The sequence below is a fragment of the Saccharibacillus kuerlensis DSM 22868 genome (assembly GCF_000378145.1).
Classification (GTDB): Bacteria; Bacillota; Bacilli; order Paenibacillales; family Paenibacillaceae; genus Saccharibacillus; species Saccharibacillus kuerlensis.
Map to the genome: position 1 here is coordinate 57672 of NZ_KB899289.1, position 57671 is coordinate 115342.

General features: G+C 49.1%; 50 protein-coding genes (2 of these 50 cut by a window edge). 36 read left to right on the forward strand and 14 right to left on the reverse strand.

Annotated elements, in window-relative coordinates:
• The 9 genes from F456_RS22600 to F456_RS0113910 form a co-directional block, all read left to right on the forward strand.
• On the forward strand, positions 1 to 960 hold the 3' portion of the coding sequence (locus F456_RS22600) for an SAF domain-containing protein (RefSeq protein WP_018977648.1). The gene continues 6 nt to the left of window position 1, outside the view; 960 of the gene's 966 nt are visible here — the last part of the coding sequence; the start codon falls outside the window, past its left edge; the stop codon is at positions 958 to 960.
• A gap of 12 nt (positions 961 to 972) precedes the next feature.
• Entirely contained in the window at positions 973 to 1644 is a 672-nt protein-coding gene (locus F456_RS0113875; protein WP_018977649.1) for a hypothetical protein, read from the forward strand.
• A 1-nt stretch (position 1645) separates the two neighbouring features.
• Positions 1646 to 2491, forward strand: a complete 846-nt coding sequence (locus F456_RS0113880; protein ID WP_018977650.1) for a hypothetical protein — start codon at positions 1646 to 1648, stop codon at positions 2489 to 2491.
• A 3-nt stretch (positions 2492 to 2494) separates the two neighbouring features.
• On the forward strand, positions 2495 to 4390 hold the full coding sequence (locus F456_RS0113885; protein WP_018977651.1) for an ATPase, T2SS/T4P/T4SS family: 1896 nt from the start codon (positions 2495 to 2497) through the stop codon (positions 4388 to 4390).
• The gene (locus F456_RS0113890; protein WP_018977652.1) at positions 4387 to 6465 is read left to right on the forward strand and encodes a hypothetical protein; all 2079 of its coding nucleotides are present in this window, start codon (positions 4387 to 4389) and stop codon (positions 6463 to 6465) included. Before F456_RS0113885 ends, F456_RS0113890 begins: the two co-directional genes overlap by 4 nt.
• A 75-nt stretch (positions 6466 to 6540) precedes the next feature.
• Complete coding sequence (locus F456_RS0113895; protein WP_018977653.1) at positions 6541 to 7005, forward strand: hypothetical protein; 465 nt, start codon at positions 6541 to 6543, stop codon at positions 7003 to 7005.
• A 57-nt stretch (positions 7006 to 7062) separates the two neighbouring features.
• Positions 7063 to 7443 (forward strand): hypothetical protein, encoded by a 381-nt coding sequence (locus F456_RS0113900; RefSeq protein ID WP_018977654.1) that lies wholly within the window; start codon positions 7063 to 7065, stop codon positions 7441 to 7443.
• A 3-nt stretch (positions 7444 to 7446) separates the two neighbouring features.
• Complete coding sequence (locus F456_RS0113905) at positions 7447 to 7998, forward strand: hypothetical protein (RefSeq protein ID WP_018977655.1); 552 nt, start codon at positions 7447 to 7449, stop codon at positions 7996 to 7998.
• Complete coding sequence (locus tag F456_RS0113910) at positions 7985 to 8968, forward strand: hypothetical protein (protein ID WP_018977656.1); 984 nt, start codon at positions 7985 to 7987, stop codon at positions 8966 to 8968. The genes F456_RS0113905 and F456_RS0113910 overlap by 14 nt, the downstream gene beginning before the upstream one ends.
• An 85-nt stretch (positions 8969 to 9053) precedes the next feature.
• Here F456_RS0113910 and F456_RS23675 read toward each other — a convergent pair whose 3' ends face one another.
• The 3 genes from F456_RS23675 to F456_RS0113925 all read right to left on the reverse strand — a co-directional run bounded on the left by F456_RS23675 (position 9054) and on the right by F456_RS0113925 (position 11222).
• Positions 9054 to 9377, reverse strand: coding sequence for a helix-turn-helix domain-containing protein (locus tag F456_RS23675; RefSeq protein WP_018977657.1), 324 nt, complete (start codon positions 9375 to 9377; stop codon positions 9054 to 9056).
• Between the two features lie 303 nt (positions 9378 to 9680).
• The gene (locus tag F456_RS0113920) at positions 9681 to 10322 is read right to left on the reverse strand and encodes a thiamine diphosphokinase (RefSeq protein ID WP_018977658.1); all 642 of its coding nucleotides are present in this window, start codon (positions 10320 to 10322) and stop codon (positions 9681 to 9683) included.
• Between the two features lie 174 nt (positions 10323 to 10496).
• Positions 10497 to 11222, reverse strand: coding sequence for an alpha/beta hydrolase (locus F456_RS0113925; RefSeq protein ID WP_018977659.1), 726 nt, complete (start codon positions 11220 to 11222; stop codon positions 10497 to 10499).
• Between the two features lie 276 nt (positions 11223 to 11498).
• On the opposite strand from F456_RS0113925, the gene pdhA reads away from it, so the two are divergent.
• From pdhA to F456_RS0113965, 8 genes are all read left to right on the forward strand, one after another.
• Entirely contained in the window at positions 11499 to 12566 is a 1068-nt protein-coding gene (gene pdhA, locus F456_RS0113930) for a pyruvate dehydrogenase (acetyl-transferring) E1 component subunit alpha (protein WP_018977660.1), read from the forward strand.
• A 120-nt stretch (positions 12567 to 12686) separates the two neighbouring features.
• Positions 12687 to 13664 (forward strand): alpha-ketoacid dehydrogenase subunit beta, encoded by a 978-nt coding sequence (locus F456_RS0113935; protein ID WP_018977661.1) that lies wholly within the window; start codon positions 12687 to 12689, stop codon positions 13662 to 13664.
• Positions 13665 to 13694: 30 nt separating this feature from the next.
• Complete coding sequence (locus F456_RS0113940; protein WP_018977662.1) at positions 13695 to 15386, forward strand: 2-oxo acid dehydrogenase subunit E2; 1692 nt, start codon at positions 13695 to 13697, stop codon at positions 15384 to 15386.
• Between the two features lie 4 nt (positions 15387 to 15390).
• The gene (gene lpdA / locus F456_RS0113945) at positions 15391 to 16815 is read left to right on the forward strand and encodes a dihydrolipoyl dehydrogenase (RefSeq protein WP_018977663.1); all 1425 of its coding nucleotides are present in this window, start codon (positions 15391 to 15393) and stop codon (positions 16813 to 16815) included.
• A 143-nt stretch (positions 16816 to 16958) separates the two neighbouring features.
• Positions 16959 to 17753 carry a thymidylate synthase gene (gene thyA, locus F456_RS0113950; RefSeq protein WP_018977664.1) on the forward strand — a complete coding sequence of 265 codons (795 nt, stop codon included), beginning with the start codon at positions 16959 to 16961 and terminating at the stop codon, positions 17751 to 17753.
• A gap of 11 nt (positions 17754 to 17764) precedes the next feature.
• Positions 17765 to 18265, forward strand: a complete 501-nt coding sequence (locus tag F456_RS0113955) for a dihydrofolate reductase (RefSeq protein WP_018977665.1) — start codon at positions 17765 to 17767, stop codon at positions 18263 to 18265.
• Between the two features lie 142 nt (positions 18266 to 18407).
• Positions 18408 to 19895: a glutamate synthase subunit beta gene (locus F456_RS0113960; RefSeq protein ID WP_018977666.1), complete on the forward strand. Its 1488-nt coding sequence runs from the start codon at positions 18408 to 18410 to the stop codon at positions 19893 to 19895.
• A gap of 399 nt (positions 19896 to 20294) precedes the next feature.
• Entirely contained in the window at positions 20295 to 22568 is a 2274-nt protein-coding gene (locus F456_RS0113965; protein ID WP_018977667.1) for a DNA topoisomerase III, read from the forward strand.
• Between the two features lie 81 nt (positions 22569 to 22649).
• Here F456_RS0113965 and F456_RS0113970 read toward each other — a convergent pair whose 3' ends face one another.
• Together F456_RS0113970 and F456_RS0113975 are read right to left on the reverse strand one after the other, a co-directional pair.
• Positions 22650 to 23414: an HAD family hydrolase gene (locus tag F456_RS0113970; RefSeq protein WP_018977668.1), complete on the reverse strand. Its 765-nt coding sequence runs from the start codon at positions 23412 to 23414 to the stop codon at positions 22650 to 22652.
• A 69-nt stretch (positions 23415 to 23483) separates the two neighbouring features.
• Positions 23484 to 24344, reverse strand: a complete 861-nt coding sequence (locus tag F456_RS0113975; protein WP_229675752.1) for an ArsR family transcriptional regulator — start codon at positions 24342 to 24344, stop codon at positions 23484 to 23486.
• A gap of 193 nt (positions 24345 to 24537) precedes the next feature.
• On the opposite strand from F456_RS0113975, the gene F456_RS0113980 reads away from it, so the two are divergent.
• The 6 genes from F456_RS0113980 to F456_RS0114005 all read left to right on the forward strand — a co-directional run bounded on the left by F456_RS0113980 (position 24538) and on the right by F456_RS0114005 (position 30689).
• A complete protein-coding gene (locus F456_RS0113980) occupies positions 24538 to 25713 on the forward strand; it encodes an MFS transporter (protein WP_018977670.1) in 1176 nt (391 codons plus the stop codon).
• A 73-nt stretch (positions 25714 to 25786) separates the two neighbouring features.
• Positions 25787 to 26512 carry a phosphonate ABC transporter ATP-binding protein gene (locus F456_RS0113985; RefSeq protein WP_018977671.1) on the forward strand — a complete coding sequence of 242 codons (726 nt, stop codon included), beginning with the start codon at positions 25787 to 25789 and terminating at the stop codon, positions 26510 to 26512.
• 81 nt (positions 26513 to 26593) lie between these two features.
• Complete coding sequence (locus tag F456_RS0113990) at positions 26594 to 27892, forward strand: hypothetical protein (protein WP_018977672.1); 1299 nt, start codon at positions 26594 to 26596, stop codon at positions 27890 to 27892.
• 53 nt (positions 27893 to 27945) lie between these two features.
• Positions 27946 to 28644 (forward strand): response regulator transcription factor, encoded by a 699-nt coding sequence (locus tag F456_RS0113995; protein ID WP_018977673.1) that lies wholly within the window; start codon positions 27946 to 27948, stop codon positions 28642 to 28644.
• Positions 28641 to 30092 carry a sensor histidine kinase gene (locus F456_RS0114000; protein WP_018977674.1) on the forward strand — a complete coding sequence of 484 codons (1452 nt, stop codon included), beginning with the start codon at positions 28641 to 28643 and terminating at the stop codon, positions 30090 to 30092. Before F456_RS0113995 ends, F456_RS0114000 begins: the two co-directional genes overlap by 4 nt.
• A 42-nt stretch (positions 30093 to 30134) precedes the next feature.
• Positions 30135 to 30689: a GNAT family N-acetyltransferase gene (locus F456_RS0114005; RefSeq protein WP_018977675.1), complete on the forward strand. Its 555-nt coding sequence runs from the start codon at positions 30135 to 30137 to the stop codon at positions 30687 to 30689.
• Positions 30690 to 30781: 92 nt separating this feature from the next.
• Here the strand turns inward: F456_RS0114005 and F456_RS0114010 are convergent, their stop codons facing one another.
• Positions 30782 to 31996 (reverse strand): glucose-1-phosphate adenylyltransferase, encoded by a 1215-nt coding sequence (locus F456_RS0114010; protein ID WP_018977676.1) that lies wholly within the window; start codon positions 31994 to 31996, stop codon positions 30782 to 30784.
• Between the two features lie 215 nt (positions 31997 to 32211).
• Here F456_RS0114010 and glgB point away from each other — a divergent pair, with 215 nt between their 5' ends.
• Together glgB and glgA are read left to right on the forward strand one after the other, a co-directional pair.
• The gene (gene glgB, locus F456_RS0114015; protein ID WP_018977677.1) at positions 32212 to 34290 is read left to right on the forward strand and encodes a 1,4-alpha-glucan branching protein GlgB; all 2079 of its coding nucleotides are present in this window, start codon (positions 32212 to 32214) and stop codon (positions 34288 to 34290) included.
• Positions 34287 to 35717 carry a glycogen synthase GlgA gene (glgA, locus tag F456_RS0114020; protein ID WP_018977678.1) on the forward strand — a complete coding sequence of 477 codons (1431 nt, stop codon included), beginning with the start codon at positions 34287 to 34289 and terminating at the stop codon, positions 35715 to 35717. Before glgB ends, glgA begins: the two co-directional genes overlap by 4 nt.
• Positions 35718 to 35980: 263 nt before the next feature.
• Here glgA and F456_RS25025 read toward each other — a convergent pair whose 3' ends face one another.
• From F456_RS25025 to F456_RS0114040, 4 genes are all read right to left on the reverse strand, one after another.
• Positions 35981 to 36115: a hypothetical protein gene (locus F456_RS25025; RefSeq protein WP_018977679.1), complete on the reverse strand. Its 135-nt coding sequence runs from the start codon at positions 36113 to 36115 to the stop codon at positions 35981 to 35983.
• A gap of 83 nt (positions 36116 to 36198) precedes the next feature.
• Positions 36199 to 37947: an alpha-glycosidase gene (locus F456_RS0114030; RefSeq protein WP_018977680.1), complete on the reverse strand. Its 1749-nt coding sequence runs from the start codon at positions 37945 to 37947 to the stop codon at positions 36199 to 36201.
• Between the two features lie 270 nt (positions 37948 to 38217).
• Positions 38218 to 40185: a hypothetical protein gene (locus tag F456_RS0114035; protein ID WP_018977681.1), complete on the reverse strand. Its 1968-nt coding sequence runs from the start codon at positions 40183 to 40185 to the stop codon at positions 38218 to 38220.
• A 15-nt stretch (positions 40186 to 40200) separates the two neighbouring features.
• On the reverse strand, positions 40201 to 41427 hold the full coding sequence (locus F456_RS0114040) for an ATP-grasp domain-containing protein (RefSeq protein ID WP_018977682.1): 1227 nt from the start codon (positions 41425 to 41427) through the stop codon (positions 40201 to 40203).
• Between the two features lie 210 nt (positions 41428 to 41637).
• Here F456_RS0114040 and F456_RS0114045 point away from each other — a divergent pair, with 210 nt between their 5' ends.
• Complete coding sequence (locus F456_RS0114045) at positions 41638 to 42210, forward strand: GNAT family N-acetyltransferase (RefSeq protein WP_026293889.1); 573 nt, start codon at positions 41638 to 41640, stop codon at positions 42208 to 42210.
• A 184-nt stretch (positions 42211 to 42394) separates the two neighbouring features.
• On the opposite strand, the gene F456_RS0114050 is transcribed toward F456_RS0114045, so the two are convergent.
• Complete coding sequence (locus F456_RS0114050) at positions 42395 to 43576, reverse strand: M20 family metallopeptidase (RefSeq protein ID WP_018977684.1); 1182 nt, start codon at positions 43574 to 43576, stop codon at positions 42395 to 42397.
• A gap of 202 nt (positions 43577 to 43778) precedes the next feature.
• Between F456_RS0114050 and F456_RS0114055 the strand changes: the two genes are divergently transcribed.
• The 5 genes from F456_RS0114055 (at position 43779) to F456_RS0114075 (ending at position 48851) form a co-directional block, all read left to right on the forward strand.
• Positions 43779 to 45254 carry an ABC transporter substrate-binding protein/permease gene (locus tag F456_RS0114055; RefSeq protein ID WP_018977685.1) on the forward strand — a complete coding sequence of 492 codons (1476 nt, stop codon included), beginning with the start codon at positions 43779 to 43781 and terminating at the stop codon, positions 45252 to 45254.
• A complete protein-coding gene (locus tag F456_RS0114060; protein ID WP_018977686.1) occupies positions 45241 to 45966 on the forward strand; it encodes an amino acid ABC transporter ATP-binding protein in 726 nt (241 codons plus the stop codon). Before F456_RS0114055 ends, F456_RS0114060 begins: the two co-directional genes overlap by 14 nt.
• A gap of 289 nt (positions 45967 to 46255) precedes the next feature.
• Positions 46256 to 47290 (forward strand): NADH:flavin oxidoreductase/NADH oxidase, encoded by a 1035-nt coding sequence (locus tag F456_RS0114065; protein WP_018977687.1) that lies wholly within the window; start codon positions 46256 to 46258, stop codon positions 47288 to 47290.
• Between the two features lie 316 nt (positions 47291 to 47606).
• Positions 47607 to 48278 carry a PspA/IM30 family protein gene (locus F456_RS0114070; RefSeq protein ID WP_018977688.1) on the forward strand — a complete coding sequence of 224 codons (672 nt, stop codon included), beginning with the start codon at positions 47607 to 47609 and terminating at the stop codon, positions 48276 to 48278.
• A 162-nt stretch (positions 48279 to 48440) separates the two neighbouring features.
• A complete protein-coding gene (locus F456_RS0114075) occupies positions 48441 to 48851 on the forward strand; it encodes a DUF350 domain-containing protein (protein ID WP_018977689.1) in 411 nt (136 codons plus the stop codon).
• 91 nt (positions 48852 to 48942) lie between these two features.
• Here the strand turns inward: F456_RS0114075 and xerS are convergent, their stop codons facing one another.
• Complete coding sequence (gene xerS / locus F456_RS0114080) at positions 48943 to 50028, reverse strand: tyrosine recombinase XerS (RefSeq protein WP_018977690.1); 1086 nt, start codon at positions 50026 to 50028, stop codon at positions 48943 to 48945.
• A 195-nt stretch (positions 50029 to 50223) separates the two neighbouring features.
• On the opposite strand from xerS, the gene F456_RS0114085 reads away from it, so the two are divergent.
• Positions 50224 to 50718: a GNAT family N-acetyltransferase gene (locus F456_RS0114085; RefSeq protein ID WP_018977691.1), complete on the forward strand. Its 495-nt coding sequence runs from the start codon at positions 50224 to 50226 to the stop codon at positions 50716 to 50718.
• Between the two features lie 107 nt (positions 50719 to 50825).
• On the forward strand, positions 50826 to 51713 hold the full coding sequence (locus tag F456_RS0114090) for an aldo/keto reductase (protein ID WP_018977692.1): 888 nt from the start codon (positions 50826 to 50828) through the stop codon (positions 51711 to 51713).
• A 119-nt stretch (positions 51714 to 51832) separates the two neighbouring features.
• Here the strand turns inward: F456_RS0114090 and F456_RS0114095 are convergent, their stop codons facing one another.
• On the reverse strand, positions 51833 to 52963 hold the full coding sequence (locus tag F456_RS0114095; protein WP_026293891.1) for an AI-2E family transporter: 1131 nt from the start codon (positions 52961 to 52963) through the stop codon (positions 51833 to 51835).
• A 389-nt stretch (positions 52964 to 53352) separates the two neighbouring features.
• On the opposite strand from F456_RS0114095, the gene F456_RS0114100 reads away from it, so the two are divergent.
• The 3 genes from F456_RS0114100 (at position 53353) to aguB (ending at position 56738) form a co-directional block, all read left to right on the forward strand.
• On the forward strand, positions 53353 to 54600 hold the full coding sequence (locus F456_RS0114100; protein WP_018977695.1) for a Bcr/CflA family multidrug efflux MFS transporter: 1248 nt from the start codon (positions 53353 to 53355) through the stop codon (positions 54598 to 54600).
• A gap of 97 nt (positions 54601 to 54697) precedes the next feature.
• A complete protein-coding gene (locus F456_RS0114105) occupies positions 54698 to 55726 on the forward strand; it encodes an agmatine deiminase family protein (RefSeq protein ID WP_018977696.1) in 1029 nt (342 codons plus the stop codon).
• A gap of 130 nt (positions 55727 to 55856) precedes the next feature.
• A complete protein-coding gene (aguB, locus tag F456_RS0114110; RefSeq protein WP_018977697.1) occupies positions 55857 to 56738 on the forward strand; it encodes an N-carbamoylputrescine amidase in 882 nt (293 codons plus the stop codon).
• A gap of 142 nt (positions 56739 to 56880) precedes the next feature.
• Here aguB and F456_RS22610 read toward each other — a convergent pair whose 3' ends face one another.
• A protein-coding gene (locus F456_RS22610; RefSeq protein ID WP_083923685.1) for an ATP-binding protein crosses the window boundary here: on the reverse strand, positions 56881 to 57671 show its end. 1465 nt of this gene lie beyond the right edge of the window; only the last 791 of its 2256 coding nucleotides appear in the window; its start codon lies beyond the right edge, outside the window; the stop codon is at positions 56881 to 56883.

Genomic DNA, 57671 nt, shown 5'->3' on the forward strand with positions numbered 1-57671 from the left:
AGAATCAGATTTCGTCAGCGGCAGCGTCTGTTGGCAGCAGCTGCCGGAGCCGCTGCTGCGCTGCTGCTCTGTGCGGCGGCGGGCACTTTCTATATCCGCCATATCGAAAAGAGTTACGAAAAAGAGCGCAGCGGCTACGAGCAGCGTATTGCCGAAATGGACGCCGAACGTGTGCCGGTCTATACACTGACACGGGACATTCAGGCAGGGGAAAAAATCGGCGAAGACGATCTTGTCGAAGTGGAGGTCGTGAAGACAACCGTACCCGAACATATGCCGCCCAAAGAAGATTCAATCGGTCGTTATGCGAAGATCAATCTTGCCCGAAATACGCCGATAAGCGAATCGATGCTGTATGAAGGTGCGCCGACTCCGCGAGATTTACGGAATCAGGAGTTCCGGCTGATCGAGCTGCCGAGTCGACTCCAAGCCGGTGAGTTTGTCGACGTACGCGTTAAGTTCCCGACTGGAGAAGATTTTATTGTGCTGTCAAAAAAGCGTGCGGAAGACTTAGCTTCCGGCACGGTCTGGGTACAGATGGACGAACGGGAGATTCTGACGATGTCCTCTGCTATTGTCGATGCTTACCTAAATGACGCGTCGATATACGCCGTAACTTATGTCGAGCCGGGTCTCCAACAAGCGGCTGCAGTCACTTATCCGGCCAATGCCAGTGTGCTTGACCTGATCGAGAGCGATCCGAATATTGTCGAACGGGCTGTGACAGAATTGGAACGCCGCATGCGCGAGAAGCTTGAACGAGGACTGGAGCTTTTGACACCGGAAGACATTCAGAAGTATCTCAACAACAAGGCGAACATGACAACAATCAATCCGGGTACACAGGACAATGCGCTCATCTCGAACGAAACGGCAAATAGCGCGGAATCGCAAAATTCGTCGGTGCCGGAAGAAGAGCAGAGCTTCACGGACTCTTCAACTGTTGAAACAGGCGAATGAGGAGGACTTAAGTTGAAAAAAGCTGTTTTTATTGGAGATCGCGACAAAACAGATTTATTGTTCTATTTGGCCAAAACAATATCACAAGCGGGGAAAAAGGTACTGATCGTCGATGCGACGGCGCAAAAAAGCTACGAATTTGCTTATCCGGCTCTCGATGTTCCTGGTGAACCGCAGGAATATGACGGATTTGAAGTGTGGATTCCAGCCGGCAGTCTTAAGGCAGAACTGCAGACGGAATATGATCTTGTTCTCTATGATACGGACGATTCTTATCGACTTTCGGAGCTTCCTGAATCGGACTTTCGTTTCCTGATGTTAGGGTGCGAGCTGACATCGGTGCGGCGAGCGGCGCGGCTGCTGGATCACTTTTTTGCAGAACGACCGATCGCCGAACTTTGCGCATTTCGCAGAGTGTTGATCGAAGGAGCTCGGGAGCCGGGAGAATCCTACATAATGGAGCAGTTTGAACCGTTTCCTATCGATTGGAAAGAAGCATTTGTCTATTATCCCGATGAACGCGATCTGGCAGTCAAAATTGGCAATCAGTACGCCGGGCGTCTGAAAATGAAAGGTTTGTCTAAGGAAATAAAAAAAGCGGTGCATGGGATTGCCGCTGTCCTGTTGGAGACTGATGAACGGGAAGTGCGCAAGTTATGGAAAAAAGCCGAAAGGAGCAGATGAAATGGGACAAATCGCATTTTGGAGTGTAGGGCACGGAACGGGGGTTACTTCTTCCGCAGCAGCTATCGCTTCGCTGATCGGCTGTGAATACCGTATTCGAACGCTGGTATCGCAGCCCCAAGGAGAAGAAAACACGTTGGAACGCGGATTCGCTCGCTCAATCAATACATACAGCAGAGATCTGACGACCGATGCGGGAACAGGGCTTGATGCGCTGGTTCGTCTGGCGCGCAGCGGCAAACTTGAACGGGAAACAGTTAAAAACAACGCACTTTTGATCGAACGCGATCGACTGGATCTCCTCAGTGGGTCGGAGCGAATGAACCGACTGCAGTTCGAGAATGCTGGCGAATTAATCGGAAACATTTATGCACATGCTCGCAGTTATTATGACTGTATTCTGCTCGACATACGATCCGGTATCGACAGTCCGGCGTCCAGACAGGCTTTGGCGGATGCTGATTTGGTCGTCGTTTGTCTAAATCAGAACGCCGGTATGCTGGAGCGTTACTTTGATCGAAGTGCATGGCCGGAAGAGCTGCATGGCAAAAAACAGCTGGTACTGTTCTCCGGCTACGATGCAAGGTCCAAGTACAAAGCCGTCAATATTATGCGCAAATACGGACGCCGGGAACCGGCACTGACTGTACCTTACAATTCCGATTTTCGCGACGCGGTCAATGACGGTGATATCAAAGGATTTATTGCACGAAGCCGATCCCTCGATCGCAGGCACGACAACTATCCGTTTATTGCCGAAGTCAGACGGGCTGCTGAGAAACTGTTGGAGGAGATCGGCGTGAACACCAGATTGAAGCATGTAGATGCCGCGAAGGGAGCTTCGTAAAGCATGGACTGGATCAATCTGCTGCTAATCATCGCTATTTTAGCCGGCATCTTGCTGTGGCTCCTTCTTATGCTTCGCAAAAATCCATCCGTTCGGGATATCCGCGAAATGGAATCGGAGCTGCTTACGATCGAGGCTCTGCAATCTTATACAACATCGGCAATCAATGAATTTACCAACGCAAACCTGCTGGATCTCGGTCTTTCGGCCGAAGAGTTCGAGCGTAGAAGAAACGTGGTTGCCGAGTTGAAAAGTTCGCTCAAGATGTGCAGCTCCGGAAGTTTGGCGGATAAAACTTACGTGAAGTCATTTATCACCGATCTGCTGCTGCGTGGAAACGTGATAACGGAAACGACGATTGACCGAGTACTGCCTTTCGGAGACGAACGTCGGCTAAGCGATCAAGACAAATTCGAAATTTTGCTGCACATTTACAAAATAGAGCATGGTGCGCAGGCTTTGAGTGTTTTGATCGAAAAATATCAATTGGCGGAATTAAAGTCGATTATCGAAAACGGCGAAACCGAGTCGTATATTATTACATCTGAAGAAATCTGCGAAATTTACAGCCGAGAAGCGCCCAGATTGTCGTTTGAGGATAAATTGCAAATTGTTGTCCAGCGTCTCTACCAGCAGTACAAAGGCTTTGGTCCAATTGATGAGGTGCGGGACCAGACGATCGACGGAGTGTCGGGTGGTGTATCGGGACTGCCGAGTGACATGCAGGAGACTGAACATGAGATCGAACTGATGCGTTCTATGCGGGAAAAGCGACCAAGAGGATGTGACAGCATCTGGATTTTTTATCGAGGCAAATCGATTAGGCTGGCTTTTCTTGGCTTTGGCAGCGACTTGGAACTTAAGCGGGTCTGCCAGAATATTTATAAATTTGGCAGCCCAGGGCAGTTATCCGAAGCGAAAGCTTATATGGTCAATGAAATGCAGGACGGATCGCGTGTCGTCGTTGTACGCCCCCCTTTTTCCGAAAGCTGGGCTTTCTTCGTTCGCAAGTTTGATCTGCCCAATCTCAGCTTGGAGCGTCTGTTGGCTTCCGATCGGGTTAGCGGCGCCGAGCTTCCGATGAAGATGCTGGATTATTTGATGAAGGGTGCTCAGGTCACGGCAGTAACGGGCGAGCAGGGTTCCGGTAAAACGACACTGCTGATGGCAATGGTCAAGTCGATTTACGGTACGTTCAATCTTCGGATTCAGGAACTGGCGTTTGAGCTGCATCTGCGCAGGTTGTATCCGGAACGCAATACTCTTGCTTTTCGCGAAACGGATAAGATCAGCGGCCAAGAAGGGTTGGATTTGCAGAAAAAGACGGATGGTACAGTCAATATTCTTGGCGAAGTGGCGACCGATCCGGTAGCAGCCTGGGCGGTACAAATGTCCCAAGTAGCAAGCAAATTCACCGTTTTCAGTCATCATGCCAAAACGATGAAGGATTTGATCTGGTCGCTGCGCAACTCGCTGCTCAAGACAGGAACGTTCCAGAACGAGAGAATTGCGGAGGAGCAGGTGGCGAGTGTGATCGCATTTGATGTCCACTTGGAAAAGGAGAGAGACGGAACCCGTTATATTGAGCGTTTGACCGAGTGTGTAGTGCTCGATCCGGACGAAGAATCTTTTGCTGAACTTGGACGCCGCCTGGAAGGGGATCTGGACGAAGCTTCCGCGCTAAACATTTTGGCACAGGCAAATTTGAACTACTATCGCCGGCTGACCGGACGAACATTCGAAGCGCGTAATATTATCGAATTCCGTGACGGTGTTTATGTTCCTGTTCACCGTCCTACTCCAAGGAAGGTAGAATTGATGGCCGGTAATATGTCGAGAGAAGACGCAGCGGATTTTCGGGCTTTTCTGGACCGGTACTGGGGGAGTGAAGCGACATGAACTTACAGCTGCTTATTGTCTTGGCGCTCATTTTGTACATTGTGCCCTTGGTGCTGTGGGTCATTTTAAAGCGGCGAAGAAATCACAGCGCAGTCGAAGAAGAGTCGATGATGAACTGGATGAGTCGTCAGCCGGGTATGAAAAAGGAAAATCCGGCTCTCAGCCGCTTCTATCAGCGTTCTTATGTCCGTTCCGCACAAATTCCGGTTTTTCGCAGCCAGGTACACCGGATCCGTCAGCGCTTGGCAGTTGTCAGTCCGTATGATGAGCTGACACTGCGCAAGGAAACGATGAAAATTACGTATGCGGTATTGTTGATCGTCATTGGGCTGATTTTAGCGCTTGCTCTGCTTGGGCGCAGCATACCGGTAGTACTGCTGGGGATGATCGGCTGTCTTGTACTCAATGGCATGCTGATCGATCTGTTCGTTCACCGTGTAGAAAACCGGCTGCTTAAGGACTTTCGGGATTTTCTTGAGGACAATCGGCACCAATTTCAGTCGGCAAGAATGGCGGATGAAGCCATTTACGAAGCTTCGCAGCTTGCCGGCCACGATATGAGGCTGCACGGAGAACGGATGCATGAGGTGCTAACTTCAAAAGATCCAGATCGCAGTCTTTCAGCCTACTATGAAGTAGCGCCGAACCGTTATCTCAAAGTATTTACCGGAATCGCACGGATGATTATGGAATACGGAGACAAGACGACGGCCAAAGGTTCCTTGTATCTGAATGCGATCGGCAAATTTGTACAGGACATCAACTTCGATCTGCTGCGGAGAAATCGTTTAAGTTATCAGCTCAACAGTCTTACGATTATTGCATTGATGCCGATCCTGCTGTCATTTCCGCTGCAGCGTTGGGCGGAGAAGTACTTTCCCATTATGGGAGAGTTCTATGAAGGACGGATTGGTATGGCTTCCAAGCTGATGCTGTATGCAGTAGCCGTTGCAGCCTATGTGCTGATTCGCAAACTTGCGGAGACGGAAGAGTCGCGATACATGCCAAAGTCCGGCGGAATTCGCTGGGAAAAGAAAATGTATGAATATCGTGCCGTACAATTCGTAGTCGACCGTTTTGTGCCCCGCAAAAATACCAAGGCCCATTACAGTCTGTCCAAGTTGATCAAGGAATCGAATTCACCGCTTATGATCGAATGGTTGACTTTGAGGCGGCTGCTGCTGGGGCTGATAGCGGCGCTGTTCGTCACAGGTATGTTTGTCTCTGCTCATGTCAATCAAGTACACCGGATTTGGAATGCACCGACTTACGTCAAAGGCGGGCTGATGATTGGGCGGATCGATGGAATTGAGAGACAGGAAGCCGAATGCAGAAGCGAGTTTGACCGACGGATCATGAACGAGATTCATGCGGGGAGAATGGGCTGGGAGGATACAGTGAGAAGTCTGGTTCGGGAGTCAGGCGGAACGACATTAAACGAAATTCAGCAAAACGAAGCCGCGATGCGTATCATCGAAAAGCTCGTTAAGGTGAACAGCGAATATTTGAGATGGTGGGAACTGCTGATTGCTGCCGCCGCCGGCACGGCCGCCTATTTTATTCCACTGGGCATCATGCGGTTCCAACGCCGGATTCGCGGTATGGAAATGCAAAACGAGGTCGATCAATTTAGGATGCTGATTTCAATTCTAAGCCAGTTCGATCGGATGAGCGTTCAAGTGATTTTGGAATGGATGGAACGGTTCGCAATTATTTTCAAACCGGCCCTTCAGCGCTGCCTGCTTGATTACGATGGAGGACCGGCCCGCGCTTTGGCTGCTCTTAAGAATGAAGCTCCGTTTCCTCCGTTTGTCAGACTGGTGGAACGACTAGAAAATGCGCTGGAACGCATCACGATCCTGGAAGCGTTCGACGATCTGGAAATGGAGCAGGAATATTACCGTGAACAAAAAAAGGAAACCATGGACCGGCTGATCGAGAGCAAGGCAAACTGGGGACGCGATATCGGATTTGCTCCTGTCATGTTTATGCTCGGCGCCTACATTATCGTTCCGTTCCTGTATGTATCGTTTATGCAAATGAGAGATTTGATCGCTCAATTAAGCCGAATTTAATTCATGTCTAATTAAAGGCAATGCAAGGTCAATTTAAAAACCACTCAAATTTAATTTAAAAGGGGAATGTTTATTATGGGAAGCAATGCAACTTCAGGTCTGAAACTGGCAGCGGGAATTTTTCTGACGCTTGCACTGATTACAACGGTTGTCGTTATTTTTATTTCTTCACAAGACGCAGCTAAGGAAGGGCAGACCCAATTTTCTACAATCCAGACGCAGCTGTCACAAACCAGATTTAACATTTACGAAAACACGACGCTGTCGGGCAGTCAAGTTATGAACGCTGTGCGTCAGTACAATAACGATGAGCAGTTCGGCGTATACGTTCAGACGGGCAAAGGCGGCACAACGTACTATGGTAGTCAGTTCAATCATACAACAGGGGTTATTACGGGTGAGGGAAAAAACAGCAATCTAAGCCCGGCTTTGAATGAAGCGGACAACAATTTTATCAACCCGTCCGGCAAGTTCAAATCATCGGTTGTACGTGATGCCAATAATATGGTTCGAGGTATTGTTTTCACACAAACGAAATAAACTTGAAGTCGTTCTCCACAGCGGTGGGGGACGACTGTTCAATTGGGGAGGTTTTACATGAGCAGTGCTAGAAGCTTTATGGTACTGGCCGCCGTTTTTCTGCTGTTTATCGGAGCATGCAGCTATGCGGCAGAAGTTGCACGTACGATCGAAGCGGGGGCGAGAATATCATACGCGCTCAACTCAGACCGTGACCGAAAAGTCAAAACGATGCTGAGCACTCCTGGGGAAGAACATTACTCAGGCGTCCAGGTCGCTTATATGATCCGGAACATTGCAGAAGACAAAATCAATATCGAAGTTAACGGAGTTCTCTATGTATATGGCTCGGATTATGAATCAATGGACCCCGCACAGATTGATTTAAACTTGACGTACCGAGCCGATTATTACAGAGACACTGACGGCAGCTTGAACAAAATTGTATTTAGGAGTTAAACCATGAAATACATAACCGGCATTTTCGCTGCTCTGCTGGCTGTGCTGCTGCTGTTTATGTATCCGCTGTACGAGCAGGCCAGAAGTCAGGATAAAATTGCGAATGCAATAGTACAGGGGGCGGCTACCCATTTTATCGATAGCGTACGCACTAAAGGATATATTACGCCGCAGATGTATGAAGAGTTCAATACAAAACTTGCTGCGACAGGTAATCAGTACGATGTACAGTTGGAGCACCTGCATAAGCGTTACAACCCTGACTACAATGACCCAGCCAACCCGTTAACGTTTCAAGGCAGCTTTACCACCTTTTACGACGGCTTTTACACCGAGCAGATATTGGCAGTGCTTTTTCCGGACAATGGACGTTCACCGGAAGATGCCGCTCGACGGTACACCATGGAGGTCGGCGATTATATTGGAGTTAAGCTGAAGAACGTTAATCGTACCGCTGCAGTTCAGCTCTGGGATTTCCTGATGAATGACAATACGGAAGAGAACGCGGCAGTTTTGATGAATTACGAAGGAATGATCCTCAATGAAGATTACTAGCTTCGCAATTATTTTCGTCATGATCTTCTTTCCGATTTTTCAAGTCGTTTCTATGCACCTTGAGGATCAAGACAAAGCGCTTGAACTGAGTCGACGCTATAGCTCGATTCTGAGATCGGCCGTACAAGACGCCGGTTATGTACTGAATGATACAACGGAGCAGGATTATCAGCCGGGATACGGTTCGAAGAAGTTTTTTCGCGCCAATAAAGAACGTGCAGTCGATACGTTTTACCGTTCGCTTGCTTTGAATTTCGGAGCGGCGGACGATCCGGTTGCTTTAGGTGCATTGGCTGGTTATATTCCCGCCATCGCAGTAATCGACTACGACGGTTATTACATTTATGCAACAGAGCCGTTTATCGATTCTGCGGGACAAGCTCAGCTGAAAGCCGTCTGGTCGCCGAAGAAGCCTTACGCTTACTCAGACATCTCTGGAAATACGATTCAATTTACACTCGACAGTTTTGTGAAAAGTTATGATCGACGAACAAATAGCTGGGTCCAAGGGTTTCGAGAAGAGATTGCAGCCAATACGGGTATGCCTCTTTTGCACGAGGCAGAAACATTCGAAAATGTACGCAGGCAAACAATCGTGAACGGTATTCAAAACGACCTGGCGTATGCAATCAATCGGCATAATCAATATGCGACCCGGTACGGAATCGACTACATATTTACACTGCCGCAAATTTCGGAAGAAGAATGGGACAACAGTATCAATGATATTGGAATAGCGGCTTTTTTACAGGGGATTCCGGTTGGCGACCAGGCTTATAACCATTATGCTTTTGGAGGAGGGCGACTGATTCGTACTAAAATGGTATATGGTTCGAGCGATCCGGTTAGCGGAATCAAATACTATTCTCGTTATGCCTTCGAACTTCCGGGGAAAATTGAAGAAACATTCGACAGCGAGAGAGAAGCAGCACGTTCAGGATATTTTCCCGTTCGACAGAATAAGCCGTAGACTGAAGGTTGGTTCCTCGGTAAGGAAAGACTTTTCGGCTTTATCGGAAAGCCTTTCCTCTTATCTATAGCAAACTGTAACGTTTTCAATTTTCATGACGTTTCTTCAAACTTTCCAGCAGCCCAAGCAGGTGTTTTTGCTGACTGGCATTCATTCGGCTGAATAGATCGAGCAGTTGACGTTCTTCTTCTTTTAGTGGATGTTCGAGCAGGTCGTCGACAGGAAGGAGTTCAGAGAGAGGGATGCCGAGCGCACGGCTCAGGCTGCTCAGTGTATTAAGTCTTGGCGAACGCCGGTTGCATTCGATATCGCTGATCGAGGATTGGGAAACATTAGCCTTCTGGGCAAGTTCAACAGAAGAGAGATGGCGCGATTTGCGCAAATAGCGGAGTTTGCTTCCGATGTCCATAGAAACCGCCTTTCCGTGACAGAAAATAAGTGCTGTAGAGGCATGGTATTTTTTATTGATGCAAAAAACCTGCCTGCAACTAGACTATATACCGAACAAGAGGTTAAGGTCTACGTATTCTTTTTCCATATCGAGGAAGAATGCAAAAATAATTTTCATAATTATTGTTGAACAAAACGCGCAAGCTTCCGCATAACGAGATATCCGGAAACTTGCGCGTTTTGTTTGAGATTCATTCCAAAGGTTTTGACATGAGCTTTGAAAGTTTTGATTCTGTTCGTTTGTTATTTTGCCGCCTAGGACTCAGTCTCGGCTTTGAATAACAAGCAGCAGGCCGCTTTCAATAGATACGACACCGGTTGATCCTGCGAGCTTGTTGCTGACAGCTAAAGATTGTCCCTGACGAAGTGTTGCGTTTTGCAGCGGATACTCGAACCCTTCCAGCGTTACGCCTCCGACTTCCATGGTAGCCGGAATAAGAGAAACATATGTAAATCCGCGGTCTATGACGGTCAGTTGACTACCCGTCAACTGAATATAATTGTTATGATCCCGGATTGTGCACACGACCTGGTGGCGAAGCGCCCGAATGAGCAGTTGGACATTGGCTAATGTATGATCCATCCGTCCTCCTGTTACGCCAAGCATAACAATCTCAGATGGCTGTTCATTCAGCGCCAATTCGAAGGCAAGTTCAGTGTCGGTATAATTTTTATCGACAGGGTCACAGGAATCTACCCGACCGCTGTTCGCTCGGATTCGTTCGGCATCGGCAGCAGATACCGAATCAAAGTCTCCGACAGCAATATCTGGACGAAGGCCGTGCTCGATCAGCATCAGCGCTCCACGATCCGCTCCAATTAACAGATCGCCGGTACGGATATATTCCAAGTAATCGTCGGTCCATAATCCTCCTGAAACAATAACAGCGCGTTTGGCTTTCAAGTAAACTCCTCCTCTCTCAATCAGAATGCAGCGGCAGGCGCTTGTAGGATATAGGCGTCGCACTGCTCTTCACAGCTACCAGTATACCGACGCCTATAAGGGCTTACAATGCATAAAATGGGCTTAAACTGTGTATTTCGTTAAATGCACCAAAATCGGCGCGTTGGAAGGTGATCAATGGGTTAAAAAATACATGAGTGCGTCCGGAAGTTCTTTCTGCCAAAATCCCCACAGATGTTTGCCCTCTTTTTCCGCGTAACGGACCGTCGCTCCACGGTCCAGCAGCAGATCGCGGGTGCGTCGGTTGAGGTCCACAAAATCGAATGTGCCATGATCCGTTTGATACTCGTTTTCTTGAAGCCCTACAATCATGTATATGTCGAGCCAATTCAGATCGGATTCACGGGCAATAATCGCTTGTGATTCTTCATAATAGGCGCCTGACAAACTGATGATGCGAGGGAATTCGCCGGGATACAGCAGAGAGAGATGAAGCGACATTGAACCACCGAGTGAATCACCGGCCAAGATCCGGTCGTCGCTGCGAGCGCGGTACTTTTGTTCAACGAACGGAATGATCTCTTCCATGATGCAGCGAACATAAGCTTGATGTAGGTTGCCGAAAGGTGCATACTCGGCAGTTCTTTTTTTAACATCAACTTCGATCCCGACGATAATAAACGGTTCTATCCCTTCATCGAGAATGAGCTGATTGGCATAGGTCGCAATTCGTCCGAAGTTGAAAAATTCCTCGCCATCTTGGCAATAAACGACTGGATAACTCAGCACTTCGTTGTATCCCGGCGGCAGGTAGATTCTTAAAGCTCTTTCTTCATTTAAGAAATTGCTTGTAATAACTTCTTTTACGATCGTGCGTTTAAGGTATCGGGAATCGGTCACGGAAACATCTCTCCTTTTATCAAATATGGTGGTCATTTTGCATACGCTTTACACGGCAGGCGCGAATGCGGTAAGATTGGGATTGTGCGAACGAAAAGACGTAAAGTGTTCGGATTCTCTTAATTGTTATACAAATATTATACCTCTGTTATATATACAAAAGAAGAAGAGTTTAAATAATTGTGCTCAATTTCTTTGACTATCGTATGAAACAGGTGTATAATAATGATATAACAGAGGGACATGATATTCAAATTTTTTATTGAGGTGAAAATAATGAGCAAGGTTCCTTATGAAGTATATACGGAAGAAGTCGAAGCTCTTTCCGTTCTCTCGCCAGATGGCGAAATCGTTAACGAAGCATTGATGCCAGACCTGACCGACGATCAACTGAAAGAAGTTATGCGTCGTATGGTATTTACCCGTACTTGGGATGAAAGAGCAATCAACTTGGGTCGTCAAGGCCGTCTTGGTTTCTATGCACCGGTATCCGGTCAAGAAGCGACGATGGTCGGCAGTGAGTTCGCTTTGCAAAAAGAAGATTTCGTATGTCCGGGTTATCGCGATATGCCGCAGCTCGTATGGCACGGTCTTCCATTGTATCAAGCTTTCCTGTACTCCCGTGGTCATCAACACGGCGGACAGATTCCGGAAGGCGTAAATGTTCTGATGCCACAGATTATCATCGGTGCACAGATTCTGCACGCGATGGGTATCGCTATGGGCTTCAAGCTCAAAAAACAAAAGCAAGTTGCCATTACTTATACAGGTGACGGCGGTTCTTCCGAAGGCGACTTCTACGAAGGTCTGAACTTTGCGGGCGTGTACAAACTGCCTGTAATCTTCTTCGTACAGAACAACGGTTATGCGATCACTACTCCATTCGCGAAGCAAACGGCTGCTATGTCGATCGCTCACAAAGCGATTGCTGCAGGTATCAAAGGCGTGAAGATCGACGGCATGGACGTTCTGGCTGTTATCAAAGCGGTTCAAGATGCTGCCGAGCGCGGACGCAACGGTGAAGGCGCGACCCTCATTGAAGCTCTGACTTACCGCTTCAAGCCGCACTCCTTGTCCGATGATACTTCGAAGTATCGTACAAAAGAAGAAGAAGGACAATGGAGCGAGAAAGACCCGCTTCACCGTCTGCAGAAGTACTTGGAGAAAAAAGGTCTCTGGTCTGCTGAAGATACAGAGCGCGTAAGAGCGGAAGCTAAAGAAACGGTAGCTGAGCAAATCAAGAAGGCGGAGAAAACAGAGAAAATGACTGTTGCCGGCCTGATCGATTCCATGTTCGAAACTACGCCTCAACATCTGGAAGAACAGAAAGCGGACTTCCAATAAAATAAAGATTCGGTGGAGCGCCTGGACCAGGACGCTCTTCCGATATCTTTTACCTGCACATAAATGAACGCTCATATAGCAGTATTCCATTGAACGTAACGTTAAGGAGGAAATGTAGCAATGGCACAAATGAATATGAAAGAAGCAATCCGCGACGCAATGCGCGTGGAACTCAAACGTGACCCTAACGTTCTGATCTTCGGCGAAGACGTAGGTAACGTCGGCGGCGTTTTCCGTGTAACGGAAGGTCTGCAAAAAGAATTCGGTGAAGAGCGCGTATTTGATACGCCGCTGGCTGAATCCGCAATCGGCGGTATGGCTGTCGGTCTGGGCGTACAAGGTTTCCGTCCGATCGCTGAAATCCAGTTCGTCGGCTTCATCTTTGAAGCTCTCGACCAAATGATCGTTCAAGCGGCGCGCATGCGTTACCGTTCGGGCGGCCGTTACAACTCCCCGATCGTATTCCGTACGCCTTTCGGCGGCGGCGTTAAAGCGGCGGAGCTGCACACCGATGCACTCGAAGGTCTGTTGGTACAAAGCCCGGGTATTAAAGTGGTTGTTCCTTCTAACCCTTACGATGCCAAAGGTCTGCTGATTGCCGCAATTCGTGATAACGATCCGGTCTTCTTCATGGAGCACCTTAACCTGTACCATGCATTCCGCGCAGAAGTGCCGGAAGGCGAATATACAGTAGAACTGGGTAAAGCAAACGTTGTTCGCGAAGGATCGGACGTAACGATTCTGACTTACGGCATGTGTGTACACACTTCTGTTAAAGCTGCTGATCAGCTTGAAAAAGAAGGTATCAAAGCCGAAGTTATCGACCTGCGTACGCTTAACCCGCTTGATATCGATACAATCGTAGCTTCGATCAAGAAAACGAACCGTGCGATCGTGGTTCAAGAAGCTCAAAAAACAGCCGGCGTAGCGGCAGAGGTTATCGCTCAGATTAACGAAAAAGCGATTCTTCACCTTGAAGCTCCGGTACTGCGTGTTACTCCTCCGGATACGGTTTACGCTTTCGCGCAAATCGAGGACGCATGGCTGCCGACTCCAGAACGCATCATTACGAACGTCAAAAAAGTTCTTGAGTTTTAATTGATAGATACCAGAAGGAGGTAGTGCAACGTGGCAAAATTTGAATACAAATTCCCAGAACTCGGCGAAGGTTTGCATGAAGGCGAAATCGTCAAAATGCACATCAAAGTCGGAGATAAAGTGACTGACGACGACGTGATCATGGAGGTCCAAAACGACAAGGCTGTCGTTGAAGTACCTTGCCCGGTCAACGGCACAGTACTGGAAGTTCGCGTAGGCGACGGCCAGACCTGTCATGTGGGCGAAGTTGTCGCTATCATTGATGCAGAAGGCGAACTGCCGGAAGGATCGGAACCGGAACCAGGCCCGCAAGCCGACGCAGCTCAAGAAAGCGACGCGCAAATCGGCGGCGTAGACACGACTTCTTCGCCGGCAACTGCAGACCCTTCGGCTTCGCAAGGATCTTCGCAGGCTTCGGGCGGCAACAAATTCGCTTACAAGTTCCCAGAACTTGGCGAAGGTCTGCATGAAGGCGAAATCGTTAAGATGCATATCAAAGTCGGAGACAAAGTAACCGACGATGATATCATTATGGAAGTACAAAACGACAAGGCGGTTGTCGAAGTACCTTGCCCGGTTAACGGTACAGTTGTTGAAGTTCGCGTAGCTGACGGTGAAACCCACCATGTAGGCGACATCGTGGCAATCATTGCTGTAGAAGGTGAAATGCCAGAAGGTTCGGAATCGATTGAAGAATCCGCTCCTGCGGCCGAAGCGAAAGCTCCGGTATCTGCCCCAGCAGCAGCTTCAACATCGGGTTCCAACCGCGAAGTTCTGGCGACTCCAAGCGTGCGTAAATTCGCTCGCGAAGAAGGCGTAGATCTGGGACAAGTTCAAGGTTCCGGCAAAAACGGAAAAATCAGCCGCGAAGATGTAGAAAACTTCAAGAAAAACGGCGGACAAGCTCCAGCTGCCGCAGCATCGGCTCCAGCCGAAACAGTCGCTCCGGCTGCTGCGAAATCGGAAGTTTCTGTGAAGGCTGCTGCTCCAGCTCCAGCTGTATCCGCATCTTCCGCTGCTGCCGACGAAGAGCGCGTACCGTTCAAAGGTATCCGCAAAGCGATTTCGAACGCAATGGTCAAATCGGCTTACACAGCTCCACACGTTACAATTATGGACGAAGTCGACGTAACCGAACTGGTTGCTTTCCGTACCCGCATGAAGCCACTTGCTGAGAAAAAAGGCATTAAAGTGACTTACCTGCCGTTCATCGTGAAAGCTCTGGTTGCAGCAGTACGCGAATTCCCAGCTCTGAACGCTTCCATCGACGAAGTGAACAACGAAATCGTCTACAAGAAGCACTATGATATCGGTATTGCAACAGATACGGAAAACGGTCTGATTGTACCGGTTGTCAAAGATGCTGACCGTAAGAGTGTATTCAAGATTGCGGAATCGATCAGTGATCTTGCAAAACGCGGCCGTGATGGCAAACTGTCCCCGAACGAGATGAGAGGCAGCACAATCTCCATCACGAACATCGGCTCGGCAGGCGGTATGTTCTTCACACCGATCATTAACTATCCGGAAGTTGCAATTCTTGGAACAGGCCGCATCAGCGAAAAAGCCATTGTAAGAAACGGCGAAATTGTAGCTGCTCCAATGATGGCCCTGTCCCTGAGCTTCGACCATCGTCTCATCGACGGCGCTACTGCACAAAACTGCATGAACTATCTTAAATCCCTGCTCGCTAATCCCGAGCTGATGGTAATGGAGGTATAAACATATGGTAGTAGGAGACGCTTCCCTGGATATTGACACATTGGTAATTGGTGCGGGACCTGGCGGCTATGTAGCCGCCATCCGTGCCGCTCAACTGGGACAACAGGTTCTGATCGTGGACAAAGCCGAACTCGGCGGTGTCTGCCTCAACCGTGGTTGTATCCCTTCGAAAGCTCTGATCTCGGCTGCGCACAGCTTCGAAAATGCTCAGCACGGCGAAGCTTTCGGTATTACGGCAAGCGATGTTAAAGTCGACTTTGCCAAGACTCAAGAGTTCAAAAACGGCGTTGTCAAAAAAATGACAAACGGCGTAAGCGGACTGCTGAAAGGCAACAATGTTCAAGTGTTCAACGGTGAATGTATGTTCATTAACGAAAACGAAGCTCGTGTCTTCAACGACTACGAAGCACCTCGTTACCGTTTCAAGAACTGCATCATCGCGACGGGTTCGCGCCCGATCGAACTGAAGCCTTTCCCGTTCGGTGGACGCATTCTGTCTTCGACCGAAGCACTGAACCTGCCTGAAATTCCAAAAAGCATGGTAGTAATCGGCGGCGGCTACATCGGAGCCGAGCTGGGTCAAATGTACGCGAAATTCGGCACGAAAGTGACGATTATCGAAGGTATGGATACCGTTCTGCCAGGCTTCGACAAAGATATGACTAACCTCGTTTCGAAGACCATGAAAAAAGATGGTATCGAAATTCACGCAAACGCCAAAGCCGAGAGCGCAACGCAAACGGACAAAGACGTGACAGTGAAGTTCTCTGTTGGCGGAGAAAGCAAAGAAATTACAGCTGATTACCTGCTGGTAACAGTAGGACGTCGTCCAAACACTGACGGCGAACTTGGTCTGGACATGATCGGCGTTGAGCTTGATGAGCGTGGTCTGGTTAAAGTTGACAATCAAGGTCGCACCAGCATTCCGCACATCTTCGCAATCGGCGACATCGTGCCTGGTCTGGCTTTGGCTCACAAAGCTTCTTATGAAGCTAAGGTTGCAGCTGAAGCAATTGCCGGACATCCGTCTGTTGTTGACTACAAGTGCATGCCTGCTGTGGTCTTCACAGATCCGGAATGTTCGAGTGTCGGCCTGACCGAAAAAGAAGCAAAAGAAAAAGGCTTCAAGGTTGTGGCTGGTAAGTTCAGCTACGGCGGTAACGGTCGTGCCGTATCGCTGAACCATCCTGAAGGCTTCGTGAAAATTGTTGCCGAAGAAGGCACTGGCGTCGTACTGGGCAGCCAAATTGTCGGTCTTGAAGCAACAAACATGATTGCTGAAATGGGTCTGGCTGTAGAAATGGGCGCAACCCTGGAAGATCTGGCACTGACAATCCACGCTCACCCAACATTGGGAGAAATCGTGATGGAAGCTGCTGAACTCGTTCTGGGCAACCCAATCCACGCACTTGCTCCAAAAAAACGTTAATTCAGTAACGATATAAGCTTTAAAGGGTGGGCGTTCACACGCCTGCCCTTTTTTTATACATATGACTATTCTTCATTATTCGCTTTTGTGATAAAATAATAAATTAAAACGACTATCAGCAGAACTACGATGAGGTGACTTTTTTGCGTAAATATTTAGATTTGCTTCAAGATGTTTTGGACAACGGTACAAAAAGAGAAGATCGTACCGGAACAGGAACAGTGTCGGTATTTGGCCGTCAGCTTCGCTTTGATCTCTCTGAAGGGTTCCCATTACTTACAACAAAAAAGCTGCATTTGAAATCGATTGTGCATGAATTGTTATGGTTCCTAAAGGGAGATACGAACGTACGTTATTTGCAGGAAAATGGTGTGCGGATCTGGAACGAATGGGCGGATGAAAACGGGGAATTAGGGCCGGTATACGGTTCGCAGTGGCGTGCCTGGGAAGCAGCAGACGGTCGCAAGATTGACCAAATCTCTGCAGTTATTGATTCGATCAAAAACAACCCGGATTCCCGTCGGCATATTGTCAGCGCTTGGAATGTAGCCGAGATTGATAATATGAAACTGCCCCCATGTCATCTGCTGTTTCAATTTTATGTAGCAGACGGCAAACTCTCCTGCATGCTGACAATGCGCTCGGTAGATACGTTCCTTGGACTGCCTTTCAACATTGCAAGCTATGCGCTTCTCACTCATATGATTGCTCAGCAGTGCGGATTGGAAGTTGGAGAGTTCATCTGGTCCGGCGGAGATGTGCATATTTACTCCAATCATATCGAACAAGTCAAAACGCAGCTTGAGCGCGAGCCGGGAGAGCTTCCTAGACTGAAAATTTTGCGTAAACCGGAATCCATTTTCGATTACCGTTATGAAGACTTTGAATTCGAAGGCTATGATCCGCAGCCGGGTATTAAGGCGCCAATCGCCGTATAAAGGAGGATCATATGCCGACCATTACTTTGATTTGGGCACAGGACGAGAATGGGCTGATCGGGCGGGACAATGGGCTGCCTTGGCGCATTCCCGCCGATATGGCTTATTTCAAGCGTGAGACGCTGGGCAAACCAATTATTATGGGCCGTAAGACATGGGAATCCTTCGGTTCCAAGCCGCTTAAAGACCGGCAAAATATTGTACTGACGCGAGATACTTCCTTTAAAGCGGATGGTGCGGAGGTCGTTCATTCCCCAGAGGATGCTGTGGCGGCAGCGGACGGAGAAGAAATTATGATCATTGGAGGATCACAGATTTACGAACTTTATCTTCCACTGGCTGATCGACTTCGAGTCACTAAGGTGCATGAGAATTTTCAGGGAGATGCGCATTTTCCGGAAGTCGATTGGTCGGTATGGAAACTTTCCGGTTCGGAAGAAGGCGTGCGTGATGAGAAGAACGTTTACCGTTATGTGTTTGAAGTTTACGAACGTTTCATGCCGTCTTTGTAAACGATATTCAGAAAATGCAAATTAAATTCCGCATAATCTATTTCAAATTACGAACGAATGATGATATTATGGTTGAAATATCTTGCTTGTGATAGAATAGAGAACAAAAAATGAGAACTTATGCGGATGGGGGAAACGTTCGATGTCTACACCTACTGGTTTTATGGAATATAAACGACAGCTGCCTGCGGATCGCAGTCCGCTTGAGCGCGTCAAGGATTGGGAAGAATTCCATAAGCATATGGCGGAGGAAGAACTGCGTACGCAGGGAGCAAGATGTATGGACTGCGGAACGCCATACTGCCATGTGGGCGTTAATATGACTGGCGGAACTTCCGGCTGTCCGGTGAATAACCTGATTCCGGAATGGAACAACCTCGTTTACCGCGGGTTGTGGAGAGAAGCGCTCGACCGCCTGCATAAGACAAATAACTTCCCGGAATTTACAGGAAGAATTTGTCCGGCTCCATGTGAAGGTTCTTGTACCGTAGGTCTTATCGGGGATCCGGTTACGATCAAAACGATTGAAGAAGCGATCATTGAGAAAGGCTTTTCAGAAGGCTGGGTTCAGCCAGAACCTCCGAAAAAACGCACAGGCAAAAAGGTAGCGGTAGTAGGTTCGGGTCCTGCAGGACTGGCCTGCGCGGCACAGCTGAATAAAGCGGGGCACTATGTAACCGTGTATGAACGTTCCGATCGTGTCGGCGGCCTGCTGACTTATGGAATTCCATCCATGAAGCTTGAAAAAAGTATCGTACAGCGCCGTGTAGACCTGCTGGCAGCTGAAGGCATTACCTTCGTCACTTCGACAGAAATCGGAAAAGATATTCCGGCTCAGCAGCTTACAGATGAATTTGACGCTGTTGTGCTTTGCGGCGGTGCAACAAAACCGCGTGAATTTAATATTGAAGGAAGCGATCTGAAAGGCGTACATTATGCTATGGACTTCCTCAATGGAACAATTAAGAGCTACCTGGATTCGAATCTGGAAGATGGCAATTACATTTCGGCAGCCGGCAAAGATGTGATTGTAATCGGCGGCGGAGATACCGGTTCCGACTGTGTAGCGACTTCCCTGCGTCACGGCTGCAGCAGTGTAACACAGTTCGGTACCCACAAGAAGGCACCGATGGAACGCGATCCGATTGCCAACCCATGGCCGCAGTTCCCGAATGTGTATACACTTGATTATGCCCAGGAAGAAGCAAAAGCCATCTTCGGCGACGATCCGCGCGAGTTTTCAATTATGACAACGAAATTTGTCGGTGACGAAGAAGGCAACCTTAAGGAACTGCACACCGTACAAATTCAGCGTATTGTTGATGAAAACGGCCGTAAAATTTACGCACCGGTTGAAGGCACCGAGAGAGTGTTCCCTGCTCAAATGGCATTGATTGCTATTGGGTTTGATGGTCCTGAGCAAACTCTGGCAGAGCAGTTGGGCTTGCAAACAGATCGTTGGACAAACGTCAAAGCAAAATACGGCGAGTACAAGACGAATTCCGAGAAAGTATTTGCTGCCGGCGATATGCGCCGCGGCCAGAGTTTGGTCGTTTGGGCAATTAACGAAGGTCGCGAAGCTGCTCGTGAAGTCGATAAGTTTCTTATGGGAGCAACGGTTCTTGCCTAATCGTCAACCGCTTGACGATGTTAGGATTGAATACTTTTACTGGGAGCCGCACAATATGTGCGGCTCTTTTGGTTCTAACTTAATAAATTATGGTCATATTATATTACATAAAGGTGAGGAATGATAGGTTTTATTTCTCTTTATCTTTTAAATGTTATTTAAAATGACATAAAAAGAACATAAAAAGAACATAAATAGAACATGAACAGAACACAGGAGATCTTTGTACATTTATTTTAAGCTTTTTACATAGAAAAGGAGCTTCTTTTCACCCTGTAGCGAAAAGCGTATCCTCATGATAAAATGAATATTCGGATATCGTTCGAAGAAACGTGGCCAGAAAGGCCGGGAGGAGGCTCTCGGCCTTTTGCTTGCTTATTCCTACAGGAGGAGATCAATTTGCAGCTTATTATAGCGGAGAAGCCCGATCAGGGAGCAAAGCTGGCGGCACCGTTTAAACATAAAAAAACGCAGGGGTATATCGAAATTGCCAAATGTTCCGCATTTCCGGACGGAGCTTATGTCAGTTGGGCGGTTGGACATATTTGCGAGCTTGTGCCGCCGGAAGAATACGATCCGGCCTACAAGCGCTGGAGCTTGGACAGCCTACCGATTTTGCCGGGCAAGTTCAAGCATCGCATTACTCCCTCGAAAGCCAAGCAGTTCAATTTGTTGAAAGATTTGCTGAAACGTCCCGAAGTCAAAGAAATCATTATTGCAAGTGACGCTGGGCGGGAAGGCGAATACATCGTACGTATCATTATCCAGCTTAGTGGAGTGAAAAAGCCGATGAAGCGGCTGTGGATTTCGTCTCTGACACCTCGAGCGGTAGAGCAGGGGTTTGCAAATCTCAAGGACGAAAGTGAAACACGCAATCTGTATTACGAAGCGGTCAGCCGTTCCTGCGCCGACTGGCTTGTCGGTATGAACGGTTCGCGCGTCTACTCGCTGCTGTTTCAGCGCCGCGGAGTTCAAGGTGTCTTTTCCACCGGTCGGGTGCAGAGTCCGACGCTGGCGCTGATTGTAGCGAGGGAGAAAGAGATTTCCAATTTCAATTCAGAGCCGTTTTGGGAAGTAAAAGCGCATTTTGCAATCGGTGCATCAGAGTATGAAGGAACCTGGTTTAATGGCGAAGAGACAAGGCTCAAGACGCCTCAAGAAGCGGAAGAAATTCGTGCCCGCTGCGAAGGCAAAAATGCGATTGTCGAATCGATTGAGACAGAGCGCAAAGAGTTTCAACCGCCGCAGCTATTCTCGTTGTCTTCACTTCAGGCTTCCGCTAACCAAATCTACAAATACTCGCCTCAGGATACACTTAGCGGTCTGCAGCAGCTGTATTTAGACGGTTATATCTCGTATCCGCGCTCGGACTCGTCGTACGTTACAGATGAGGAAGCCAAGCAGTTTCCCGATATTCTGAAAAAGTTGGAAGGGTTCAGCGAGTTAAAATCTTTTCTGCCGACGCCCAAGTCGACGCTGATTGGCAACAAACGTTACGTAAACGCCTCGAAAGTCGGAGATCACTATGCAATTATTCCGACCGAGCAGGTGCCTTCTCCGGGTAAGCTTCAGGGCATGCATCTCAATTTGTACCTGCTCGTTGCCAAGCGACTGATTGCCGCGCACGAAGAGAAGGCAATCATCGATTACACCAATCTCGTTACGCGGGTTGATGACCGTGATCCTTTTATGACCAAAGGCAAAGTGATTGTGCAGGAAGGTTGGCGCAAAGTGCTTTATGATCATACATCGAAAAAGAAAGCAAAAGGCACCAAGTCGGAGGATAAGAGCGGCAAAGAGGAAGATGAAGAGGATCTTACTGTACTCCCTCCGGTTAAGGAAGGAGATACCGGACAGGTTGCAGATGTTCAAGTCAAAGAAGGTAAGACCCAGCCGCCGAAGCGTTATACCGAAGGGCAATTGATTACTTTGATGAAAACGGCCGGCAAACATTTGGACAATGCGGAACTGGAAAAAGTACTGCAGCGAACGGAAGGGCTGGGTACAGAGGCTACCCGGGCTAATATTATTGGTGGGCTGAAAGATCGTCAATACATCGAAGTTCGCAAAAATATGGTCTATGCCACGAACAAAGGGACCGTGTTGATCGAAGCGTTAGGCGAAAGTGTGTTGGCTTCGGCAGAGATGACTGCAAAATGGGAGCAGCGTCTCAGTGAAATCGGACAAGGTCAGGAATCGCCGAAGGCATTCATGGAACAGGCCCAGCGGCTTGCCCAGAAAATTGTGTCCGATGCAGTAGCGGCTGAGAAAGGTTGGTCGTTCACGGTAGAGCTGCCGAGCAGCGAAGAACGTCCGGCCTATGGGCGTGGGCAGAAAAGCGGTGAAGCGGGAGGAGGAAATCGGAGCGGATCTCCGGAACTGGGTGCATGTCCGATCTGCGGTCAGCCGGTCGTTGACAAGAAAAAAATGTACGGCTGTACCGGTTATCCAAGCTGTACCTTCACTTTATCCAAAAAAATCCTCGGCAAAGACATCTCGGAAACACAAATCAAGCGGCTGCTCGATAAAGGCCAGACATTGACGCTCAAAGGGTTTAAAAAGGGCGAGAAGACCTTTGATGCGGCACTGGCTTGGAATGCGGAGCAGAAAAAGCTTGATTTCCTGTTTGCGGATCGGACATCCAAGACCGAAAAAACGAAGCAGGGTTCCTAAAAGTAAGATGTCTAAGAGCAGGGTTTATAAAACGAGATACGAAAAACGGCAGCGGATTGCCTATCAAAAAAACGGACCCGGTTAGAGGGTCCGTTTTTGGAAAGAGGCACGGGCATGACGGTTGATGAGCTCCGGAACTTCGGTAAGCTTGAAAATCGTATGCAGCGTGCCTTGGGAGGATTCATTCAGTTCAATCATGTTATAAGCCCATTCGCGTTCCTGCCTTAAATAAACGGCGTTGATACCGGCATTGAGCGCAGGTGCGATATCGGTCCGCAGCGAGTTGCCGATCATCCAAGTCGATTCGCGAGGCAGTGACTTGGCTTGGAGAATGCCTTCAAGCGCCTGTACATTTTTGTGCTGACGAATGAAGATGTCGGAACCGAAATAAGAGCTGAGCTTCATTTGGTCGATTTTGCGTTGTTGAATTTTGTCTTCGCCGCCCGTATACAGATACAGAGCATGCCCTTCACTTTGAAGCTGCTCCAGCGTATCGACCATGCCGGGATAGGGTTCGACTTCGTGATCATAGACGCTGAGTCCAAGCTTCATTAAAAAAGCTTCTTCCGCACTGCTGCCGATTCGCTCGTATTGAGCAGAGAAGTGGCGATAAGTCGCGATTAGAGATTCGGGAAAATGATGGCTTGCAAATCCGACGACATGAACACCGGCGATATCGATCTCCAGCTGCTTGGCGCGGATCTGTTCCTCATGAAGTCCGTTATTTGAAAACCAGTCTGTCATCCGTCCGACAAATTCGTCCAAGATACGATCGAAATACTTGTTGCAGTAGACGAGCGTGTCGTCCAGGTCAAAAATGAGATGTTGTTTGCTGTTGCCCGTCACGTGAAGTCCACTCCTTCGAATATCCTGAAGGGGCTCGGTCCGGCAGTTTGGAAAATTCAATCGACTTGGTCAAAGGCGAAGATACGATTCCAGAAACATTTGCAGTTCCGATGCCCCGTCGGGACGTATACTGAATTTTTCATTTGATTGTTCGCCGATATGGGTGCGCAGCAGTCCGGCGGTACGCAGAAGAACCATATGGTGCTTAAGCGCTTCGGCAGGTTGTCCGAGATCCCGTTCCATCTCCAGCAGGGAGCGAGGATGATCGGCGACGTAACGCAGCAGCTTGAGGCGGTCGGGGACTGCCAATGCACGGGTCATCCGCAGCAGCACAGTTGGAGGCTCGTCTTCGTCAGGCTCCGGCGCATCGATCGGATATTGAATGAGCAGTACATTTTGATAGAAACAGTACGTGTTCATCGGTCGATTGTGTACGGTCGGAAAGAGAATGACCGTCTTCAAATCGAGCGGTGTTTCGACCACTAGGCCTCCCGATGCGTATTCGACCAAAGCGCTGGCATCCATCTTGAGCAGCAGTTCCCGTTTCTCGGCTGCATCTTCTTCGATCAACGGCAGGATGGAATCTCGGATATTTTTGAAGTAGTAAGTATACCATGTTTTCAGCAGCGGAGTATAATCGCGCTGAATACGGTACATATCCTCTTTTGTCAGCAGAGGGAGCTGTGCAGACACGAGTTCCAGCAGGTGTTCTGCCGGTTCGGAGAGAAGGCGGTCGAGGAAGAGGGGAATATCTTCATCCGCTTCGCGTTCGATCACCAGGGCATACAGTGCATCGAAGTCGACAAAGGGCCATTCGGCCGCTTCAGCAAAGCGTTTCCGCATCTCAGGTGGCATGCTCGCTTCCGCTTGTGCAGACCATTCTGCACCAATGTCAAGATTTGGCAGCCATTTTTTTGTGATATGAACCATAAAGCTGCCGAGCAGTTCATAAATTTCCGATACATCGATCTTTACTTCATAATTGTTCAATCCATGACCTCCTATGCCCAACATCGTCTGCCTATTGAACATATTATGTATGTTTTCGCATGAACTTGTCCACTACTATGTAAGGCATTGCGGCGCAGAAGCGCTGCGTGTCTGTGAAAGGAAGGAAATTCCGTTGTCTGCACGTTCTTCGTTTTCCTATTACATTCTGCTAGGCATTGTGGTTATGGCGGGATTGAGTCAAGGCCTGCTTCTGCCGCTGCTGTCAATTTTGCTTGAGCAGCAGGGCGTTTCCGCTTCCGTCAACGGTATGAACTCAGCGGCGCTGTATATCGGTTCGTTTGCCATGACGCTGATCGCAGAGCGCTTGGTTGGCGTAGTTGGTTTCAAAAAACTGCTCATCGGCGGCCTGTTAATGGTTATGATCGCCCTCCCTTTATTCCCGTTAATTCCGAGTATCGGCATTTGGTTCGTACTGCGGCTAATTGTCGGAGCAGGAGACAGTGCGCTCAATTACGTGGCCCAGCTCTGGATCCTGCTTGTAACACCGGCAGAGAAGCGGGGGAGGAATCTGTCGCTTTACGGAATGTCGTACGGTATCGGATTCAGCGTTGGACCGCTCGGAATTGGATTGGTCAATTACGGTGAGTATGTTCCGTTTGTTCTGCTGGCCTTTCTGTTCCTGCTTGTGCTAATTTTCGTGATACGCTTTCTGCCTGAGTATCGGCCGGAACGTGAAGCGCAGCATTCCCGCGGATTTGCACGCTTCCCGCGGATTTACCGCTTCGCTTGGTTTGCGTTGATTCCCGCCTTCCTCTACGGTTATATGGAAGCTTCGTTAAACGGGAATTTCCCTGTTTATGCGCTGCGCACCGGCTTGTCAACGGAAAACATTGCCCTGCTGCTGCTGTGCACGGGGATTGGCGGACTTATTCTGCAGCTTCCTCTGGGTATGCTGAGCGACAGAGTCGGACGTCGTCCGATCTTGATTATGGCCGGAATTTGCGGAGGTCTGCTGTTTGCGCTCGTTCCGATGGCCGGAACCAATCTGTGGGCCAATATTGCGCTGTTCCTGGCTGCCGGCGGACTCGTTGGATCGTTCTACTCTCTGGGTATGGCTTACGCTGCGGATATTCTTCCTAAAGGGCTTATTCCGTCGGCCAACGTCATCGCTTCATTCCATTTCAGTATCGGAAGCATGGCCGGCCCGGGTATAGGAGGATACAGCATGCAGCATGGCTCACCGTTTCTGCTGTTCTGGATTATGGGCGGAGCTTATATATGCTTTGGATTGATGGGGTTCTTTTTCCGAGGAGAAACATCTAAAAATATCGAGAAAAACAACGTCTGACGTGGCAATGAGCAATCGTTTCGATGTACACTAGAGAAGTGAAGTTTACCAAGTCAGGGGAGTCGGATGGCGTATGATCAAGGTGAGAGGCTTGAGAAAGACGGTAAGCAGCGACAAGGTACCCGTACTGAAAGGCATAGACTTCGATCTGGTGCGAGGGGAATTTGTTGCGATTGTAGGACCGAGCGGCAGTGGGAAAAGCATGCTGCTGCGCTGTCTGGCGCTGCGGGAAAATTGGGACGGCGGCACATTCGTCGTAGACGATATTGACGTATTCAAAGCCGGATGGTCGGGTAAAATGCGAATCCGCAGAGAATGGGCTTACCTGCAGCAGAATCCGGATCTTGATCCGAACCGGACAGCGCTGAAAAATGTCCTGATCGGTCAAGTCGGTCAAACTCCGGCATGGCGGCGAATTACCGGGATGGTGCGTACAGACGACTACATGGGTGCGATGGATATGATTGAATCGTTCGGGTTGTTGGATAAGGCCAAGCTTAAAGCGGGCAGCTTGAGCGGCGGCGAAAGGCAGCGTATTGCGACAGCTCGCGCTCTGGCGCACGGCGCAAACGTTCTGCTCGCCGACGAACCGGTCATCGGATTGGATCCGCAAACGGCTGACAGCGTGCTCGGTATGCTCAAAAATCTGTGTGAGACTCAGGAAACAACTGTTGTAGCGGTTCTTCCGATCGAGCTTGCGGAGAAGCACGCGCATCGTATATGGGGAATGGACGGCGGTAAGATTGTGCTGGATATTCGCGGACGACGCCTAACGTCGGCGGAAAAAAGCTGGCTGTAAAAGCTTGGCGGCACCAATGAAACAGCTCCGATATTTGGCGGAATGCCGGTCGGATATATGCGGAAGAGAGTGAGCGAAGGAATGAAAAAAATGTGGTTAAGCGTCGTCGCGGCGGCGGGGCTGCTGCTGATGTCAGGCTGCAGTGATACGATGTCTTTGCCGGACCCTACATCGCTGATTCGGCCGCCGCGCCTTCCAGCGGACAAAGAGGTCCTTAAAAATGTGATCGACAGGCAGCTTCCAGCTGGGGCTACCGAAGTTCGCACACGCTCCTCGGAGGATACAAGTTCTATTCGTTACGCCGATTTGGACGGAGACGGAACGAGAGAAGCTATTGTATTTTACAAGCCGGCCGACAATACTCAGAATCTAAAGCTGATGATTTTGCAGGAACAAGGCGAGTCGTGGGTGAAAAGACTGGAGATTGAGGGACAGGGGCCAGTGCTGGACAGACTTGAATTTGCGGATATAACCGGGGATGGATATACGGATATTTTGGCTGGATATGGAGTGAGCGGAGAAGATTCTTCCACAGCCGCAAGCAATGTTCTTATGGTGTATTCGTATATCGAGGGAACACTGCAGATCCATGATGTTAAGTTGCCCTATACGGACTTTGCATTAATCGACCTGAATGGAGATGACAGCAAAGACTTGGCTTTGGTCGAAATGAGGCCGTCTACAGGAACGGATATCCGGGTGTATCAGTATAGGGATTCGGCTTTTCAGGAGCTGTCTTCGCTTATGCTGCCGAACAAAACGATTACAGGATATTATAACGTTTCGGCAGGCAAAGTGTCGGCGGATCAAAATGGGCTGGTGCTTGATATCATGGTCGGTTCGGGTTCATACACTCAAATCGTTGTCATGAAAGATGGTATGCTGGAGTCCGTATTAAGCGAAGTTGCGGCATTCAAGGACGGCTTGGTCAAAAGTGAAGATATAAACGGCGACGGCATTATCGAAATTCCTACACTGAAACTGCCGGTCGGATGGGACAAGTTCGCGAACAAAAAAGATATTCCTATGCTGACTGTCTACAATCAATGGGATAAAGAAGATGGACTTATTAAAATTAGAGAGCAGTATCGCGATGCCAGCGGCCGATTCGTGCTTCCGCCTTTTCCGGAAGAACTTCTCGACAATGTAACGTTGAATACGGTATCGATGGTCGACAAATATTTGCAGTTTGTTCGGATCGACGATGCGAATCGCCAGTGGATCGAGGAAGTCCGTTTCTTTACACCGGCTCAATGGCAAAATGAATCCCAAGGCGACTCTTGGATCAAGCTTTACAGCACAAGCAGCCAGGTTATCGCTTACCGGGTCAATCCGAATGGGCCGCTGTCGACAGGCCGGCTTGGCACTCCGTTAAGCTGACCGCCGCTTGAGTATATAAACAAACGGTATAGAAGTCCGGGAAGGGGAGTCTCATGAGTAAAGTGTTAATTTTGGAAGATGAAGAATCAATCAGAAGTTTTATTGTCATTAACTTGAAGCGCAACGGATTCGAGGTGCTTGAAGCGGGAGACGGCCATGAAGCTTTGCATATTTTACAAACGGAACCTGGAATCGATATTGCGCTTCTCGACGTTATGGTGCCGGGAATCGACGGATTCGAAGTATGCCGACGTATCCGAGAAACGAATGAGCGAATGGGCATTATTTTCCTGACTGCAAAAGTTCAGGAGCAGGACAAAGTATACGCTCTGTCCGTAGGTGCAGACGACCATGTCAGCAAGCCGTTCAGTCCTACCGAGTTGATTGCCCGTATTCATTCTTTGCTGCGGAGAGTCAATGTCCATCGGGAGACAGCTGCCAAGGTAACTTTCGATTCAGGGCCGTTCAAACTCGATTTGATTTCCAAACAGTTTAAAAAGAACGGGCAGGCGATCGAATTGACGCCGACGGAGTTTTCGCTAATTCAATTTTTCCTGGAAAAAGAAAATACCCCGCTCAGCCGAGATGTGCTGCTCGACCACGTCTGGGGGAAGGAATACATGGGTGACCCCAAAATTGTGGATGTCAACATTCGCCGTCTGCGCCAGAAGATCGAGGATAATCCATCGGAACCCGAATACTTGCAGACGGTATGGGGGCACGGTTATAAATGGAAAGGCCAGGGTCAATGATTAAGAAAGGGATCGGCAGACAGATCGTCATGCACTATTTTATCGTCATCTTCCTGGCGCTGATGCTCGTGGAAGTGGTGTTTCTGTTTGCGATCCGAACCTATTATTACGATACGATCAACAATATGATTTCAAGTCATATCGACGCAACCGTAAGAAGTGTCCTGGTATCAACCAATATTAACGATCAGAGCGAAATGGAATACTTGAATCAGGTACTGGGACTGCTAAAGCTGCCTGAAGCCGAACTGCAAATTCTTGACGGTAAAGGAACAGTGCTGATCAGCTCGTCGGGATTTGAAGCGGATAAGCCGGTACAGACGAGCGATATTCCGCAAGCACTTGCTTCCGGCGGCACAGCCAAATGGATTGGCCGACAAGCGACGACAGGAGAACCCGTTATGGCGGTGACGACCACGCTGCAGCAAAACGGCGGTCAGGTCTATCTCGCCAGGTTCGTCACTTCGATCGAAAAAGTTAATCAGCGCCTTACCGAAATCACGCTCGTTTCGATGGCGGTTATCGCAATCGTTCTGTTCATCGTACTGATTGTCAGTATTGGGCTGGCCAATTCCATTGTGCGTCCAATCAACAATATCATTGCCGTATCGGCGCAGATGGCCAAGGGCAGATTTGATGTCCGCGTTGAGGGCGACTATCGTTATGAACTTGGCGAAATGGGGTCGACGCTTAACTATATGGCAGAAGAAATCGTCCGAAGCAATCAAATTAAGGACGATTTCATCTCATCGATTTCACACGAGCTTCGAACGCCGCTTACGTCGATCAAGGGATGGAGCGAGACGCTGGATTCAGGCGGATACGATCCCGACGAAACGCGAATCGGAATGGGGATCATAGCCAAGGAAACAGATCGTTTAATCGGACTTGTCGAAGAACTTCTCGACTTTTCCAAGCTTCAGCAGAATGAGATGAAGCTGACTATGGCCAGAGTCGACCTAAGAGAGCTGCTCAAAGAGATTGTGTTGAACGTTTGGGCAAAAGCCGAGCTGAAGAAGGTTCAGCTTCGGTTGGATGCGGACGGCGACGCATATTGGGTATATGGCGATGCCAACCGGCTCAAGCAGATTTTTCTGAACATCGTTGATAATGCGATCAAGTTCTCGCATGAAAGTTCGGTAATCGTTCTGCATTTGGTTCGGGAAGATGGCTGGGTGCGAACTTCGGTACAGGATAACGGTATCGGAATCGATGAAGAAAATCTAAAAAGGGTCAAAGACCGCTTCTTCCAGGTCAATACGCAGGGTGGAGGAACGGGCCTTGGGCTTGCGATCACGCAGCAGTTGGTTGAACTGCACGAAGGCAAGTTGGATATGTCGAGTGAACTTGGAGTCGGGACGACAGTAAGCGTCATGCTGCCGCTGCTGGAGGAAGGTCCGGCAGCGAAAGAACTCGATACGGATACAGCCGGAATTGAAGAAGTCTAGAATGGCATTGAACTCTGACGGATAAGAAAGCGGGGATACGATATGTCGTCTAACGAAAAAACTAACTTGTTCCGTCAGGGTAAAGGCTCTGCCGAACTGTCCATTCGCGAAGCGTCAATAGACGATGTCGAAGTGCTTGCAGCAATGATGCGCGAAGCAGCGGAAGTTATGGTTCATGCAGGCGTGGAACAGTGGAAGCCCGACATGTTCACTAGCGATACGGTACGCGGGTATTTCGATAACCGTCGGCTGTTCCTGCTGACTGCTGATGGCCAGCCTGCAGGTCTATTTACTTTGCAGGATAGCGATCCGTCTTATTGGAAAGACTTGAACGACGATCGCTATCTGTATCTGCATCGCTTGACGGTACGGCCTGAATATAGGGGATTGGATTATGGGGGCGTCATGCTGAACTATGCCGAACAAGAAGCCGCGAGACAAGGAAAGCTTGGCTTAAGGCTGGATTGTGTAGCACACCTTCCCACCTTGAATGCCTATTATCAGCGAAACGGATTTGTCTTCGTAACAGAACGTGATCTGAATCGTGAAAGAGGCGGGCGATATGTGAATTTGTATGAGAAGCCCAACGGAAACTAATGCAAATAAAGAATGTAAATAGAAAAAGCCGTCCGCGAAATGAACAAAATCCATTTCGCGGACGGCTTATTTATTTTTAACAAGAGCTTTGATTAGGAAGTCAATCCACCAGCCCGGCGAATCGCTGCTGTTTCATAAGTATCCTGAAGGGATCGAACCGATTGAGGGTTGATTACCGGTTTTGCGTAAACCGTCTCGTGTGGTCCGATAATCAGAATATCGTCTGGAGTTCCTTTAATAACGGCTCCATCGCGAATCACAGCATTCTCGCCGACAATCGCGTACTCAATCTTGACGTTACGACCGATCTGGGCATCCGGCATGATCACGCTGTCTGCAATCATCGATCCTTTGCCGATCTGTACACCGCGGAAGAGAACGGAATGCTTGACTGTACCTTCGTTCACACATGTTTCGTGCACCATCGAAGAGATAGGCGAAGGAGCTAGCGTGCGGCGGAACAAAGCAGGGCGGCTGGCTTGACGATTAGTATGCATCGGCCATTCCGATTTGTTCAATTCGAACGCTTTGTCTTCACCTAGCAGATCCATATGTGCTTCCCACAAGCTGTTTGCCGTGCCAACGTCTCTCCAGTAGCCTGCAAATGGATAAGCATTCACCTGCGAACCGTCGTTCAGCATAAGAGGAAGAAGATCTTTGCCGAAATCATGTCCGGATGTGTCGTTATCGCCATCGTTCAGCAGGTAGCTGCGCAGATAAGACCATTTGAATACGTAGATACCCATTGATGCGAGACTGCTCATCGGCTTGGCCGGTTTCTCGTTAAATTCGACGATGCGAAGATTCGAATCGGTCGTTACAATACCGAAGCGATGCGCTTCATTAAGCGGCACTTCCATCACGGAAAGTGTCGCATCCGCACCTGAACGCTTGTGAGCTTCGAGCATTTCTGCATAATCCATATGGTAAATATGATCACCCGACAAGATCAGTACGTGTTCGGGATCATGTTGGTCGATAAATTCAATGTTTTTGGTAATAGCGTCAGCCGTTCCACGGTATTCTCCGCGTTCGCCGGGCGGCAGCAGGACGATCTCGCGATCTGCCGAACCATTTTTCCACGGAGTGCCTTCGCCGATATGTTCATGCAGCGACTCAGCAGCATACTGTGTCAGTACGCCTACAGTGTCGATGCCTGAATTCAGACAGTTGCTGAGAGGAAAATCGATGATACGGTAATGACCGCCAAACGGCACAGCAGGTTTAGCGAGCGTAGACGTCAGCGGTGCAAGTCTTCGACCCTCTCCTCCGGCAAGCAGCATAGCGATGCAGTCTTTCTTATTCATGTTAATTTCCCTCCCGTGATGTATGTCAACATAACATATGATTAAACGGAAGAAGCAAGCTTTGAAACTTAAGAAAAAGGAAATATGTTGCATTTATCAAAAAAAATTTTTTTAGTATCGTTTTATTCAGTGCCTGTTTAAACGGGTAATAAAAGAATTGATGTGTTTAAAATAGACAGTTAGCAAATAAAGATTTGAACAAGGGGCGTGAAAAGATGGCCAAGCAGCCGGGAACTGTATCCCAGTCAATATCCAAGGAAGACATTTATTTATTTCACGAAGGTAATTTTTTTCACAGCTACCGGGTGTTCGGCGCTCATTTAACGAAAGAAGGCAGCAGAGAAGGTGTAAGATTTACCGTGTGGGCGCCCAATGCGGTATCGGTTGGCGTAGCGATGGATATCAATCAATGGGATGGAAGTGCCTCCCCGCTTGAATTAGTGCCGGAATCGGGGGGGATTTGGAGCGGTTTTATTGAAGGCGTCCAATATGGAGATCTATATAAATACGCGATCGAATCGGTAACCGGCGAGCGCTTGCTTAAAGCAGATCCTTACGGCGTATATGCCGAGGTGCGGCCGAATACGGCTTCTCGCGTAGGCTCTGTGGAAGGTTACGAATGGTCGGATCAAGCTTGGCGCCGCAAGCGCCGCGCTCCTTATGCCAAGCCGATGAACGTTTATGAAATGCAGCTTGGCACATGGCGACAGAAGGAAGACGGAACGTTTTATACATATCGGGAACTTGCCGACCTGCTGATTCCTTATGTAAAAGAAATGGGTTATACTCATCTGGAATTTATGCCTCTGACCGAATATCCTTATGACCTGTCATGGGGATACCAAGCTACGGGATATTTTGCTCCGACAAGCCGCTACGGCGAAGCAAAAGATCTCATGTATTTGATCGACCGCTGTCATCAGGCTGACATTGGTGTTCTGCTTGACTGGGTGCCGGGTCATTTTGCCAAAGATGCACACGGCCTGCGACAGTTTGACGGAACGCCGCAGTACGAATATGCCGATCCCATGTTGGCCGAGAAGCCGGGTTGGGGAACGTTGTCGTTCGATTTCGGCAAACCGGAGGTTCAGTCTTTCTTGATCTCCAGTGCACTCTATTGGATGGACCTATTCCATTTCGACGGTCTGCGGATCGATGCGGTAACAAGCATGCTGCGTCTCGACTTCGAAAAGAAACCCCATCAATGGCGTCCAAACGAGAATGGTGGAGTTGAGAATAACGATGCCATCGAATTTTTGCGCAAGCTCAATCGAATTATTTTCAGCTACTATCCAAATTCGATCATGGCGGCGGAAGAATCCAGCGCCTGGCCGAATGTTACGGCCCCGGCCCATGAAGGTGGACTGGGCTTCAATTATAAATGGAATATGGGCTGGATGAACGATACGCTCAAATATGTGGAGACGGCATTCGATGAAAGACCTTCACTGCATAATCTGTTAACATTCCCAATTGTATATGCTCATTCGGAGAACTTTGTACTTCCGCTGTCGCATGACGAAGTCGTTCATGGTAAAAAGTCGCTGCTCGACAAAACGCCAGGGAGCTACGAAGAGAAGTTTGCAGGACTTCGCCTGCTTCTGGGCTACCAAATGACGCATCCCGGCAAAAAGCTTCTGTTTATGGGAGGAGAGTTTGGTCAGTTTATCGAATGGAAAGACGAAGAACAACTTGACTGGCTCCTGCTCAATTACGAAGCGCATCGGCAGATGAAAGATTACACGGCAGCGTTGAACCATTTTTATCTTGGGGAAAAAGCGCTTTGGGAAATCGACCACAACTGGGAAGGTTACGACTGGATCAGTGCATCGGATGCGGGACAAAGTGTAATTACCTTTATGCGAAAAGGGAAAAAGTCGGGTGATACGCTGTATATCCTTATTAACTTCCGCCCAATTGCATACGAGGATTACCGCATCGGCGTGGATAAGCCGGGAACGTACAAGGAAGTATTCAACAGCGATGAAACTCGTTTCGGCGGCGGCGGCTTGTTAAACGAGCAGCCGATCAAGGCGGAAAAGGAAGCATGGCATGATCGGGAGTATAACGTGCCCGTGAAGCTTCCTGCGCTCGGCATTGTCATTCTCAAAAAGAGCGGACGCTCTTCAGAGACATTAAAAACGGCTGTCGAACCTGCTGCTGCCAAGCCAGCTCCGAAAAGAAAAGCAGCTGTGAAAAAGAAGAACGATGCCAAATCGGTTGTGCTGCCCGAAACGAATGAAATAAACGAAACCAATGAATCAGGTACAAAGCGAAAGGGGAAAACTAAATGAAATTGCTGTTTGCAGCTGCGGAAGCAGCACCTTTTATCAAAACGGGTGGCTTGGCCGACGTAATCGGCGCCCTGCCCAGAGCACTAAAAGAAGCGGGGGCGGATATTCGTGTGGTGCTGCCCAAGTATAGTGGTATTCCTGATTCATATAAGGAAAAATTGACGCACAAAAGCAGCGTATTCGTACAGCTGGGATGGCGCAGTCAATACTGCGGGATCGAAGAATATAACGATAATGGAATCCCGGTTTACTTTATCGATAATGAATTTTATTTCGGACGCGACGGCGTTTACGGATACGGGGACGACGGAGAACGTTTTGCCTTTTTCAGCAAAGCCGTGTTGGATATCCTGCCGGAAATCGGCTTCAAGCCGGATGTCATTCACTGCCACGACTGGCATACGGGAATGGTACCTCTGCTGCTAAAAGATACGTACGCGCATGATCCTTTTTACGACAACATTCAGAGTGTATATACCATTCATAATCTGCTGTATCAAGGTGTGTTTCCTTATGCGGTATTCGGAGAGCTGCTGGGTCTGGACAACCGCCATTTCACAGCAGCAGGCGCGGAATATTACGGCAGTGTCAACTTTATGAAGACAGGTATCGTATATGCGGATAAGGTAACGACGGTCAGCCCGACTTACGCTCAAGAGATTCGCACTGCTTATTACGGATACGGTCTGGACGGTCTATTGTCTTCGATTGGCGATAAGCTGACAGGCATTGTGAACGGAATCGATACGAAGAGCTATAATCCGAATACGGATAAAACGCTGCATACCCGCTATAAGAGCAGCCTGGCCAAGAAACGTGAAAATAAAACGGCGCTGCAGACGGAGCTTGGACTTCCAGTGAACATCAAGACGCCAATGATCGGCATTGTATCGAGGCTGGTAGAGCCCAAAGGATTGGATCTGGTCGTTCGAATTCTCGATGAGCTGCTGTACGGTGATGATGTACAGATTGTTGTGCTGGGCACTGGCGAGGCGGGCTACGAGGATTGGTTCCGTCAGGCAGCGTTCCGCCATCCGAACCAGCTGTCGGCGCAGATTCGTTTCAGTGAGACGCTGTCGCGCAACATCTATGCGGCGAGCGATATGTTCCTGATGCCATCCATGTTCGAGCCGTGCGGAATCAGTCAACTGCTTGCCATGCGTTACGGCAGTGTACCGATCGTTCGTGAAACGGGTGGATTAAATGATACCGTCCAGGCATACAACGAACATACGGGAGAAGGTAACGGTTTTAGCTTTTCCTCGTACAATGCACACGATATGCTGCATACGATTCGCCGGGCGCTGGCTTTTTACCGGGACGAACCAAGCTGGAAAAAGATTGTGCAAAACGGCATGAGTGCGGATTTCAGCTGGCTGGCTTCCGCTAAGGAATATATGGGCATTTACGAACAGTTGAAAGATTAAAATCACCATCGCGAGTACAGGAATAAAGCGGCAGGTAGGATTACCTGTGCAGCAAGGAAAGGGAGAAGGCCGGGCAGGCCTTCTCCCTTTTTATTTGCATTCAAACACTTGTTAAAACCAAAAAAATGAATCAAAATAAAGGGGACAAAGTGGAGTGTACAACGTTTTGGCGGAAATAAACCAAAGAAACCACAGCTCCGATCGGAACTGTGGTTTCTTTGGTCTTTTGATGTCCGAATTGATTGATTTTCCGTCAATCCCCCTCAATACGGACTGAAATAGTAAAGCAGCATAAACAGCGCCGTCTTCACACCTGTTCCGATTGAACCTCCATCCAGCCGTTTCAGTACAGCCATAATCGACACGACAATTGCTGCCATAGATACAACAAAGAACATACCGGCTTCTCCTCCTTGCATATTCCCGTTATTCCATGAACCACTTAAGGAAAGATAACCAGAACAGGAGGGATGAAAACGCTTTATTTCATTAAATTTCGGTAAAGGATGCGGTAGCCGTAAGAATCGAGCGAAATGGCGAGCTGCCCACCTGTCGTCAGTATATTCTCACCAGTTAAAGCATCGCGCCAGTCATCCGTCTCCATCGGGTGGGACAGCATGGACGACTCGGCAGTATTGTTTATCCAGATTGTAAAATGAATATGATCGTCGATCCGTTCATAAATGATACACGGATCACCGGAGCGGGCCATCAAGAAACGAAAACGACCGCCCCGGAGTGCAGGATTGCTTTTACGAAGCCCAATCATCATTCGGTAAAAGTTATAAAGCTCAAGATCCTGCTTGGAGGGATTCCATTCCATACACTTCCGGCAATCCGGATCGGCTCCTCCCTGGAGACCAATCTCGTCCCCATAAAAAATGCAGGGCGTTCCCGTATACGTAAATAAAAAGACGATGGCCAGCTTCAGCTTGCGTTTGTCGCCGCCCAAGCGGGTAAGCAGACGCGGCGTATCATGACTGCAGAGCATATTAAACACCACTTCATTGGTCTGCTGAGGGTAACGCATAAGCAGGGTACTCATATGACTGGAAAATTGATAGCCGTCCATACCGCCGCCGAAGAAAGCCAGTACTTTGTCGGAAAACGGATAGTTCATAACGGAATCGAATTGATCGCCCATCAGCCAAGAGAGCGAGTCGCTCCATACTTCGCCGACCAGATAGGCATCCGGCTTGGCACCCTTTACGACATCCCGGAATTCACGCCAAAAATGATGGTCTACCTCGTCCGCTACATCCAGTCGCCAGCCGTCTACGCCGATCTCTTTGATCCAATACTTGGCGACGCCAAGCAGATATTTGCGGACTTCTTCATTTTCGGTATTGAACTTGGGCATATTCGAATAGAAGCCGAACGTGTCGTAGGTCGGTACACCGTCTTTAGTACCGAGTGGGAACTCATTGATATGAAACCAGTCTGCATAAGGCGAATAAGATCCTTTGGCTAACACATCCTGAAAGGGAGGGAACTGATCGCTGCAGTGGTTGAAGACCGCATCCAGAATGACGCGTATCCCTCTGCCGTGACAAGTCTGGACCAGCTCCTTAAGCAGCTTGCTGTTGCCAAGATGCGGATCGACCGTTTTATAATCAATGGTGTCGTATTTATGATAAGAGCTTCCTGTGAAGACGGGAGTGAAGTAGATCGCGTTGATTCCTAGTTCCACTAAATAATCCAGATGATCCAGTACACCCTGCAGATCTCCGCCAAAATAATCGGTCAATGTCGGCTGTTCGCCCCATGGCAAACTGTTCGGTGGATCGTTCGACGGATCACCGTTTGCGAAACGGTCGGGCATGATTTGGTAAAAGATCGCTTTTTTGGCCCAGTGAGGTGCGGCAAATAGGTCTACTGCATGGATGTAAGGAAACTCGTAAAATCCTCCGGTGGGGTTGGGGAAGCCGTTATGAAACTCGTTATCGGCTTTAAACAGCGTTTCGCCGTTCGAAATGAGCCGGAATATGTACGCGACGCGCTTGAATTTCGGACGCACAGGACCTTCCCAATAATCGAAATATTCATCGGTGGCCGCCTTTTCCAATTCCACTTCAAAATATGTGCGGCTCCAATCGTATTTATCACCCGTCAGTGCCGTAACGCGGTCAACATCGTTTTTCTTGGTTCGAAAACGAAGGTGGATCGTGTGCAGATCGTAGGAGTAAGCCCATTTGTCGCGCGGTACATGATACATCGCTTCCCGAAACATCAGTTAATCGCTCCTTTGCACGAATCGAGTGGAAACAGAATATAGAAATAAAAGGAATTGTTACAAAAAAATCAAGAATGGTTTCCATTACCCCGCAAAAGAGAACGATGAAACCAAGCGACAAGCAAATCGCAGCGCATGATTCGAATGTCTTGTTCAATAGACAGAAGGGGAAGAAAATGAAAAAAGACGCCCGCGAATCATTGGCGTCTCCCTAATTCGGCGAAGATCAATTCTAATCAAATGTGTGAAATCGCATGAGCAGCAATTTCACAAAGCCCAGGTATAACCTACACCCCAGCTTTCTCTTGCCATTTTCTCGATTTCTTCCACAATCTCCGTTTCCACCATATACGTATCGCCCTGCTCATAAGGATTATAATGGAATGCATACATGCGGGCGACGAACTGGGCGAATGGAAGAGAGGCTTCACCTTCAAATTCGCCGTGGCCTTTGACACTCGGTTCGATGCCTTGTCCCCAATTCTGTCCGCTGTCATTATTCGGGTTATAGAAGTAAATGCGCCACTCTCCTGACTCGTCCTTGGCAACCCGTTGAATGGACACGGCGTGCAGGCCAAGCAGTTCTCCCGATACGTTGGTGATATAAATGCCGACCGGGTTGGGATAGATCAGCTCATAGCCGTTATTGTAATCGGGATGATGTGTGGCATAGAACAATTTGACAAAGGCCGAGAAATTTACGACAGCCCCAGTAAGCGGGTCAACCAGATTGATAAAGCCCCGTTGAATCCATTCGCCGTAAAAGGCAGGATTAACCCACTTATGTCCATCCTCGAGCCGAAGCAGCGTCCGTTTCATCATCTCATTATAAATTTTGTCAAGATGGGGAACGAGAACTTTAGATACTGGATCCAATTCCTGATGAATTTCCTCGGCTACGCCGCCTTCCAATTGGCTGGAGAAAATGACTTCGCCTTCGAACGTTATGTCGATGTCATTGTCGCGCGCTGCGCGTACGATGTATTCCAGCAGCTGATTCTGCGCATGTTGAGACCATAGGCTGATAGCACGTGCCGATTGGCAGGTCGGATTCAATCCCTGACCGACTCCCAGCGGCTGTCCTAACACGCTGATCGTACCTCCGAGCAGAACGGCGTTTGGACCGATGCCGCTGCGCTTGTGCTCTTCCGAGAGAAGGATTTTGTGGACATCCGGATGAATGTCAATCTCAAAAAGACGCCGCAGAGAGGGAAGCAGTGCATCCTGCGACAGCAGCCCACGATTGAGCATACCTGCAAAACCATATAGGATCTGGCAGGTTTCTGGGGTAACGGCTACCTGAATCATATCGCGAACCAGCTCATGCTGGGTATCCAGAAAGGCGCGTCCGATATCATCCAGGCCGAGCGCTGCGGCAATCAAGTCGTGATTTTTGCGATTCGCATGCCTAATAAATGTTGCATGGTAAGCAGAGACAAGACCGGTAGAATGCATCATTCTCGCAAAAGCTTCGGCTTCCTGCAGCAGTTCTTCCTCGGAAGCTTCACGCAGGAATCGCCCATAGTCGCGAAGATCGGAATGACGTTCGCTAAACGGAGTTGGTGTGCCGGTCGCTTTAACGTAGTGTTCGAGAGAGGAACGAGTGTCGGCGTCGATATCTTCTTCAAGCATCTTTTCCGCAGTTCGAATCATGTTCACAATCCGACCGACCATGATAGGACGCTGGGTCGTCAAGCGGTCGATTTCTTCTACAATTTTGCGTGAAATCGCTTTTAACGACAGTTCGCGACTCAGCAAACGGAACAAGCGGTTGGCCCGTTCCAGGTGTTCGCCCGATTCGATGCGGGCTTCTTCCGTTTCGGCAGGGAACAAGAAATTCAGATTAAGCGCCATCACTTCGTTCAGAAAAGTCCGGGCCTCGTCAGCAGTCACTCCTGGATGTTCATACTCGCCGCGGGCTATCGCCAGCATTCTCAGTTCGCTCATTAGTTCCACAACGGAATTAACGCCTTTGAGCTTGAGCGATCCTCCGACGAAGCCGGGCTGCAGCTTGGAAGCGTCTTCCCAAGGCCCACCGGAGAAAACACCGGCTGCATCGAAGCGTGCAGCATGCGTTTTTAAGAGGTCAAGGCCTTCGTCTGTATGGGCCAGATCAATGGCTCTTTGAAAAACTTCGGTCTGGTAGAGGCTTTTGGCAAAAGGCTTGGCCTGCTCAAGCGTTTGGAGTGCCTGCTCGAATTTGCTTTCAGCGGCTTGGACGGCAGTGTCTGTCAATGCAGCAACCCCCTTTTAAATATAAAAATCGTAATCCTCGTATTGCAGAAGCAGCTCTTTCATTCTTGCGCTGTTGTCTCCGTAGAAAAAGACAGTGCCGTAATGGTTGCCGAAGCCGACACGTTCCGCAACTTTACTCGTTGCCGGAATGAACATGTCGTGCCGGTCGAAATAAGGGTCGTTTTTGAGCTCAGTAGGCACGTTCAGGCGTTGAATCAGACGTACGCGAGGGTACACCATCAAGCTGCCGGCATAGCCTTTCGCATCCTCGACTTCTTTTGGGAAAAACGCTTTCAGCTCTTCCTCGGTCGTATCAGGATCACTGCACAAAATTTGGGCCTGATAAGCGTTAAAGCCGTATGCTTTGCCGATCAGGTCAAAAATGTGGCCCCCCGGGATTCGTGCGGCCACCTCACCAAAATTCAGGGTGCCGTCCGGAGAAATAAAGTACTCGGGATGAATAATGCCGTATTTAATTTCAAACGCGCTGATCAGTTTTTCGATCGCAGCGTGAATTTGGGGTCTCCAGGTTTCGAGTTCTGGCGAAGCAGGAACGAAATTGGAATGGCCCAGATGTACGTATTCCGTAATGTTTAAGAAACGGATTTTTCCATTATGCACGAATACTTCACAGGAAAACTCCTGACCGTCCAGATGGCTCTCAATCAAGCATGGGAAATCTTCGTCCGGAATCAGGTCGATATCGCCTGCTTCCCGAATCAGCCGATGCCCCACAGTGCCCGCTTTGCTGAGCGGCTTGACATGCACAGGATCATTAATGTCGCCGTCCAGCTTAATCAGCGCTTCGTTAACCCGCTTGAGGAAGCGGTGAACGTCGTCGCGATTGTAAGCTTCTTCAAACACGCCGACTTTGATGCCGGCCATTTGCGCTCTGCGCTTCATCAGACCTTTGTCCCGCAAGAGCAGAGAGCGGTTGAAAATACGGGGGTCCTTTTGGAAACGGGCATTTAAGGCTCCAGCCCATTCCACGGTTTCTTCATAGATTGGCACAGCCAGCTTGACGCCTTTCTGCTCCAGCAGTTCGGCCAACTCACCGGACTGTTCGTTCAGACGTTCGAACTGCCAGGCGACAAAAGCAATTTCGTTGCGATCGGCAAATTCCTGGAACTCTGGAGGACCGACTACGAGGAAAGGGCGATCCATGCGATCGGCGGCTTCGATAACAGGCAGGCTCCAACCCAGAAGCGCGGTTATGCCCTGATTTAAGATTGAATCTTCCACGATATGATTCCTCCGTTTCAAAGTTAAAAAATAAAGAAGACCCAATTTAAGATAGACGGTAATTGTAAAGCTGAAACAATTTATGGGAAAAACAATGGGAATATGGTTTCGTTCTCTGATACAAACGTTAAATTAAGAAAAGAGCGACCATCTAATTCCACAGCATATTCACAGTACAGAACAAACACAGCATCGGAGAGGGGTTTATTCATGACATCATGGTTCGACAGATTAGGAGAGTACTTTCCCATTCAAGAAATGAAATCGTTACCGCATATGAAAGCGCTGTTAGCAGATAAGCCGGAACAATACCGGGTAGCGGAAGCCAAGGAATATGTCACGGTTTATTTGGAAAAGGATTCGTTTATTTTCGTCGATTTCATGCTTGTGTCTCCAGGCCAGCGCAGCAGCGGAGTTGGAAGCCGGGTCATCGAAGACATGAAGAGCAAAGGCAAACCGATCGTTTTGGAAGTGGAACCTGAAACGCCCGACGATCCTGACACAGGCAAACGTATCCGTTTCTATGAAAAGCTGGGTTTTAGGCGTGTGGAATCGATCCGTTATGTACGTACGCATGTCGTTACGGGTATGCTGAATATTATGGATGTCTACTGTTGGTCGCCCAAACCGGTCACGGACGAATGGGTTTATGAGCGGATGAAAGAAAGCTATGAGCAGGTACATGCATACCGCTCTGAAGAATATTACGGCAAGTTTCCGCAGCCGGTCGATGAGGTGTTGAGTCTTACACTTCCCTCGCGCCCGACGATTCGTCAAGCCTAATAAAGGGAGGAAGAGTTTGAAAACAACTTGAAGACAAGCGGCAAGGTTCGAAAGAGAAGCTAATGAAAAGCAAAAAGCTGACTGCATCCAATCGGATACAGTCAGCTTTTTGCTTTTGAGAAGGGCTGCAGGCTGCTTCAAAAAGCGCGGCGGAAGAAAACGTTATTCTTGAGCTGCGCCCTGCTTATTTCGCAGCGCCGGCCGACATGTCGAATTCTTCGCGTACGCGTTCCAGCAGCCCTGGTACCGTCAGTGTATCGTAAGCGGTTCCGGCAAGCATTTTGGCTCCGAAAACCATAGCCTCATAAGCGGCTTCCTGCTGAGCTAAGTCACGGAAGCCGATGCTGTGCAGCTCATGGCGTTCATAAACGACTTGGACGTAAGGGTGGATCGCTGGACAACGTGTAGATACATTGCCGACATCGGCGGAACCGCCGTTTTCAGGTTCCTGAATCATTGCCGGTTCCACGCCGGCTTCAATCAGGTTGCGGGTGAACGTATCCGACAGTGTCTCGTTAGTAATCAGCTCATCGTACGAATACTCATAGTTCGATATCTTCACTTCGCAGCCGGTCTGGAGTGCCGCACCTTCGGCGATCCGGCGAACTTTGGACACCAGTTCGTTCGTATACGGCCGATCCGCGGAGCGAATATAGAATTGGGCAGAGGCGTAATCAGGAATAATATTTGCGGCGACTCCGCCGTGGTTGATAATGCCGTGGATTCGGGCATCCGAGCGGGTCTGCTGGCGCTGCGCATTGACTGCGTTGAACAGCTGCAGCACCGCATCCAGCGCGTTGATTCCCGACTCAGGGCTGGCTGCCGCATGCGAAGCTTTGCCGTGAAATTCATACTGAATCGCATCCATTGCCAGAGCGCTGCCCGATTTCTGGAACGCGTAATACGGATGCGCCATCAGCGCAAAATCGCAGTCGTCGAACAAACCGGCGTCGGCCATTGTTACTTTGGCTCCCCGGGTTTCCTCGGCCGGCGTGCCGTAGACCCTCAGCGTTCCTCCAAGTTCCTTCATGATATTTTTAAGACCGATCGCCGCGCCAAGACTCATCGTGCAGATCAGATGATGTCCGCATGCATGGCCGATTTCGGGAAGGGCATCATACTCGCACAGCAGCGCGACGACCGGTCCCGGTTTTTCCGAACGGAATGTTCCGAGAAACGCCGTTTCGATTCCAAGTACAGGAGCGTCTACCTGAAAGCCGTGATCGACGAGCGACTGTCTTAGCCGGGCGGACGCTTTGAACTCCTCGTTGCCAAGCTCGGGATTTTGCGCAATATAGGACGCAATCTCCTTTAATTCCGCGGCATGGAGATCAATCTCCGCAAACATTTGTTGTTTATTATTCATCTATGCAAACGCTCCTTATTGGGTGGACTTAGAGACCAAGTCTATCATGGGGATGAACCCTTTTCAACGCGGGCGCGGGTTCTGATAATGAAATAAGTTTGCAAGAATAAAAAAAGTAGGCGACATTTGTCGTATAATGTTGTATAAATATAAATATTATTTTATAATGACTTGTCTATTTTAATAAGAGTGGAGAGAGGGCATGTTGAGACTTAAAAGGATTATCCCGATGCTGATGGCTCTGTTGATGCTCGCGCTGGCTTTGTATCCGGGCCATGGACACGCGCAGCAGCAGAACGCTTCAAGCACGAGTGAGAAAAAGACCATTACTGTTGGATTAAGTGCGGACTTTGCGCCGTACGAATTTATGATGACGGTCGACGGAAACAGTAAGATCGTCGGTTCCGATGTCATGATCGCAGAAGAAATTGCGAAAGACATGGGCGCGGAACTGGTTATTGAAAATATGTCGTTCGACAGTTTGATTCCGTCGCTGCAGAGCGGCCGGATCGACATGATCATTTCCGGTATGACACCTACCGACGAAAGACGCCAAAATGTAGACTTCTCGGATTTGTATTACATTTCACGCCAGGTCATTCTGACCCGTTCCGAGGATGTTGACAAATATGCAACGATGGATGCTCTCGAAGGTGAACAGATCGGTGTGCAGACAGGATCGATTCAAGAAGAGATCGCGAACGATATTCCAAACGCGCAGGTCACATCGGTCAAAAGTATTTCCGATGTAGTCAGCCTTCTGACTTCCGAGCGGGTCAATGCAGCGGTATTTGAAGGGCCGGTAGCGGAATCACAGGTTAACAACCGCCCAGGGATTGCGATCGCTGAGGCGGCGCCGGAAGACAGCGATACGCCGATGGCGATTGCCGTCCAAAAAGGAAATACGGAGCTGACGGAGCAGATTAATGTCACGCTCGAACGTCTTCGCGCAACCAATGCCGTTGACGAATTTATTCGTCAAGCCAATGAACTGAGTTCGGGCGAAGAAGCGCCGAGCAATATCTTTTCATTCTTCTGGAAATACCGCGGCTTCTATGCGGACGGCGTACAATATACGCTGCTGCTGTCCGCATTGGGCGTATTGTTCGGCTTCCTGATTGGCCTGCTGGTCGCGCTGCTGCGCTTGTCGGGCGTCAAGGTTCTGAAATGGATTGCAGTCACTTACATTGAAGTTCTTCGCGGTACGCCGATGCTGGTGCAGCTGCTGATCATCCACTTTGGTCTGGCCAGTGCATTCGACATCAGATTTACGGTACTGCAGTCAGGGATCATCACCCTGTCGATCAACAGTTCAGCTTATCTGGCGGAAATCTTCCGTGCAGGTATCCAAGGTGTCGATCGCGGACAGATGGAAGCGGCCCGCTCGCTGGGCATGCCGCGCGGCATGGCCATGCGTACCATCATCATTCCGCAGGCGATTAAGAGCGTTCTGCCGGCGATCGGCAACGAGTTTATCGTCATTATCAAAGAATCTTCGATTGTATCGTTTATCGGGGTGGCCGATCTGATGTTCCAGGCCAATGCTGTACGTACACTGACCTATTCCGGTCTGTATCCGCTTGTGATCGCAGCCGTCATCTACCTCATTATGACGCTCATTCTGTCCAAGCTGCTGAATGTATTCGAACGGAGGTTGAGCGCCGGTGATAACCGTTAAAAATTTGCAAAAATCGTTTGGCAAAAATCAAGTCCTGCGCGGGATTGATGCCGAAATCAAAAAAGGCGAAGTCGTCGTTGTAATCGGGCCGAGCGGCTCGGGCAAAAGTACGTTTCTGCGCTGTCTGAATCGGCTTGAAGACGTAACGGGAGGAGAGATCCTGTTCGAAGGACAGCCGATTACCGACAAGAAGCACAACATCGACAAGACGCGCGAGAAAATGGGCATGGTATTCCAGCAGTTCAATCTGTTCCCGCATAAGACCGTACTGGAAAACATTACGCTCGCCCCGATCCGCCTGCTCGGATTGTCCAAATCCGAGGCCGAGAAGCGTGCCGAGTCTCTGCTGCAGTCTGTCGGCCTGTCCGACAAAAAGAATGCTTACCCGGCCCAATTGTCCGGAGGACAGAAGCAGCGGATCGCCATCGTACGTGCGCTGGCTATGCAGCCGCATGTGATGCTGTTCGACGAACCTACTTCGGCGCTTGATCCGGAAATGGTCGGAGAAGTACTGGACGTCATGAAGAAACTCGCCGAAGACGGTATGACGATGGTCATCGTCACACACGAGATGGGCTTCGCCCGCGAAGTCGGCGACCGGATCATCTTCATGGACGGTGGAGTGATCGTTGAGGAAGGTACGCCGGAAGAAGTGTTCAGCGCACCGAAAAATGTGCGGACGCAGGATTTCTTAAGTAAAGTCCTTGTATAAAATCAATTCCGAACTGATTAACGTGAGTTGAAAAGTGAAGGTGAGTTAAAAAGTTTTAAAGGTTGCTGCAGCGGCTGCTTTCCGGTTAATTACCGGGATGCGGCCGCTTTTTTAATTCCACCGCACTTTTTCTAAGATTCTACAGCACTTCACCAAGGTTTTGCGCCCCGATACCTTGTCTTTTATTTCGATAATTCCCGGACTTGGATCGAACGAAAAAAAGAGTATAATAGAAACCGCATGTGGTTACTTAAATATAGATTGTTGGGAAACGGAAGGAGAATGAGAAATGACCGATTTGTTTTCTAGATTTGAATATAAGGGGCTTGAGCTCCCGAACCGGATCGTAATGCCTCCGATGTGCCAATATTCGGTAGATGCCGAGGATGGAATTCCAAATGAATGGCACGATGTGCATTATATCAGCCGTGCAGTTGGAGGGACCGGATTTATTATCGCCGAAATGTCCGGCATTCATCCAGATGGTCGAATTACGAACCGCGACACGGGAATCTGGAGCGACGACATGATTCCGGCTTGGAAAAAAATCGTGGACGGCATTCACCGTTATGGTGCGAAAGCGGCTATTCAGCTTGGACATGCGGGGCGCAAAGCGGAAGACGCGCAGCCTCCGGTTGCTCCTTCTGCAATTGCGTTCGACGAGAATTACCGGACGCCTAGAGCGCTGACAACGGAAGAAGTCAAGGAAATGGTACAGCTGTATGCCGATGCGGCCCGCCGAGCTATTCAGGCCGGATTCGATACGGTCGAAATCCATGGCGCACACGGTTATTTGATTCACCAGTTCCATTCGCCGCTGACCAACAAGCGTGATGACGAGTACGGCCGTGATCTTGCCCTGTTCGGCGAAGAAGTCACCCGTGCCGTTCGTGCGGAAGTACCCGCTGAAATGCCGGTACTGATTCGTGTCTCGGCTGCTGAATATGTCGACGGAGGTTACGGTGTCGAAGATATTATGGAGACCTGCCGCCGTTACCGTGATGCAGGAGCGGACATCTTCCATATCTCCTCCGGAGGAGAAGGTCCAATCGGCGCCGGCGGAGCTCCGGGCGTCGGTCCCGGCTACCAGGTAGGCCTGGCCGAGAAAATCCGGCAAGCGCTGAATGTACCGGTTATCGCTGTTGGTATGCTGGATGAATTCGAGGATGCACAGCGCGTCGTTACGGAAGGTCGTGCGGATCTTGTCGCGGTCGGCCGCGGTATGCTGCGAGATCCGTACTGGGCTGTACATGCTTCCCGCGAGCTGAACGGCGAGCTTGAAGTGCCCGAGCAGTATCAACGTGGTTATCGCAAGTCGAAGTAAATTAAATGTTTCTTATAGATCCGTATTTCGCAGCGTCATGCCGTGGAATACGGATTTTTCGCTCCAAATTCACATCATTCATCGTGCGATTCATTGCGTGTTTTGTATCATAGCCAGTCACTCATTATCAAGGCACGATGGAAAAGATGTACATAGTTCGGCAATTTGGCGAGGATATGATGACGAATTACCGCCTTTAACAAAAATATTTTTCGAAAATAAGACAAGGAATGGAACCGAATTTGTTCTTCTCCGTAAAAGAAAGGGTAATGGTTCAAAACACTAATTGAAGAACACTTTCAAGGAGGCAAACAGAATGTCCGTTTTTAAAAGATTGAGAGACCTTACGCTGTCCAACGTTTACGCTATGATTGAGAAGGCAGAGGATCCGATTAAGCTGACGGATCAATACATTCGTGATATGCAGGAAGACCTTGCCGACGCAGAGAAGGCGGTTGCCGCTCAGATCGCGATCGAGAAGAAATTCAAGCAGCTCTACGAGGAACAGCAGGAGCTGGTGAACCGTCGTACGGAGCAGGCTCATATGGCTGCCCAAGCTCAGAATGTCGATCTGGCCCGCCGCGCTCTCGAAGAGAAGAACGCCGCTGAACAGAAGATGACCGAGTACAAGAACAGCTTCGATCAGAACAAGGCAGCTGCCGATAATCTTCGCGGCAAGCTGGAAGAAATGCGCAAGCAGCTGAACGAAATGAAGAACAAGCGCGACACGCTGGTTGCCCGTTACAGCGCAGCCAAAGCTCAGACGGAGATCAACAAGACGATGTCCGGCTTCAACTCCGACAGTGCGACTTCCGGTCTGAAGCGTATGGAAGAGAAGATGCTCAACATGGAAGCACGTGCCGAAGCGAGCAACGAGATGTCCAGCAAAGGCAAATCGCTTGACGATGAGTTTGCGGAGCTGGGCAAGAACAGCGCCGTGGACAGCGAGCTGGCTGCACTCATGCAGCAGTACGAGAAGAAAGAATAAGTTATTCCGAATAAAGGCTTGAAGCGCCGGTAAGGCGAACGGAGCCAGGCGAAGGGGAACGCGTGTACGCGGCGGCTCCCTTCGCTTTTTCATGGTTTGGAGGACTTCAATATTTATCAGGAAAAGTCCGATACATAATGGGTGCGTAAGGGAGGTCGGAAAGTGGAATTTTCAGATTTGGCAAGATTGGCAGTATGGACGCTTTCCGGAGCAGTTCTGCTGACCCTGTTAATGCTCATTGACTCACTGTTTACGAAGTACAAAGATTTCGAAGAACTCAAAAAAGGAAATCTTGCTGTAACGATTCGTCTGGTCATGAAGATTTTTGCTCAGGGCTTTATTCTGGCTTATGTGCTGGAAGGCTCGCTGAGCATTGTCAACGCCTGGATCGTTTCCTTTATTTCCTTTATCATTCTGCTTGTCTTGGAACGGGCGGTAGAGTTTATGCTGCGCAGGTGGATCGGTCTTAACCTCGATGAAGGGACAGAGCGAGGCAACATCGCCCATGGTCTGTTCGCCGGCACGCTGCACGTGGTTGGAGCTTTGATCATTACGTCCGCTCTGTCGATCTGATTCACCTAATACGATAGCTATACGGCAAGCGAAATATCATTGTATACAAAAAGGAGAAGTGCACACTGTGCCGCTTCTCCTTTTTGCTGATCTATTCTTCATTTCCACGTCGTTCAATCGCTTCAGACATCGTTTTATCGGTCAGATGAGCATAAATCTCGGTCGTTTCGGTAGAAGCATGGCCCAGCTGCTCTTTAGTTTTATAGATATCATTCTGAAGATAATAATCCGTTGCAAATGAATGGCGCAGTTTGTGGACAGTCAGATACGGTTTGCCAAAACGCTTCGCGTATTTGATAATCATGGCTTGAATAGCGCGTTTGGTCATCCGTTTGCCTTCTTTTTGTCCGTTTGGAACGGCGAGAAAGAGAGCTTTTTCCCGTTTGGGTGCGGCGTATTCGGTATCGCGCAGCGCCAGATAACGTTCCAGATTGAGACGAGCCTGATCGCGGTAGTAGACAGGTGTTTTAAAAGTCTCGTCGTTATTGCCTTTGCGCATCACATGCAGCAGCTTGTTGCCAAGATCGAGATCGTTCATATTCAAATTAATGACTTCCGATACACGCAGGCCGGAATTGAGAATAAGGCTGGCGATACAGGCGTCGCGTTCTTTATTTTTGGCGTGGGCGTACAGCGCCTGCTTGTTATTGGCAACATCGGCTGCATAACCTTCGCGGATATAATCGATAAACGAGGTCAATTCTTCTTCTTCCAAAATTTTTCCTTTCAGCTTGGCAGCCGTATCTTTCGGTTTGTTTGTCCGTTTGATTTCGATCTTTGCCATTACGTTGCGCTTGAGAAGCGGATAAAAATGCTCGTCTTCGGCAATTTGGCTTAAATAATGAAACATTGAACGCAGCGCCGACAGCTTCCGGGTGACAGTGGTCCGCGAGTTGGTGCCTTCGGTGCGTGTCGTCAGGTACAGGCGATAAGCCGTAATGTTTTCCATTCGCAGCGATTCCAACTCTTCAAGCGTTACATCTTTGAGAGCGGGAGCGGCAGACAAGCCTTCGGCACGAATCCAATTGAAAAAAGACTCGTAATCCCGGACATATTCCAGCAGCGTGGACGGAGAAAGATCCGGGAGTTTGTAGTCGATAAACTGCTGAACGTACCAGGGCATTTCTGGCAGCTTCTCACCCAGACGTGCGCGATCGATCGTTTTCTGAATACTCATGGCGGTTCCTCTTTTCGCAGATGGTGAACGGTTGTTCCGGAACAGTCCGGCTTCTGTTTTCAGTGTACCACAGGTTGGAGCTTGCCAGACATCCGAGCGTTGGGGCATTCACCGGAGAAGTTGCCGAACAGCCGCAGTGTCGGTTACGATAAAGAGAGAAGGATAGGCATTACTCCGGGAAAAGGAGCCAAAAGAATGGAACCGAATGTAGAATTGGAACTTGTGCCGGAGATGCGGCGGACAGTGATCGAAAATCTGCTTCAACTCTATTTGTACGATTTTACGCGCTATCTGGACATTGCAGCGGATGAGAACGGACGTTTTCCGGATTATCCTGATTTAGGTGAGTTTTGGAGTAGGCCGGAAGAGAAATTCCCGTTCCTGATTCGTTCAAATGGCGAAGTCGCAGGATTGGCTCTCGTAGAGCGCAGCGATGAGGGAGGAAAGAAGCCTTCCTACTATATGGTTGAGTTTTTTGTTCTGCAAAAATTTCGGCGTCGCGGCGTGGGTCGGCGTGCAGCAGTCATGCTTTTCGATCGCTTCCGTGGACGTTGGAAGGTAACACAGCTTCAAAATAACGAGCCTGCACAGCGATTTTGGCGGCAGATTATCGGCATATACACAGGAGGAGCTTATAAGGAGCGATGCCACCCTTTTCAAGGCCATCCAAGCCAGTATTTCGAAAGTTGAAAGGATCTACAGAAAAAGAATTGAAGAATGCGCTTTCTTTTTCGTTAGAGCTGGGTAAATGGACAGTGGGCGTATAGACTTGATCGCCGCGAATAGGAGGGAACAAAATGGAGAAAAGAAGCTACGGCAGTACCGGTATGGAGGTAAGCGTCTTGGGTTTCGGCGGTTCCGAGATCGGCAGAGGAGTATCGCAGGCCGAGGTGGACAAACTGCTGGGAAGCGCGATCGACGAAGGGCTTAATATCATCGACACGGCCGAATGCTACGGAGACAGCGAGGAACTGATCGGCAAAGCGATCTCCCACCGGCGCGATGACTTTTATCTGTTCACCAAATGCGGTCATGCTGCAGGAGTCGACGGACCTGACTGGGATCCGCGCACGCTGGCAGAAACGATTGACCGCAGCCTGAAGCGGCTTAAGGTAGATCATGTGGACATGATCCACCTGCATAGCTGCTCCGAAGAGGTGCTGCGTCAGGGAGCGGTTATTGAAGTGCTGCAGCGGGCCAAGCAGGACGGTAAGACACGCTTTATCGGCTACAGCGGTGATACGACAGATGCCTTGTACGCAATTCGTACAGACGTATTCGACAGTCTGGAAACGTCATTGAATGTGGCCGACCAGGAGGCGATTGAGCTAACACTGCCGGAGGCGATCAAGCGCAATATGGGTGTGACGATCAAACGGCCAATTGCCAACGCTGCATGGTTGTTTGATACGGTAGAGCCGGACGATTATGCTTATGTGTACTGGAATCGACTGCGCGATTTGAATTTTGGCTTTCAGTCCGAAGAAAATTCGATTGGTACAGCGCTGCGGTTCACCTTGTCGACACCGGGTGTTCATACCGCTATCGTGGGCACGAAGAAGCCTGATCGCTGGCACGAGAATGCCAAGCTGCTGGAAGAAGGACCACTTGACCGAGAGCGTTATGAAGAAATCCGGCGCCGCTGGCAGGAGATTGCCCCTGCCGATTGGACCGGACGTACTTGATAAAAAGTTCATAAAGCAGTTCGTAAAAAAGCCCTTGTTTCCGCTGAAGCGGAAGCAGGGGCTTTTCGATATTTTAATATTAGACAGATGCATCATTGAAAGCCGAACTTTCTACCGACTTACAAATACAACTGTGAACGCATTTTGAACCAATCGAATACATGTGTTGCCAATACTTTAAGCACTGCATAACCAGGCACGGCAAGAAGAATTCCGATAACGCCGAACAGATTGCCTGCCGTCAGTATAACGAAGATGATGGTAATCGGATGAATCTTAAGCGACTTACCCATAATCTGCGGGGAAATGAATTTCCCTTCGATCAGCTGGACGACTGTCCAGACGATAACCATTTTAAGCAGCATGATTGGCGAAGTAACGGCAGCGACAATAATGGCGGGTGTAATGGCAATTGCCGGTCCCAGATACGGGACGATAGCTGTACAAGCGGCGACAATGGCCAAAACAAGCGAGTATTCAAGTCCGATAATCAGATAGCCGATATACAGCAGCACACCAATACACATGCTGACAATAATCTGTCCGCGAATATAAGAGCTGATCTGATGATTCGTTTCCTGCAGTACGGTGAGTGTGCCCGGACGCAGTTTGGTCGGAATAAAACTGAGAATATAATTCGGCAGTCTGCGTCCGTCTTTCAGCAGATAGAAGAGAATAAATGGCAGGGTAACGATAGCCAGTACCAGATCTTTGACAACACCGATAACACCGCCTATTCCCGACCAAGTCTGAGTCAGAATCATAGTGGCACGTTCGGAGATTGAGCTGACAAGTTCCTGTGTATTCAAGCTGGTCGCAACTTGGAACTGGGCAACGAGATCACTGCCGATCCACTTTTCGAATTCCGTTTGAATAGTTTGACTGTAAGCCGGAAAGTTCTGGAAAAATCCGAGCAGCTGCTCGCGAATGACCGGTATAATCATCGTGATTACTGTAACCAAGATTCCGATAATGACAAGGTATAAAAAGAGAATAGTATGTACACGTTTAACTTTTTTGCGTTCCATGAAATTGACGATAGGATTAAGGAGATAGTAGACGACTCCAGTTAAAACGATCGGAAGTACAATCGTCTTGAGAAGCACCCAGAGCGGATTGAAGATGAACGATATTTTGGAGAAGACCAAAACATTTACGCCGACAAGCAGCGCGATAAACAGGAAGAGCACAAACTTGTTATTCAAAAATATGCGTCGAAATCGCCCTGACCAAGACCTTGGTTGAATCATTTTGCACTTCTCCATTCTTTACATAATCTTCGATAAGACCTTTGAGTTCAAGCATACAAAATGAGCCGAATGTACGCAAGTTGGCTTCCAGAAGATTGGAGCGTACAAGCGAGCAGAACGATCTCATTTTGACTCTTCTTATAGGTATTCCAAAAGCCTGTTATGCTCTACGTTTGTTTTGGTTGATTGGTTTCTTTTTATACAAATTAAGTTTTATCATTACATGAAAAATTCACAATAGAAAAACGAAAAATCGCTCGAAAAAGGTACCAAAAGAAAAAGAGTGCTCTAAAGCTGCCGACAAGCATTGACGACAATCCCAGAAAATCTGATAATCAAACATTAGCGTCTCTATTCATTTTCTTATAAGAAAGGAAGCTGTAGATTTTATGTCCAATTCTGTTTTTTCAAAAATGCCGATCGGCCGTGCGCAGCGGCTGAAATTCGTACTGATTCTTGGTGCGCTCTCGGCATTCGGTCCCCTGTCGATCGACATGTATCTGCCTGCACTGCCTACGCTTGCGGAAAATCTCGAAACGACGGCTTCCCTTGCTCAACTCAGCCTGACGGCGTGTTTGCTAGGGCTTGCTCTGGGACAGCTTATTGCGGGTCCTCTAAGCGACATTCAGGGCCGCCGGAAGCCACTGATTATCGCGCTTGTCCTCTACACGCTGGCGTCGCTGGCCTGTGCTTTCGCGCCGTCAATTTCGGTATTTATCGTGCTGCGGCTTATTCAAGGAGCGGCTGGGGCAGCGGGAATCGTGATTTCTCGTGCGGTTGTTCGCGATCTCTTTTCCGGAACGGAACTGACCAAGTTCTTCACCATGCTGATGCTGGTTAACGGTTTGGCTCCGATTCTGGCTCCGATCTTTGGAGGAGTCATTCTGGAATATGTATCCTGGCGCGGCGTATTTTCTGTATTATGCGCGATCGGTGCCTTGATGCTGCTTGCTGTCGTGCTTGCGCTGCCAGAAACGCTGGAGAAGGAGCGCCGCTCTTCAGGAGGTCTGGGAGAGACGCTGGGTACTTTCGGTCAGCTGCTTCGTAATCGTGCTTTTGTTGGGTATGCTTTTTCGCAGGCTTTTGTAATGGCAGGGATGTTCGCTTACATTGCCGGTTCTCCGTTTGTCATTCAGGATATGTTTGGCATCTCACCGCAGGGCTACAGCTTGTTTTTCGCTATTAACGGACTCGGAATTGTGCTTTTCTCGCAAATTACCGGACGTTTGGTTCACCGAATGGGCGAAAACCGGCTTCTGGTTACCGGCCTGCTGATTGCGTTCTGCGCAGGCATCTCATTGACTGCGGTAAGCTGGTTTGGCGGAGGGCTATGGGCAATCGCGCCGCTGCTGTTCCTGATTGTAGCAAGCGTCGGGATGGTTGCTTCAACAACGACTGCGTTAGCGATGCAGAGTCAAGAGTCCCGTACAGCGGGCAGTGCCTCAGCACTGATCGGTCTGCTGCCGCTGCTGCTCGGTGCGGCGGCCAGTCCGCTTGTCGGCCTTGGTGGCGGTGGGACGGCATTCCCAATGGGACTTGTAATCGGCTGCGCCGAGCTGCTGGCACTCAGTTCTTATCTGCTGCTGGTTCTTCCGGCACGGAATTTTGCGCGCAAACAACCTTTGAATAAAGCGTGAACTTATTGTATGATGGTGTTCGCGAATGTAGAAAGGTTTTTTATACGACATTCCCTGGTAATTGAATTTTATTTTCTAGGCAAGGGGACAACTGACAATGAATCCAAAAGCTCTTCATTATAGAATGCCTGCCGAGTGGGCGCCGCATGAGCGGACCATGCTCTCTTGGCCGATCCAATCCTCGATGGTATATCCGGACAATTACGAGGAAGTATGCGGAGGCTATGCTGAACTGGTCAAAGCTATCGCCGAGTTTGAACCGGTTACCCTGGTGGTGAATCCGGAGGATGTAGACCGGCTGCAGCCGATTTTTGAAGGACATTCAGTCGATCTGTTGGCTATTGCGCACAACGATGCTTGGCTGCGCGACAACGGACCGACAATCGTTGTAAACGAGCAGGGAGAGCGTGCAGGAATCAACTGGGGCTTCAATGCTTGGGGTGGTAAATACTCACCTTGGGACTTGGACGATGCAGTAGCGCCGGCTGTGCTGAAGCATCTGGGGCTGCGTCAATTTGATGCGCCGCTTGTACTTGAAGGTGGATCGATCCATGTAGATGGCGAAGGCACCATGCTGACAACCGAGGAATGCCTGCTGAACGAGAACCGCAATCCTTCGATGAGCCGTGAAGAGATCGAAGAACACGTCAAGAACTTCACCAACGTTGAAAAAATCATCTGGTTGAACCGCGGACTTGCCGGCGATGAGACGGATGGACATGTTGACAATATTGCATGTTTCGCCGCACCGGGCAAAGTCATTATTCAAGTATGCGATGATCCTGCGGACGACAATTATGCTATCACACAGGAGAATCTGCGTATTTTGGAGGAAGCTGTCGATGCCAAAGGACGGAAGCTTGAGATCATTAAGATTCAGCAGCCTCCGTTTGCGGATTATGAAGGCAGCCGTTTGACGCTCAGCTATCTCAACTTCTACTTCGTTAATGGAGGCATCATTCTGCCGGTGTTCGGCGGAGCAGCGGCTGAGACTGACCGTCTGGCCGAAGAAGTGCTGCAGCGTACATTCCCGGACTACCGTATTCGCACGATCGACGGCATGGCTGTTATTCGTGAAGGCGGCAACGTCCACTGCACAACCCAGCAGATTCCTACAGGAATCTAAACGCAATAGATGATAAGAAGTGTTCCAAAGATCGAGACGCAAGTCCGTTAACGGGTAAAACAATGAAGAAACAATCATTAAGCATGAATAGAAATTTAGATGAATACCGAGAGGAGCTGGAACTTTACCCATGAGAAAAGTAAAAGTAGCTGCCACACAGATGAGCTGCACTTGGGATATCGATGATAACATTCGCAAAGCCGAAGCATTGGTGCGCAAAGCGGCAGCCGAAGGCGCACAGGTCATTCTGCTGCAAGAATTGTTTGAGACTCCTTATTTCTGTCAGAAAGAAAAAGCGGAATACTATCAATATGCAACGGAGCTTGAAAGCAACAAAGCGATCCATCATTTCAAGCAGATTGCCAAGGAATTGGAAGTCGTACTGCCGATCAGTTTTTATGAAAAGAAAAACTATGCCCGTTATAACGCACTCGCCATGATCGACGCGGACGGCGAAGTGTTGGGTACGTACCGTAAGAGTCATATTCCGGACGGACCGGGCTATGAAGAGAAGTTTTACTTCAATCCGGGGGATACCGGCTTCAAAGTCTGGAATACTCGTTATGGCAAGATCGGTGTAGGCATCTGCTGGGACCAGTGGTATCCGGAAGCGGCTCGCGCTATGGCCTTGATGGGCGCGGAAATCCTGCTGTATCCGACCGCAATCGGTTCCGAGCCGCAGGACAGTACGATCGATTCCAAAGATCATTGGCAGGCGTGCATGCTCGGTCATGCAGGTTCCAATCTGATTCCGGTCATTGCCTCCAACCGGATTGGCCCGGAAGAAGACGAAGACTCCAAGATCAACTTCTATGGATCTTCCTTTATTGCAGGACCGCGCGGCAGCAAGATTGTCGAAGCGAGCCGAGACCGCGAAGAAGTACTGACCGCCGAATTCGATCTCGATCAGCTTGAAATCGATCGAATTGAATGGGGAGTATTCCGCGATCGCAGACCGGAACTTTACGGCGTGTTGGCCACCTACGATGGCGAACGGAAGATTCAGCAGTAACTTTTCCAACTCCAAACAAGCCTATCCCTGACAGGGATAGGCTTGTTTTTATTTCTATTCTTTTCCGCGGCTTTTATCTCAGTTTGTTCCAGTAAGCCGATGAGTTTGCATACCTGTCGAACCAACGGCATATCTTAATTTCTCACTGTTCTGCGCGAGAATCGTCGCGTTCTTCTTCCGTCATTTCAGGCAAATAAAGTGTAAAGGAACTGCCCTGACCTTCCGCACTCACCAGAGTCATACATCCGCCAAGCAGGCGAGCGAATTCCCGACAAATTGAAAGGCCTAAGCCCGTGCCGCCATACATACGCTCGGTGCTGCCATCGGCCTGCCGGAAAGACTCGAAAATAATTTCGCGTTTGTCTTCCGCGATGCCAATACCTGTGTCGTGAATCGTGATAGCAATAGCTGGCTTTCCCTTTTGGGCTCCCAAAGCGGAACAAGGGATGTCGCCCGCATCCAGCGCTTCCAGCTTACAAGATACTTTACCTTTCGAAGTGAATTTAAAAGCGTTAGACAGCAGATTCTTGACGATCTGTTGAAGCCTCTTACTGTCGGTATAGAAAAATTCCGGTACATTCTCGGCGACCGAGATTTCGAATTCAAGATTTTTCTGATTGGCCAGTGCTTCGAAGCCGTAATGAAGCAGTTCAGGAAAATCATGCAGTGAGAAAAGTTCGCGATTGATATCAAGCATGCCGGCTTCGACCTTGGACAAATCCAGTACATCGTTAACGATGTCGAGCAAATCCTGACCTGATCGGTGAATAATCTCGGCATAAGATCTACCTTCGGACTCAAGATCTTCGGGATTTTCGGCAATGAGTTGGGAAAGGATCAGAATACTGTTAAGCGGCGTCCGCAGCTCATGAGACATGTTTGCCAAAAATTCAGATTTGTACTGCGACGACTGCCGCAGCTCTTCGGCTGTCG

Bases quoted from the DNA above. Each gene is read 5' to 3' on its own strand.
- F456_RS0113880 (WP_018977650.1), top strand. From the start codon at position 1,646: ATGGGACAAATCGCATTTTGGAGTGTAGGGCACGGAACGGGGGTTACT.
- F456_RS0113885 (WP_018977651.1), top strand. From the start codon at position 2,495: ATGGACTGGATCAATCTGCTGCTAATCATCGCTATTTTAGCCGGCATC.
- F456_RS0113890 (WP_018977652.1), top strand. From the start codon at position 4,387: ATGAACTTACAGCTGCTTATTGTCTTGGCGCTCATTTTGTACATTGTG.
- F456_RS0113895 (WP_018977653.1), top strand. From the start codon at position 6,541: ATGGGAAGCAATGCAACTTCAGGTCTGAAACTGGCAGCGGGAATTTTT.
- F456_RS0113900 (WP_018977654.1), top strand. From the start codon at position 7,063: ATGAGCAGTGCTAGAAGCTTTATGGTACTGGCCGCCGTTTTTCTGCTG.
- F456_RS0113905 (WP_018977655.1), top strand. From the start codon at position 7,447: ATGAAATACATAACCGGCATTTTCGCTGCTCTGCTGGCTGTGCTGCTG.
- F456_RS0113910 (WP_018977656.1), top strand. From the start codon at position 7,985: ATGAAGATTACTAGCTTCGCAATTATTTTCGTCATGATCTTCTTTCCG.
- F456_RS23675 (WP_018977657.1), bottom strand. From the start codon at position 9,377: ATGGACATCGGAAGCAAACTCCGCTATTTGCGCAAATCGCGCCATCTC.
- pdhA (WP_018977660.1), top strand. From the start codon at position 11,499: ATGAGCAAGGTTCCTTATGAAGTATATACGGAAGAAGTCGAAGCTCTT.
- F456_RS0113935 (WP_018977661.1), top strand. From the start codon at position 12,687: ATGGCACAAATGAATATGAAAGAAGCAATCCGCGACGCAATGCGCGTG.
- lpdA (WP_018977663.1), top strand. From the start codon at position 15,391: ATGGTAGTAGGAGACGCTTCCCTGGATATTGACACATTGGTAATTGGT.
- F456_RS0113955 (WP_018977665.1), top strand. From the start codon at position 17,765: ATGCCGACCATTACTTTGATTTGGGCACAGGACGAGAATGGGCTGATC.
- F456_RS0113960 (WP_018977666.1), top strand. From the start codon at position 18,408: ATGTCTACACCTACTGGTTTTATGGAATATAAACGACAGCTGCCTGCG.
- F456_RS0113975 (WP_229675752.1), bottom strand. From the start codon at position 24,344: ATGGTTCATATCACAAAAAAATGGCTGCCAAATCTTGACATTGGTGCA.
- F456_RS0113985 (WP_018977671.1), top strand. From the start codon at position 25,787: ATGATCAAGGTGAGAGGCTTGAGAAAGACGGTAAGCAGCGACAAGGTA.
- F456_RS0113990 (WP_018977672.1), top strand. From the start codon at position 26,594: ATGAAAAAAATGTGGTTAAGCGTCGTCGCGGCGGCGGGGCTGCTGCTG.
- F456_RS0113995 (WP_018977673.1), top strand. From the start codon at position 27,946: ATGAGTAAAGTGTTAATTTTGGAAGATGAAGAATCAATCAGAAGTTTT.
- F456_RS0114000 (WP_018977674.1), top strand. From the start codon at position 28,641: ATGATTAAGAAAGGGATCGGCAGACAGATCGTCATGCACTATTTTATC.
- F456_RS0114005 (WP_018977675.1), top strand. From the start codon at position 30,135: ATGTCGTCTAACGAAAAAACTAACTTGTTCCGTCAGGGTAAAGGCTCT.
- F456_RS0114010 (WP_018977676.1), bottom strand. From the start codon at position 31,996: ATGAATAAGAAAGACTGCATCGCTATGCTGCTTGCCGGAGGAGAGGGT.
- glgB (WP_018977677.1), top strand. From the start codon at position 32,212: ATGGCCAAGCAGCCGGGAACTGTATCCCAGTCAATATCCAAGGAAGAC.
- glgA (WP_018977678.1), top strand. From the start codon at position 34,287: ATGAAATTGCTGTTTGCAGCTGCGGAAGCAGCACCTTTTATCAAAACG.
- F456_RS25025 (WP_018977679.1), bottom strand. From the start codon at position 36,115: ATGTTCTTTGTTGTATCTATGGCAGCAATTGTCGTGTCGATTATGGCT.
- F456_RS0114030 (WP_018977680.1), bottom strand. From the start codon at position 37,947: ATGTTTCGGGAAGCGATGTATCATGTACCGCGCGACAAATGGGCTTAC.
- F456_RS0114045 (WP_026293889.1), top strand. From the start codon at position 41,638: ATGACATCATGGTTCGACAGATTAGGAGAGTACTTTCCCATTCAAGAA.
- F456_RS0114050 (WP_018977684.1), bottom strand. From the start codon at position 43,576: ATGAATAATAAACAACAAATGTTTGCGGAGATTGATCTCCATGCCGCG.
- F456_RS0114055 (WP_018977685.1), top strand. From the start codon at position 43,779: ATGTTGAGACTTAAAAGGATTATCCCGATGCTGATGGCTCTGTTGATG.
- F456_RS0114065 (WP_018977687.1), top strand. From the start codon at position 46,256: ATGACCGATTTGTTTTCTAGATTTGAATATAAGGGGCTTGAGCTCCCG.
- F456_RS0114070 (WP_018977688.1), top strand. From the start codon at position 47,607: ATGTCCGTTTTTAAAAGATTGAGAGACCTTACGCTGTCCAACGTTTAC.
- xerS (WP_018977690.1), bottom strand. From the start codon at position 50,028: ATGAGTATTCAGAAAACGATCGATCGCGCACGTCTGGGTGAGAAGCTG.
- F456_RS0114085 (WP_018977691.1), top strand. From the start codon at position 50,224: ATGGAACCGAATGTAGAATTGGAACTTGTGCCGGAGATGCGGCGGACA.
- F456_RS0114090 (WP_018977692.1), top strand. From the start codon at position 50,826: ATGGAGAAAAGAAGCTACGGCAGTACCGGTATGGAGGTAAGCGTCTTG.
- F456_RS0114095 (WP_026293891.1), bottom strand. From the start codon at position 52,963: ATGATTCAACCAAGGTCTTGGTCAGGGCGATTTCGACGCATATTTTTG.
- F456_RS0114100 (WP_018977695.1), top strand. From the start codon at position 53,353: ATGTCCAATTCTGTTTTTTCAAAAATGCCGATCGGCCGTGCGCAGCGG.
- F456_RS0114105 (WP_018977696.1), top strand. From the start codon at position 54,698: ATGAATCCAAAAGCTCTTCATTATAGAATGCCTGCCGAGTGGGCGCCG.
- aguB (WP_018977697.1), top strand. From the start codon at position 55,857: ATGAGAAAAGTAAAAGTAGCTGCCACACAGATGAGCTGCACTTGGGAT.